This is a genomic window from Mucilaginibacter sp. 3215, assembly GCF_050433785.1.
GTDB lineage: Bacteria > Bacteroidota > Bacteroidia > Sphingobacteriales > Sphingobacteriaceae > Mucilaginibacter.
This window is the reverse complement of sequence record NZ_JBNPWO010000029.1, coordinates 1-54,703: the sequence shown is the minus strand read 5'-3', so window position 1 is coordinate 54,703 and position 54,703 is coordinate 1. Positions and strand designations below refer to the sequence as shown.

The following is a 54,703-nucleotide window of genomic DNA, read 5'->3' as shown; positions in this document are numbered from 1 at the left end:
TTCCGAACAGAGAAGTCAAGCCCGCCAGAGCCGATGGTACTGCGGTAAAACGTGGGAGAGTAGGTCGGTGCCACCCTTTATCACTTTCAATAGTGCTACATCGCAAAAGCCTTAGCTAATTACTAAGGCTTTTTGCGTTATTATCCGTTTCATAGGCCTGTCATATTCTCCATAGCGCGCTTCGGCGCTAACGGAAAATACAAATTAACACACATACTTTTTATTGCGGTAATAGTAACTTACAATGATTTTTTTATGTTTGCGCTTCCAAAAATAGCCCCATGGAATTTGAAAAATTAGCAGCCCAAATTAAAGCAGAAATAGCAAAACTGGATACCACGCCCGAGCTTGATAAAATCAACAGGGCTTTTGACGAGAAGATCCGCAAGGTGGAGGAAGCCCGCCGCGAGAAGCTGGCTACCGTGCCCGACAATGCCGTAGAACGCAAAAAACTCATCGCTGCGCTTGAAGCCCTTGGTGAAAAATATGTTGAACCTGCTAAGAAGAAGAGCAGGGAATAAGGGATTGGTTTTGTAGAAGAATTTAAAAGGTCTGCCAGGTTTGGCGGGCCTTTTTTGTTTGTTAGGGTGTCCGGTCGTGGGGGCAATGGTGGTTTCGGAGCATTGGCGCTTACCTGTATTGTACTGTTCAATTTTTGAAAGTGTAAACACCTGGTGTTTTATTGTAAAATTGAACGACTGATAATCAGTGTGTTGTAAATTGGTAAATTTGTTCAAAATAGCAATTTGAACAACTTGTATTTGATAATCAGTTGTTTATGTAAATTGGTTTTTGAACGTTGAACACCCGGTTTTTAAAAATTGAACACTGACAAAATGCTGTCACCATTGGGGGGCTTTTTAGTGGGTAAATTTGAGTGCCTTTCATGATTGCCGGCGGGTTGGCGGCAAATAACGATGGATGTTTCGGGCTTTTGAGCTGCCGGACAGGGGCGCGACAAATTATGGACCATACTGCAGAAAAACCCCTGGTTATTCAAATGATTCAAAATGAGGTGCGGGAAGCGGCGGCTAAGCTTGGGCGAAAAGGAGAGGTTATGATCTCCGACCCGGATGCTGTGGTTGAGCTGTTTGATATTTACCCGGCCAATGAGTGGATGGCCATGGAAACTGAACACGTAACGCCCCAAATGCTGTTTGGCAACTTTTGGCTGGAGGGCGAGCTTTGCATCCTGTTTGCCGATACCAATATGGGCAAAAGCCTGCTGGCTGTGCAGCTGGCCGACAGCATTACCCGGGGCGAACCCATTGCTCCCTTTACGCTTGGGGCCGAAGCCTCGCCGGTGTTGTATATTGATTTTGAACTTACCGGTAAGCAGTTTGAACAACGCTATACCGACGGCCAAAACCGTTACCAGTTTGCCACCGAGTTTTACCGCGGCGAATACAACCAGTTTAACCGTGCAAGCTCGCATTATCAAAAGCTGGACAGGTATGTGATTGAAGCTTTAACGCGGGGCATTAAGCGTACCGACGCCCGGGTGCTCATCATTGATAATATTACCTGCCTGCGCAACGGAACCGAGAGCGCCGGGGCTGCCCTGTTGCTGATGAAGGAACTGAAAAAGCTTAAAACCCGCCATGGGGTGAGTATCCTGGTATTGGCCCATACGCCTAAGCGTAACCCGCGGCTGCCGCTGAGCCGCAATGATTTGCAGGGGAGTAAAATGCTCATCAATTTTTGCGACAGTGCCTTTGCCATGGGCGAAAGCCACTCCATGCCCGGCCAGCGCTATTTAAAGCAGATTAAGCAGCGCAGCACTGCCGAAACTTATGGCGTCGATAACATATGCCTTGCCCAACTGGAGCGGCATAGCGGCTTTTTAAAGTTTGTTTTTACGGGACATGACTGCGAGAAAAACCACCTGCGCGACGCCTCCCGGCAAGAACGCGAACGGATGCACCGGGAGGCTAACAAATTAAGCGATGAAGGTTTAAGCCAGCGGCAGGTGGCGGAGCGGCTCGGGCTGAGTGTGGGAAGTGTGAATAGGATGCTGAACAATACATTTTAAATCCCTTAAAAGGGCACGAGTACTTAGGCTTTTGATAGAGCTATGTACCCGCGCCGATGGGAGATGGGGTTATGGTGAACCTTTAAGCAACTTTATCTTTTACAAATGCAGATACTGTTAACCGATGAACACCTAATATCCGTCCTATTGCGCTGTATGATATTTTTTTATTGATGAGCGCCTGTATTTCGTTTTCCTTACCAGTTAATTTACGAATCTGTGAACGACTACCTTTAGGGCGACCTAAGGTTTGTCCCTCAGCTTTACGCCTGGCAAGGGCTTCTTTAGTGCGTTGGGAGATAAGATTACGTTCAATCTCTGCTGATAAGCCGAATGCAAAGGCCAGTACTTTTGAATTGATATTGTTGCCTAATTCATAATTCTCTTTAACTGTGTAAACCATTACATCCTTTTCCATACAATCATGAAGTATTTTCATGATTTGCATTAAATTACGTCCCATTCGAGAAAGTTCAGAAACTATTAATACATCACCTTTTTGCATACGTTGAAGCAAGTTGCCAAACTTACGAACGTCAAGGCGTTTAGTTGAGCTGATAGTTTCTTCAATCCATTCGTCTACAACAATGTTTTTTAATAGTGCAAATTTTAAAATTTCGAAGCGTTGATTTTCGGTTGTTTGTTTATCGGTACTAATGCGGATATAGCCGTATTTCATAGTGATGAATTTATATGTATTAAAAGTTTATTCTAATGATGCTAAAATTAAATTACTAATACTCTTAATATCGATAAATTAAGAAATAGTAATAGGAGCGTTTTTATTAATCAATACACCACAGTTCAAAATGGATTTTCAAATGAAGATAGTTGGGTGGTTTTGACGGGTATCGAGGAGGAAATAAAGGCAAAAATAGAGATGTTAGGTACTCCGCTAAAAGGTTGGGATATACAAATAAATTATGGAATAAAAACTGGTTTCAATGAGGCGTTTATTATTGACGAACATAAAAAAGCTGAATTAATAGAGAAATCACCAGAATCTGCCGAAATTATTCGTCCGATTATTCGTGGCAGAGATATAAAAAAATACACCATAGATTTTGCGAATAAATGGTTGATATACGTTCCATGGCATTTTCCTTTGCAAAACGATGATAATGTAAAAGGAAATTCAATTGAAGCGGAAAAACAATTTGCGAATCGATATTCTAATATTTATAACCATCTAAATACCTTTAAAGGCACCTTAGAAAAACGGAATCAAGCCGAGACTGGAATTAGATATGAATGGTACGCTTTGCAAAGATGTGCTGCGACTTATTTTGATGAGTTTCAAAAGGATAAAATTGTTTATATCGACATAATGACTGATAACGAAGTTGATGGATATGAATTCCCTTCTTTTTCTTATTCAGAAAACGGAGAACTATTATTAAATACAGCATACTTTATCACCGCAGACACCAAGGTCCTTAAATACTTACTGGCAATTCTAAATTCAAGAGTTGGTAAGTTTCTCATTAAAAATTACACTTCGCAATTGCAACAAAGGCAATATAGAATGTTCAGTCAGTACGTCGTAAACTTCCCTATACCGCCAATTGTTAAGAATACACCTGATTTTGAGTCCCTGATTAATAAGGTATTAAGTTCAAAAAAGGAAAAGATGGACACTAAATGTATAGAAGATGAAATAAATAATTTGGTTTACGATCTTTACGATTTAACAGAAAATGAAAGAGAATATTTCAATAATATTAGGTAATCAAATAATTTGAATAAAACCTATAGTCTCTCGTTCTTCAATGGTTAACTCATATAAATTAAAAAGCATTTCATCAATTTCCTTTTCGAGAACATGAGTATTCAAATTCTCTCTTTTTAGATGTTGTATTTTTTCAACCTTTAAATTAAACGTGTTGTTAATTTCTTCGTTGATCATTTTCACAGGTATCAAATCAAAGAATATCTTTCTTAATTCTCGAGTGCCCCCCATTAGTTCTGGAAAATTATTGAGAAAACAATACTTAAATATTGATGAATTGAAAAAAGCAGTCAAATATGCCAAATACTGTCCGATCATTATGAAGCATTTATTATTCACTAAATAATCGCCATTTTCGTCTAAGAAGAAGTTAATGAATTTTGTTATTTCAGGGTAAATAATTTTGCTTTTGCTAAAATCATCTATGTAAGCACAGTTACGAAGATTTGACCAATGATCACCCTTATCTGAACGCCTTTCTAACATTTCTTTGAATCCTTCTAAATGCTTATAAAGTTCTGGATACTCCAATTCTAAAGAAACTCTTGGCACATTCTTACTTTTAATGCCATTATGAGCATGTATAATCCACAATTTACTGCCACTTATAGCGTATCTATATATGTCCTTGCCACGAAGAATCGGACGAATAATTTCGATATTTTTAGGCGAAGATCTAATTAGCTCATCTTTTTTATGCTCGTCAATAATAAAAGCTTCGTTATACCCGGTTAGTATACCTCGATAAATATTGATATCCCAGTCTTTCAATGGTGTACCGGCCTTTTCTACCTTTCTTTTTATAGACATTTCAATTGGAGATAGGATAACCCAGCCATCATTTGAAAATCCATTTTGAACTGTGGTGTATTGATTAATAAAAACGCTCATTTTTTCTAAACTACCGAGGCTTTTATCTAACAGGCATGTAGCTATTTCACCATCATATGGAGAGTTTTGGGCGATTAACATATTAGCGTCAACCGTTGCTGATTCAAATACCTGATAACCACCAAAGTCAACTAATAACAACGGGTTGGTTTTCTCTAAAAAGAAGCGGCGCATGGCTTCTCCATAATTAGCCCGCATCCATTTATTTGAAGTTATATAACCGAAAAAGTAATTGGGTTTTAACAGCTTTTGGGCTAATTCATAAAAAAGGCAATATATGTCTCCTGTACGAACAAAGGTCTCATATCCGCTTTTTTGTAATGCATCAGCTTCGGCACCCATCTTTTGCAATTGTATATAAGGTGGATTGCCAATAAGAACTTCAAAACCATCAAAGTCTCCTTTGGCATTCAATACTTCAGGGAATTCAAAGCGCCACTCAAAGGCATTGCGGTATATAGCGTTATTTTCAATCTCCTTTATTTCAGTTTCTATTTTTTCTATACTAAGTACAATACGTCTTATTTCCAGTTCCATATCCTTTTGGCTTCGCTTTTTTTCACCAAAAAGATCAATGTTGTTCTGTGCAAGCGCGTGTTGCCCCCTTAATTCGGATAAGCGTTTGCGCCGCGGATCGCGACGGCTTACAGTTTCATGAAACTGATTTTTGATATCCTTAATGAAATTTTTGAACTCTTCCTTGGCTTCTTTTTTCGATTCTTCTTTATAAGCTTCAACTGCCAACTGGTAGTCACTAACACTAAACTTCTGTTTCTTAAAAACATCGGAAAGGTCTTCGGTAAGTGAAAACTTGCTGAGGAGCGAATTACCACGTTTTATATTGATATCAATATTAGGTAATGTTTCAAGCTGTGTGTATTCTGTATCTGGCTTATAATAAGTGTGTTTGAGCAACTCTATCCATAAACGCAGACGACAGATTTTTACAGAGTTAGGGTTTATATCCACACCGAAAAGGCAGTTTTCTATGATTTTCCGCTTTTCCTCAAATAGAGTGCTTTGGATACGCTGCTCTTTTTCTGACACAATGTTAGCGGTAGGGGTAGAGGATTTGATGGTATAATCAAAAAATGCTTTAGTATCGTGATATGTGATCACCAATTCATCGTTAGCTATACCAACCTCAATTTCTGAGAGGCGGGTGCCGTTAACATCGGCCAATATGCCCAATTCAGATTTTATACTTATAATTTCGTTAAGGCTTGATACTAAAAAGTGACCGGAGCCAACTGCAGGGTCGGCTATGCGAACTGTTTCAATTTGGTTGTTGAATTTCAAAATGTCTTTTGCATTGCGCCTATCTGTGAGGTAATTTTTCACGTCGCCAATAGTTTCGCATTGCCATCCATTTTCTTCGTTAAACTTTTGTACAACCGCTTTCCTTATTGTTTCACGGCATAAGAAAGTAGTTATTGCCCCTGGAGTATAAATTGATCCGTCTTTATATCCGTTGATTTTTTCAAACACCAGACCTAAAACGGCAGCATTAATAATTGTTTTATTTTCTTCCTGTACTTCTTCTTTGCCTATCGAAGCGAAATTATAGGCATCCAAAAAATCAAATAGATAATGTAGTGTATTTTGAGTATCGGCATATTTATAATTAACAGCTTTTTTAAGTACCGAACCGGGATAGATATCAATGTTGAGGTTGTCATCAAGGGCATTTACCTTGATAGTAAGTTCTTCGAGGTCAGAAAATTCAAACAGGGAACTATTGAGATATGGAATATGTGCGTATTTGGCTTTAATGGCAGCGCTGCGATCAGTATGTTCTTTGGCAAGCACCTGGAAAAAGAGTTTATATAACTCATTATAATTAGGAATTATCTGCTGGTTAAGGAAACGATATTTGCGATCTCCCTGATGGTATTTAACCAATTGTGCTTCCAATAACTTTAAAAAAAGTATGCGGTTAATCCATGTAATGCTTAGTTCAAGACCGACATTAAATAATTGTTCATCGCGAGTGTTTCCCTGTAACAGCGATGAAGGAATTTTATAAAGAGCATCTTCCGTTTCAAGAAACTCAATTGTATTCTCAATAAAGGATGCCGGATTGCGTTTACCCTCAGGTAACCGACGAATAATTTTTCGACCGCTTTCTTTGTATTCCTCTAATCCTATAATATGCAACAGTTCGGCGAAAAAACCTTTATTAAGTGTGTTACTATCGTTTAAAAATGGGAGTTTAAGTAGATGTACCGGAGTAAAGAACTTATAAAGTGGTATTAAAGCGTTGTCCTTTGTGTTTTCGCTTTTTAATAATGGAATATATTTTTTGAGATTAAAATAAGTAAAGCTGATTTCTTTATCAAATTCAACTAAAAACGGCTTTATAATTTCGTTATAAAATAAGTCTGTGGTGCTGCTTACCTTTTGCTTATTTTCCCATTCGCGATATGCTTTTTGTAGCTGTGTGTTTTTTGTAAATATTCTCTCAAACTGTTGTGCATCAAAAATAAACCACTCGTAAATGTTGGTTATTACTAAATGGGTTAATGAGTTATTTTTCGCTTTTGTCCTTTCTCTAAAAAAATAAAGAATAAGCTCATGCATAGCCTTCGTATTCAGATTGGTTTGAGTGACCATATCTGCCTTATTACTGGGCCGCTTAACTTCAAACAATACACCAACCGGGGTAGTGGCATCTTTACCTAAGTGAATAACAAAATCGGCTTTCCCCTTTGTAGCGACCAAATAATCAGGATGATAGAAAGTAGTCTTTAAAAAGTCTGTTAAGTGACCTTTAACATTCTCCTCACTTTCTTTTTCATCAATTAAGTTTAAAAGATTTTGCAGGTTCTTTTTAAACAGGTCAATATCCTTACGAAGCGGGCTAATGAGACGATAAGCCCGATCAATGCTGGCCTGAAGCTCGCTGATATCTATAGTCATTTAGGGTCGGTTTAGAAAATAACTATAAATATATTGTATAATATAATACCCCGTTTAAATTAAGCAGGAATAAATTAATATATTTTTTTCAATTACTATAACATTGCCTAATAAAATAGCTGATGCCCCCGCGCCCCGGCCGCGTTAGGGATTGCAGCGGAAAACCCACAGCCTTGTGCAGGCCTTCGCGCAGGGGCCAAGGCGAGGATTTGCAGCGTAAAGCCCGGGCCGCAGGCAACGCCATTATTTTGATTTCGGAATTGGGATTTTCAATTTCGGATTTAAGGCATTAAGAAACGGGTGTTATGCTGAGTGTTTAAATCCGTGGCCTCTGAAGGTGAAATGACATCTGCGTCACGTCATTGCTGTAAGGAATGAAGTAATCCCCGACAGGTTGGTAAGGGGCTTCATAAGTATTTGACTTACATCGTCGCGCTCCTGGCCGCGCGGGGCCAGTTACGTTTTTCGCTATTTGTTCATTTTTTAAGGTGCTCAAGAAGGCTCCGCCGTTTGTCTTGCCACAAAAGTAACCAAAAAGGCTTGCAGCAGAGAGGCTTCTTTGCGCACAACCTGGCCCCATAGCCATCGGCGCGGCCTTCACCCTGCAAAACGAACAGAACCACGGGCTGCAATTATTTTGCCCCGATTCGCACGCAATGCCTCCGCTTCTGCAAAAACTTGCTATGCCCCTGCAGCCGCACCGCCCAGCATCGTTCTGCTCGTTTTCACCCGAAGCTGATCTGCTGCGAAAAACCACATTTTTTATCTTGTCATGGGTAGCCCGTCGAAGGGCCTCTGCGCGCGACCCTTCGACAGGCTCATGGTGACAGGCCTTTGCACTCGGGTTGACAACATTAAAACGGGGGGCATGCTGAGTGTTTAAATCCGTGGTCTCTGAAGGTAGTATGACATCTCTTCTTAGTCATGCCGAACTTGTTTCGGCACCTCACAAGAAAAGTGGCAAATTTGATTAGCATGGTTGCTTAGCGAGTGGGGTGCTGAAACAAGTTACCCATGACAAGTTTATAAAATGACGTCATCCCGAACTTGTTTCGGGAACCCACAGGACAAGCCGCATGAAGTATACTTAGCATGTGAGGTGCTGAAACAAGTTCAGCATGACGGATGGCGGAGATGTCATTTCACCTTCGGAATCCGCTCCGGATTTAATTTACTCAGCATGACCTTAATTTTATTATGTCATGGGTAGGTTCTCAAAGCATGGTGGGTGAGGCCTCTGCGCGCGACCCTTCGACAGGCTCAGGGTGACAGGCCGCTATCACTGCAACTGCTGCTGCTACTGCCACTAAAAAACTAACTGCAAACTGCCCACCAAAAACTGCCCACTGATTATTGCAACGTTACTACCTTGTACAAAATCCAGCCTTCGGTTTCGTAGGCGCGTTTATAGTTTACACCGCTGTTGAGGCGGCGGATTTCGGGGATGTACCGGTCGCTAAGCTGGGTGTAACCGGTGAAGGGGTTTTTGGGGGTGGCTATCAGGATATAGTCGTCGTATTTGTATGGGGTTTCAATGGCCGACAGGAACGAGTTGAGCTGGTAGGGCAGGGTTAGTTTTTTGATATTGTTGGTAAAGGCCACAATAGGGTATGATACGGCATCGTCCATGAGGATGTGCGTATTATCGGGCAGGCTGTTGATATAGGCTGCTATTTCTTTGCTTTCGTTTTGATCGGTATTGGGCTCCAGCCGGCTAAGAGTGGTGATGAAGCGGCGCTCGTCGGTAATGAGCGAGTTGGTTAAAAAGGTGTAGCCGGTATACAGCTGCAGTACCATTACAAAGGCCAGGCCCAGTTTAAGGGGCAGCATATTTTTAATGGTACGCACCTTAAATATGATACACAGCAGCGCCACAAATAAAAATATAAGGTAGTACTGGTAGGTGAGGAACAGCTTATCGTACTTAATGTGCAAAAACTCCACAAAGGCAAACAGGGTGAGTACGGTTAGCACATGATAAGTGCTTTCGCGCAGCAGGTACAGGCCAAACAGTATCAGCGGACAAAAATATATCACCCTTAATGATACCAAGATGCTGAGTTCGGGCAGCTGGTAGTTTACGGCAGTGGCGGCGGTGTCATAATTCAGCTTGTCGACCAGTACATTCCAGGTGGCCAGGGGGCTTTCCATAAAGTAGTTATAGTCGCTGGCGTGGGTTTGGTTAAGCAGCTTATAGCAAACGAGGGATACCACGGGCAGGATAAACAGGATCACGTAAATGGCAAAAGTTTTATTAATAAGCTTACGCCTTAACGACGGACTGTTAAAGCTCATGAACAGCCTGAAAATGGATTCCTTTTCGCCCAGGTTTAGGCTGGCCAGCGTGATGGACAGCACCAGCGGAATAAAGAACAACGTGAGCCAGATGAAGCGGTAATCGCAAAAAATGAGCAATACCAAACACATACTGGCTATGGATACGTGGAACGTGGTGTTTGAGCGGTAAAACTTAAGCAGGTTAAGGAAAAACAGGTATACGAAGATCACTACCAGGTAAATGGCTTTGCCCGAGCAGGCCATGTAAATGATACCGGGATGCAGCAAAAATAGCAGGGCTACCATGATGAGGTAAAAATCGTCCTTCACCCTGATAACAAACGAGCGCGAAATAAGATAGAAGAAGCCTGCCGTACCCAGTGCCGATGCGATGACCGGGGCGAAGGAACTGTTTATTGACGAAAATACGAGCGAGGAGTAAAAGGGCAGCAGCGGGGCGGTTAAGCCCATTACCTTGAGGCGGTTGCCCAGCCCCTCAAACACGATCTTTGTTTTTTCGATATAAAAAAGGCTTTCCTGGTTATAATAGCCTAAGTGGTTAAGGTATATGCCGATAACCAGGTACCAGGCTGCCAGCACCAGGGTAAATATAAACAGGTATGTACTTTTGGCAGTTTTCATTTAATAACGTTTGTGGGGTTATTAACCTTACTTAAACCGTGGTTGGTTTTTTCCCAGTAAAACGGATTGGTGATAAGCTGGTACAGGCCCATATAGGCTGCTACGGAGTGCATGAGCCAGTAAACCGGGTTGGCTATGGCAAACAATATGAGCTCGAAATAGCGGCGTTTAAATACGGCCATCATGTTGATATAGATCATGAGGATATTGCCTACCATGAGGTTAAATATCGACATGAACAGTACCCAGTCCGGAAACAAATTGCGGATGGTTGAAAAATCAAATATGAGGTAACAGATAAAGATGATGAGCAGCACCGGGTAAATTAAAAAGGTGGCTGATGTGGCGCCGATGAAAAAGTTAAAACCCAGGAAACCGCGAAAGCCTATTTTACGGATGAGGGCCGGCGGGTTGCGCATGTGCACCAGGTAGGTTTGCATGTAGCCCTTGATCCAGCGCGAGCGCTGGCGGATCCAGTTCCAGAAGTTGTTATTGGCTTCTTCATACGTGGTGGAGTTTACTATGGCCACCTTGTAGCCTTTGGCATAGGCGCGTACGCCAAGGTCGGCATCTTCGGTTACGTTAAAGGGGTCCCAGGCGCCAAGCTCAATCAGCGCGTCCATTTTAAAGTGATTGCTGGTGCCGCCAAGCGGGATGGGGATATCCAGCGTATCCAAACCGGGCAGCATATAATCAAACCAGTACGAATACTCGAGGGTGAACATCCGGGTAAGGAAGTTCTCATTACGGTTAAAGTAGTTTAAGGCGCTTTGGATGCAGATATAGTTTTCGGGCAGCTTGTTAAACAGGGCCACCACTTTTTTAAGCTGATCGGTATCGGGAATATCCTCGGCATCATAAATGGTGAGGTATTCGCCCCGCGAAAAATGCAGACCGTAGTTGCAAGCCTTGGGCTTGGTTTTAGGCATGTGGAAAGGCACCACAATAACTTCAAACACAGCGGGGAAATCGAGGTTTTTTACGGCGTTTAATGTTTTATCATCATCTTCTTCAATAAGCAGTTTGATATCCAGCTGCTGGCGCGGATAGTCGAGGCTTTGCAGGTTCCAGATGAGTTTTTTGATCAGCTTATCTTCCTTGTAAACAGGCAGCAGGATGGTGTATACCGGCAGCTCCTCGTTTACGATAGCGCGCAAATCATCTTTGGTGACGGCCTGGTGCAGCTCGAACCGGGAGCCTACCAGCGCCAAAAACAGTTTGAAGATAATGGCGATGAGGAAAAACGAACTGATGACTAAGTTAATGGAGATGGATACGTTTTTAAAGTTGAGGAACAGGCCGATGGCGGTAATGCCCCACAAAGCAAAAATGAAAACCAACTGTGATGTGGTGAACGTTGTTGAGGCCGAGCTTTTAGGGTCGCGCTTAAGGAGCTCGAAAACCGATGCCTTAACATATTTTTGCCCGGTAAGCTTGTGGCTTAGCCAGGTGATCTCCAAATCGGATGCTACGATAACTTCGGGTTCCAGGTCATAGGTAAACCTTACAAAATCAAGGAAAAGTTCATTGCCTGGGTCGGCCATAACGGTAACCACTTTATTGTTTTCGATGCGAAGGGGGAGGCCCAGCTGATCGTTGGCAAATTTAAGGTCAACCTGGTCGAGGATTTTTTGGTCGAAGGCTTCCTGGCGGATCTCGGCAAAGTGGTAGCCTGCGTTGCCCAAGGCGCGTTCATAGTTTTTGCGGGAAACATAGCCGAAGTTAAGGGCTATTTTGAGGTATGACATACCCGATCTTTCCGAAAAAGCATGGATCTTTTCCTGGTCGGCCGGCGAAATAAATCCGTGGGCAACCAAAATTTCAGGAACAGAAATACTCAATGTATCCATATTAGGTGTTTTATAACCTCACCCCCCGCCCTCTCCAAAGGAGAGGGAGCTTTTTTTAAGCCTTCTCCTTTGGAGAGGGCAGGCGGTTTGTCATTGTATTTATGATGATGCCTTAGCGTCATTTTCTCACAACCCTCTCCGTTGGAGAGGGCAGGGTGAGGTACTAATCGTTAAACAGATCCTGCGATTTTTGAACTTTTGACCGCACATACAGGAACGAAAGCAGGATCAGGATCAGGATGCCCAGCAAAATGTACAGGTTATAGCTGTCCCAGAAACGGGTAAGGCCGCTCTTGGTATCGATGTACTCCAGGTTTTCGCTGGATTTGTTGATGTTGAACAGGTACTTGTTGGAGTTAACATCCGAGATACAAACATTGCTCGACAGGGTTGAAAGCTGCTCGGTAATGGATTTGGATACCGCCAAAAAAGCTTCAGAAACATGCGTGCCGGTAGCGGTAAGCACCAGGGTAGCATTGTTGCTTACGCCGTAAAAGATTTGCGCCAGGCCGTTTGATACCGTATCCGAAAGCGCGTAAACCGGGGTATTATTATCGGTGTTGTACAGCCGGAAGTTCCTGTCGAATTGGATAGGGGCATCGCGAAACTCCTTAAGTATTTTATCATCTTTTGACAGCAGGGCTATGATATTGTATTGCTTGAAGTCAGTTGGTTTCAAATCTTTCGAGTAAACAAACTCGGGGAAGTTATTGGCGTTGATGTTATTGTTAAGCTCATAAATGATCTCGCCCATAGCGCCGGCGGCATATTTGGCGTATTCCTCGCTTACTACAATTTTGGTAGTGCCGTTGTTAAAAGCCTCGGGATACTGGTAAAAGCTCAGGTCGCTGGTGATGAAGGGGTTTTTTGACTCGAGGTATGATTTGTCAACGTCAACTTCGGCAAAAAAGTTGGTAAAGCTGTTGCGGCAGTTGCCATTGGTAGGGTAAAACCTGAATTCGGCCTCCAGCGTGTTGTATTTATGGTGCTGATAGCGGTTAATGGTGATAGAGCTGTTCAGCTTGCCCGATGCATCCAGCTTTTCGCTGCTGATAAGTAAGCCGTTAAGGTATATGTTGAAGAAACCACGGTCGCCGGGGGCAAGGCCGCTGTAATTGGCAATAAAACGGATCTCTACTTCTTTAGGGGTGAAGCTGAAATCACTGTTTTTAAAGCTGTAAGCGCTTTTCAACGAGCCAATGCCCGACAGGAAGTCGCTCACGCCGCCAATTTGCTTTAAAGATAGTTTTGAACGGTTTTCGTCGATAGTTTTAAAGAAAGTGTTCTCGGCCTTGTTGATCAGCAGGTAATCGCCATAGGTTGAGTTAAGGATGTTCATATTGCCAAGGGCGGTGATGGCTTTTTCATAACCGGTATCATCGCCGCCGGTAACAAACAATACCTCTTTAGGCGATTGCTCCTGCGTTACGGTTTTAACCGGCACAAACCGGCCTTTTACATCAACCATGTGCACAATGGTATCAGTGAGCAGGCTTACCGATTTATGCAGGTAGAATAAACCCTGCGTGTTTTGCGGGGTAACTTTTACCAATGCGCGTGCATCAGCAGGTAATTTATCAATGGCACCTACCCTGATGTAATTACGAACGCTGTCGGGCAGTTTGCTTTCTTCATAAACTGCAATTGAACGGGTTTGGGTCTTTTTTAATCTTGAATAAGCCCAGGCTACAGCTTTAAGGTCATGCAGGCTTGGGTTTGACGGGTAAACGATAGCTTTTTTAGAGTCGAAGCAGTTGCTGATATTTACGTTATCAAAAAAGTTTTTATTGCTTTTAACCAGCGACAGGTATGAGTAGTTTTTGATCCTTAACCACATAGCCGGGTTATCGAGGTCTTTACACTGATCATCGGTGATGGTGAGCAGGGTTTTGATCTGGATCTTGAGGAACTTATCGGGGCTCAGATCGGCACGGCTCAGGTTAAGGGTGATCTTCTGGATAGAATCGGGGCCCAGGTGGCTGCTGTATGCCGGTTTGTTATTAATAACCAGGTTAATGTACGAATGCGATTTTATCAATGCCTGCGACGGTTCAAAAAATAAAACCAGTTTACTGCCATTCATTTCAATCAAAGGGGTGATCTTGAAGTAAAATGAAATAGCGCCGCTCATGCCGTATACCACGTCATCGTCATGGCCGTAGGCTTTAAAGGATGCAATGCTGTTGCCCTGAGCCTGCGAAGCCGTGTTGAATAATAGGATAAAGGCTAATAAGGTAAAAAACTTATTCATTGATATAAATGTTAATTTATTACGTAAAATTCTACTCTGAAATAATTGCCGTTGTCATCGCTGCGGTAGCTGAGCTCGCCGCCCATTTCCTGGGTCATCAGCTTGGCAATTGATAAGCCCAAACCCAGGCGGCTTTCACTAACGCCGTGCGTATCGTTAAGGGTTTTAAGCTTGTTGAACATCATGTCCAGTTCCTGCTGGCCTATGGCTATACCTTCGTCAATGATCTCGAAAACAAAACGCTGGCGCTGCAGGCTGGTTACTACCTTAATGCTGTTATTGGTTTGCGAAAATTTGATGGCGTTTGATAACAGGTTTTGAAACACCTGGCCGGCAAATACCTTGTCAAGCCGCACGTTGAGGGGCAGCTTCAGGATATTATCAACCAGGTGGATGTTTTTCATGAGGGCAGTTTCGTACAGGCCTTTAAAAACATGCATTACTTCAACGTTGATGTCAAAGATCTCCATGTTGAATTTCATATCCGGCGATTCGATCTCCTTAACATCCATGAGCTTGTTAAGCATATACTGCATCTTATCAGCCGATTCGGCGATGTAGCCCACAAATTCTTTCTGATCGGTGCTGAGCCTGAAATCCTCTTCCCTGATCATGTTGTTGCTCATTATAATAGAGCCGATGAGGTTTTTAAGGTCGTGCCCGGCAATATTGATAAAGCTATTCTTTTGGCTGTCGAGCTTGCGGAGCTGCTCATACTGATGATCGATGAGGTTATTTTTTTCGTTGATATCCTTGTTTTGCTGTTTAAGCTGCTCGTTTGATTTTTCGATCATGATCTGCGCGCGTACTTCACGCTGGATCACCTTGTAACGTGCCCCGGGTATTAAGCAGGAGATGCCCGAGATGATAAAAAAGATCTGCCCGCCGTTACTTAAAACCAGGTCGAGATTGTATTCGCTTAGCAGGTTAAAGAAGATGGCCAGTAACAATAGCGCCATTAAGGTTTGGATGATGGAGTTTAAGGGCTCCCAAAAAACCTGCAGGTTAAAAAACAGCAGGGTGGTAGCAAACAGCATAAAATAAATGGTCAGGAACTGAATGTTTACCAGGTTGCATAAAATAGCTGCCGTTACCGAAAGCATAAAGAAACTGATATGCAATAATATGCGGTAACTAAATTGTTTATGCTGAAAATAACTGAACAGGCCGTATATAATAAGGATAGTGATAATGCGGATAATAAAAAACTGCAGCCAGTAGTTTGTAGCGTAAATAAAATCAACAATACTAAAAAGAGGGTACAGGAATATAATTGTCCAGATTATATTATTGGTTTGATACCATGCTTTTTTGGAGGTCTCTTTAATTAATTCTTCGTTGGTAATTTGAACAAACATTATTTGTTATCTTGAATTGTAATTAAAAATTAAGGCCGCTGTTTAAATTAACTCCGTTAAATATTTGATAGACAAAAATATTCGTTATACGATAATTTAAACAGGTTTGTTGTTACTGTTGCCAACAGTAATAATTGCCGTTGCAAAAAGCCGTCCAATTCCCCGGCAAGTTCGGGCGCTTGCTTTTAAATCGGGCCAAAGTTTAAGCAAGGGCACCAGTATTTTATGACTTGAGCAAATCCGGAACGAAAGCTGAGCGGCCTAAACGCCATTAAAAAATCCGATTTTCTGCTGTGCAAAAAGCTGGGCTTTAAAAGTATCAGGCCTCCTATGGCTTTTACTTCCTTTTGGCCTTAAAACAACAGCGCGGCTATTTACCTAATGTGAATAAAGTTGCTAAGCGATGCAATATTTATTGAGTTGAGGCTGGTGACAGATTATCATTATGGCAGGTTAGGCGACAATAATTATCTCACAGAAACACCGCAACAAATGATTTGTGCGTAAAATTAACTAAAAGGTATAAAAACGCAGATTATAGTAACTTGTTTTTTGGGAATTATAATGAGCTGCCCCATATTAACCCCAAACTGTGGAAAGTTGCCGCGTATAATATTGTTACGCTTATCCGTAGAATTGATAAACAACGAACCCTGATTGTAAGTGCATCAAACTATACAGTATCTATGAGCTAAGCAGGTTGGTAAGGCTGGCCGATAAAAATATGTTTACCGTTTTCACTTTTACGAGCCTTTCTTTTTTATTCGCCAGGGTGCAAGCCGGGTAGGCAACCAGGTTTCAACCATCGGGGTATCATTTCCATACAATGCGGAAAATTTTCCTGCACTTAATCCAAAAGCAAAAAAACACCCCCGGCGAAAGTAATTACCGGAGTTAGCTGCGCGATGACAACGAACAATTTATAAAGGATAAACTGCAAATTGTAAAAACGGGCCCCGAAATATGATGTGCTCATCATTTGCGGTGCGTAAGGCGTTTAAAACAAATATGCCGATGCAGATAGTCGCTGCCGTTATAATAAGTCTGTACGCAAGGGTTTAAAAGAGCTTGATATCACTGGCATGCTTTGGGAATTTAACGGTAGTTTTTCGCTGTTTAATGGCAAGCCGGCGATGGAAAATTTACCCTTGTGTAGGAAAGACGCAATTAGCGCTGTACAGTGAAATTTTAAAACATAATGTTACAATTTTAGTTACCTTTGCTGATTAATATACCTGTTTTATGGAATTTTTTGTAGAAAAGCGCAGAGAAGTAATGGTGCACATTGAAAAGTTCATGTTAGAAAAAATACATGAATATTTAAAGCCCATTGATACTATCTGGCAGCCATCTGATTTTTTGCCCGATTCTTCAAGAGAGTCGTTTTTTAGCGAGATTAAAGAACTACAGGAAAGTGCCGCAGGGTTATCTTATGACCTGATTGCCGTTTTAATTGGCGATACCATTACCGAAGAGGCTTTGCCAACTTATGAATCGTGGTTAACCATGGTGCAGGGTGTATCAGATGATGAAGAAGGAGGCTGGATGCGTTGGACACGCCATTGGACAGGCGAAGAAAACCGTCACGGCGATTTGCTTAACAAATACCTATACCTGTCGGGCCGCGTTAATATGCGCATGATGGAAATCTCCACCCAATACCTGATAGCCGATGGTTTTGACATCGGTACCGGTCATGATCCTTACCGTAACTTTATATATACCTCTTTCCAGGAGCTGGCAACCAATGTATCGCACCGTCGTGTAGCCTCGCAGGCAAAAAAATACGGCGATCCGCTGCTTTCAAAAATGTGTGGTGTTATCGCATCTGATGAAGCCCGCCATGCTAAAGCTTACAAATACTTTATCGAAAAAATATTTGAGGTAGATCCAAGCGAGGCTATGGTAGCTTTTGAGGATATGATGCGTAAAAAGATTGTAATGCCTGCCCACTTCCTGCGCGAGGTTGGTTTAAAGGTTGGTCAAACTTTTGGTCACTTCACCGATGCCGCACAGCGTTTGGGTATTTATACCGCTATCGACTATGTGGATATCCTGAAAGAGCTTTTGACCGACTGGCACATCGAAAGTATCACAGGTTTGGACGAAGCCGGCGAAAAGGCCCGCGATTACGTGGTAAACCTTCCGGCCCGCTTACTGCGTGTAGCCGAGCGCATGAAAAACCCAATGCTGGAGTATAAGTTTACCTGGATTAACGGTTGATTTTAGCTTAAAGCGGAAAGTCGAAGGCTTAAAGCTTTGCTTTGCAATCGGGTTTGGTAAGCTTCTTTTTCATAGCTTTCTGCTTTAAGCTTTTAGCTTCTTTCCTATAGCTTTCGGCTTTAAGCCTTCGGCTTATTAATGGCTTTTAGCTTTCTTCCCGTTCTATCTTATACCCCGGTTTTTTATATCCATCGGCAACGTAGTTTTCGGGGATCTGGATGTGGCTTCCATCGCGTACAGCTGTAAAATGCGGCGACATGATCTCCATGCCGGCTTCATTAAATTTATCCTGTATGTTTTGATACAATACCGAATAGATCATGGCCATTTTGCCTGGCTGATCGGTATAAGCATTTATCTGGTAACTCACATTAAAATCATTCAAAGCGGTTTGCAGTACAAACGGTTTTGGGTTGGCAAGAATGCCTTCTGTTGCTTCAGCCGCGCTGATGAGCAGGTTATGAATGGTTTCCCAGGGGGCATCGTAACCAATAGTAACACTGGTATTCAGTATCAAACCCAAAGTTTTTGATGATGAAGTATAGTTAACCGTAGCACCGCTTAAAATGGTAGCGTTGGGCACGGTTACATCTTCGTTTTTAATGGTACGCACACGGGTAACCAGCAGGTTTTTCTCAATCACATCGCCCATAATTTCGCCAACTTTGATGCGGTCGCCAATTTTAAAGGGGCGCATATAGGTAAGCACAATGCCCGATACCATATTGGCAATAGCCGAGGAGGAACCTAACGAAAATAATACGCCTATAAACACGGTAACCCCCTGGAACACTTTAGACTGCGATCCCGGCAAGTAAGGAAATATCACCACAAACATAAACGCGTACATCAGTACCCGGATGATATTGTAAGTTGGGATGGCCCATTCAGGGTAAAAGCCTTTTAAAGCGATAGCCCCGTTTGCTATTTCGGTAGCTATAAATTTTACCAGTTTTACAATGTAGCGGGTAACCAGGTAAATAACTGTTATGGTAAGCAGGTTGGGTATAAAACGGACAATGGCCAGCAGGATACTTTTCAACGGGTTAACCACAAAGCCGATCAACTGTGTGGCGATAGGCTGCGAGGAAGGGAAAATATAAAACAATACCGGTAAGGCCAGGTAAACCAGCAACAGGATAATGAACAGGCGCGCAATATTTATCAGTCCACTGATAAACGGAAGTAGCCGCGAGGCATAGGCTATTGGAGCTCCTTTTTCTGCCAGCTTTTTAACACGGTTTTCCCATCCCAGTATAATTTTAAGTTTTATCCACCTAAAACCTTTATTAACAATCCAGATCAGCACAATAAGCAGTATAATAACCGCGACTGCCTCAAGTACGTTTGTAATTAGTTGTTTAGGGCTGTTGCTTTCAAAAACGTTGCCGAGCTTATTTTTTAATATAGACAGATAGCTTGCTGCCAGCTGCGGCCGGTTCAGTTCGGAGTAAGAGGCATCGGTATTATTAACCCCCATGATCATCTGGCCGTTGTAAGTTATTACCGATATGGACGTATCGTTTTTAAGCGTTAACGAATCCGGGTTAAAATCTATTCGGCTCATCAGGGCCTTAATGCGTTGGGTAACAATCCCGGCGCGCTCTTTAGGATCAAACAATCCCTGCGGGGCATAAAATTTAACCAGGGTATCCCGGTTAATGATCACCGGTTCGCCTTTTTGTTCAGGGAGTTTTTGTGCCTGTGTAGTAAATGCAGCAAACAGAAAAAGGATGAGCAGGCTATAAATTTTAGGCATAGGGATGTTTTTCTGTTAAAGCTAAAAAATATTTGGCGGAAATAAGAAGCTGTTTAAAGTGGGTGAATATCGTTTACAGATAGATAAAACTTCATTGCCGTTGGTTTTAACCAACGGAATAATGAGTAGCGGTAGAGGGCTTCAGCCTAAATCCGCTTGCCTAACTGGGGCTAAAGCCAGGACTTTTTAGCTTTTTTACCGTTTGGTTAAAACCAACGGCAATGAATATTTTGCATTTTTAAGCTGTGTATTGCTTAGGACTATCTCCTGCTTAACAAAGGAAACAGAAACCATATTTTTTGCGAACGAAGTAACCGCACATGAATAGCGCATTGTATAACAAGCGATTACTTCGTCGTCTCTCTTTTTAACGTATGATTCTTCGGTAAATCAAAACTTTTTACCCTTCCTGCACCAGATCGGTTCCCAAATTACCGGCAATTTTGCTGAACAGATCGTTCAGGATCGATTCGACGGTGAGCGAATTTACGTCATCAACATAATGTTCATTCCGGGTGATCCAAAGTTCGTTACCGTTAATCGCGATGCTGAACAGGGCGCCTTCATAAACAGCAGGCAACGAAATTTCAACCGCCCCGCCTTTGCGCTCAACGGTGAAATTTAATTCGCTTTTTCGTTGCTCATGAAACAGCGGGTTAAGTTTTTCGTGCAGTAACTGGTATAACTGGTTGATGTCGGTATTGGTATGGAGGGTGATGATTTTCATAATTTGGTATATTAGCGATGTATTAATTAGTACAAAGTTGAAGGAGGGATTGTTTGGAAAGTATTTTCCCGGATGGTTTTATAAATTCTTAAAATCAACGGTGTCATTGCCAACAGGGTGGTGCGGGGGCCGCGTTAGGGATTGCAGTGTAAAGCCCGCAGCGCGTATAGGGATTGTGGGCGGGAAAAGCGAGGACTTGCAACGGAAAGCCCGGGCCGCAGGCAACGCCCATGTTATAAAAAAAGAATAAAAATACACACTTAATATCAATGACTACAATCCGGTCATTATAAGCGATAGCGCGGGAACCGCGTAGCTATGCTCAGCCAACCTTGTAAATTGTACATGTAGGTTACACGATTGCCGCGCTTCGCCAATGACATATTTTAAAACGTTACACAAAACATTACCATATATGAACTACAAATTATTAGGCCGCTCGGGCCTTAAAGTTTCTGAATTATGCCTGGGCACTATGGGCTTCGGTACCGAAGGCGGCTGGGGCGCCGAAAAAGATGCCAGCTTTGCCATTATGGATGCCTTTGCCAATGCTGGCGGCAATTTTATTGATACCGCCAATGTGTATAAACTGGGTACAAGCGAGAAGATTATTGGCGAATACCTGGGCAATCATGACCGCGATTATTTTGTGCTGGCTACCAAGTACACGCTCAAAGATAATACCACCAATCCTAATGCATCGGGCAATAACCGCAAAAACATGATGCGGAGCGTGGAAGAAAGCCTTAAACGCCTCAAAACTGATTTTATTGACGTGCTGTACCTGCACATCTGGGATAATATTACACCTATTGATGAGGTGCTGCGCGGGCTGGACGACCTGATAAAACAGGGCAAAGTAACCTATGCCGCTATCAGTGATACGCCCGCGTGGGTAGTATCAAAAGGGAATACCCTTGCCGAGCTGATGGGCTGGAGCCAGTTCATTGCCTTACAGGTGGAGTACAGCCTGCTGGCCCGGACTGCCGAGCGGGAGCTGATCCCGATGGCAAAACATTATGGCATGACGGTTACCCCATGGGCCCCGTTGGCAGGTGGTGCATTAACCGGCAAATACCTGCGCGGCGAACCGGGACGTGTAAAACCGGAAAGTAACCGCCGTAACGACAGGGCTAAAACTATTACTGAAGTGGTTGTTGGCATCGCCGCTGAATTAGGGGTATCCGAAAGTCATGTTGCCCTGCAATGGATGATGGACAGGGATTTTAGCTGTATCCCCATTGTGGGCGCTACCAAAATTGACCAGCTAAACGATAACCTCAAAGCCATCGACACCAAATTAACCCCTGAGCATTTTAAAAAGCTGAATGAAGTAAGCGCTATTGAATTAGGTTTCCCCGGCGATTTTTTTAATGAGGATGCCGTGAAAATGAACAGTTTCGGTGGGTTTTATGACAGGGTTGAAAAAAGGTAGCGCTCATTTCATTTATATATTTTTTGATGTAAATTTAGGCGGGAACAATAAGAAAGAGCCCGCCTAAACTTTATGAAAAAATTCCTCATTCTGCTATTTATCTTATCGGTAGCTTTTACAAGATCACATGCCCAGGAGTTGGTTCCCGATGCTCAGTTCTCAACACTCATCGGCTTTTTAAATGAGGAGAACTGGCCTGAGGCCGCCAAACTATCCGAAGCTATTTTAAAGAAAATTCCCGGAAACAAGCAAGACGATGATGCACCGGCTGTTATCAGGTACATGCATATTATATCCGAGGCCGGTTTAAAGTACATGGGTAAATTAACCAAAACTGAGGCATTGAAAAATGTTTCGGGTTATATCGGTCATACTATTTTTTCCCCATCCCGATATACTTCGCTGAAATATGGGCTTAACCGCATTGTAAGTTCTGATAATAAAACGGATACACTCGCCTCATCCTGCACCAACAGGAAGGGAACAGATTTATATACTTCTGAAAGTATAGTGCCAGCCCATCCCGTTACTATAGACGAGTTTAAAAGTTATGATGGTAAATTATTCAGGATAGGCGGGGTGTTAAAATCAATATCGGTGACCGGGAATATGATGCCGCATTTTAATATAGTAATAGATAAGGCCATATTAGAACCCGGTGATAAGCAGTAAAAATGGGTAAGTGATCCCGGTTCGTTTTTGGGCACATCAACATGTATCCCGGACAGGGTACTTTAATCAAACCGCTTCAAATAATTTTTACTGATCAGCTCGCCATACATGATCCCGCTGTGCTGGTCCATAGCAAACCAGGGTGAATCATATTTTAGCACCTGGATATTTTGGGCCGGCATAAAACTTTGCGCTAACAAAAACTGCTTTTGATGAGCGGCATTTTCTACAACATCGAGCACAATAAAACAATGCCCGGGCGAGCCGCCGCGGATAAACACGTCACCTGGCTTAACGTCACTGGGGTTAGTTACGGTTTTTAATTCTTTTTGCAGAGATAAGGTACCTGCATAGCTAAACACCAGGTTCATGTAATTTAAGAATGTTTTGTATGAATAATCAGGTTTGGCTTTTAATACCCAACGATCATTTTTGTAGCGATAGCCCTTGGCATAATGAGCATAGTCGCATTTAAAACCACTGGTAAAGTTGAAAGAAATTTCGCTGTATTTTTTTTGCTGATAGAGGTATTCGGCACGGAGGCGCATCACCGCGTCGGCACATTGTTGCAGGTCCTGGTTGCCCACGCTCATATCAATAACCGCAGCGGTGTAAACATCGGTACGGGCAATATCGCCTCTATAAGTTTTGGTTGGTGTGCCTGCCGGCTTTAAAGGTAAAGCCTGCAGCCATGCCCCAAAACTGCCGGGCGACGCTGTTATACGCTGATAGCCTGCCGGTACCGCGAATCTTTTAATCACGTTATCTGGAGGAGCAATGTTAATATTCAAAAGCAAGAGCAGGCAGGTGATCAGGATTTTCATAACGTTTTGGCTTTTTTTAGCTGTTCATAAGGGTTATAAGGTACAGGGATGCCCTCTGCCAGTTTAAATGCCGAAAAATGGAGGTGGGTAGGCGAACGTTTTTTGTAGGCGTTATAGCCGCTGCGGCCTACTTCGGCTATTTTTTGGCCTTGCGTAACGTAGTCACCCGGTTTTACGAAAATCTGGTTATTGTGCGCATAGTACGTAAAAATATGAGTTGCCGGATGATAGATCCAGATAAATTTGCCTCCCCGCATATTGCTGTTGGGTTCCCATTGATTGGTACAGGCTATTACCCAGCCGTCATCTACACTAACTACCTCAACAGGCTTACTGGTACGGTCATCGATACAATCCTGGTTTTTATCATTAATAAAAATGTCATGTGCAGGATGGGCGCCATGCTTGTTGCCGTCAAGGTAACGGTATCCTTTATCAAAATAACCATTACCATGTGTACCGCCTATGACGTTGCTTTTATAGCCCTTTAAGGGGAATACCCATTGCGTTTTTGGAATGATCCGCTCGGCACGGATCATTTCCAGTATGTTAATTCGTTTTAACAGGGTTTCAAATTGCTTTTGAGCTTCCGGTTTTTTGACACCACCGTTTAAAACCAGGTTATTAAAATCATTGAATTTGGTAAACGCAGAAGTGTCGGCCTGAGCTAAAGCCCCGGTGCTTATCAACAGAAAAGAAAAAAACAGGACAAGTTTTTGCATAAGGTTTGTGGTCAGTAAGTAGTTTCAAGATTTCAACGCGTCATTGCGAGGAACGAAGCAATCCCCGATTAGCAGATCCGCTCTGTATAGTTCGCGATTATTAATATCTATAATTTGTTTTTTATAGGTATTAATGAGCTCCCTTCGCTCGGTTGTCTTCGTTCCTTATAATGACGTGATTGTAAGTTATTGATTATTAAGTGTATTTTTTTCGATCGGTTGTATAACATGGGCGTTGCCTGCGGCCCGGGCTTTCCGTTGCAAGTCCTCGCCTTTCCTGCCCGCAACTTCTCTACACGCTGCGGGCTTTACACTGCAATCCCTAACGCGGCCCACGCGCAACACCGCTAAAATATATTTTACATGTCATTAGGTTTTTTTCAGGGCTTCCCTGATGGTTACTCGCAATGACGATTCTTAATTTTATGCTTTTGATATTAACTAATAAGTCGCCAAAATATTATCCTATCCGGATATCATATTTGTTAAGCAATCCTGGTAAGCCATGAAGCGAGAACTTTGCTTTTTTGATGATGTTATCATCCGGATCGATGATGAAGTTATAGGATGTGCTCAGGTCGGCGTTTTTAAGGATGGTACGACTGAAGAAAGCGTTTTTAAGATTACAGTTAATGAATTTACAATCGCTCAGGTCGGCCTCGGTCAAGTCGGTTTCCATCATGGAACAATCGGCGTAGGTAGCCTTCTTGTTCTTCTTTTTATAAAATACGGCATTGTCTAAAATACAATCCTCAAAATGTACCTCGAACAAAAAGTCGTTAGCCTTGCCAAAGTTTACGCCGCTTATTTTGCAGTGCTTAAAACGAATGTTCTGCAAACCGGTATTGCCTAATTCGGCAAGGAGCAGGTTGCAGGTATCAAACAGGCAATCAACAAAAGTGATCCCCGCAAACCGGGCGTGGGAAAAATCGCAGCTGATGAATTTGCAGTTTTCGTAAGTGGTGCCGGTGAGTTGACCGGCGGTTATTTTGGTAAAAGTTTGATCTTCGTAGAGTAGGGATTGCATAGGGGCAAATGTAAAAGGTTAAAGGGAATGGGATGGTTTCCGGTCTCTTTAAATTAAATGAAAATGATCAACCACCATGCTTACCGGATTTGCATGGCGTACAAGATTTCTGTTTCGCACCTGCGCGCAACCTTGCTCGCTCACTGACAAATCATTGTTTTGTTAATTACAACCCTTTATAACAAAAGAAGGGCATGTTATATTTCCATTCGGCAGTGATACCGGGATCCTGTGCCATGATGATATCGCGCAGGGCAAGAAGACAACTGTGATTTGGTTCATCTTTGGTTAAGTAGAATGTGTCGATTTGGGAGAGCTGCATAAACTCTCAATTCGGTAATTCTCGATAGATTTTGCCGTTAAGTTGGCACCCCCCTTTTGCGTGTTTAGGATGCAATTTATCAATGGTTGGATCGTTAGGGTCAATATTAAATTTAGGCTTCCCCCATTGTTTAAAGAAAAAAGGAACAGAATTTCCTTCACAATTGACTCTAATTGATTCTATCCATTCGTACTTTAGTGGCCGTGCGCCATGGCCCGATTCTCCACCGACTATGACCCAATTTATACCTTCAAGGGTCAAATCAGCTACAGGTCCAAGTAATGGTTCAATAGACAAAAATCTTGTTTTCGCTGGCACTTTCTGTAGGTCGTCAACACGGTAAAGATATTTATCATTTTCAACAGACACCCCCATCCAAATATTAGGCGTCCAATTTAGCTGATTAGCAACCTTCAATAATCTATCTGATCTTTTGGTTAAAACCTGATATATATGTTGAGGAGTCTGATTCATCACTAAAAATACCGCTTTAATATAATCTAATGGGATTTCATCGTGAAATAAATCGCTCATAGAGTTTACAAAAACCACTTTGGGTCTTTTCCAAGTGAATGGAATATTTAAAGATTCAGGATGTGTTTTAATAACTTTAAAGCCGTCTTTATATTTTTCTTGCCCCATTGCTTTTAAGCGCCTGGTCATCACTTCTGCATAACAGAATTTACATCCGGGACTAATCTTTTTACAACCAGTAACCGGATTCCAAGTTAATTCTGTCCATTCAATACTTGATTCAGCCATATGCAAAAATACTAAAAAATTTAGTTAAAATAATGCCTGCTGATCCCCAGTATATTGTTTTCTTATAATATTCCAAAATTTATTACCCAACGGATTTTTAGAGAAAAATGCCAAATGATATAATAAAACATTTTTATTATTATGTTTATATCGGACATCGTGAAAATCTGCGACTTGAGTATAACCAAGCTTTATCATATTACTCTTGTATCTTTTACTTAAAAATTGCGTAAAAGATTGATTCTTCATATCTGCATCACCAGAAAAGTCACTGCGCCAACTCGAATCGTTTAAAAATAAGGAAATTGTATCGTTAGATGGGCTTTGATATTTTTTTTCATTACGAGTCGCAGCCATTCCCGTTGCTATCAACATTAACATGTCTAATTGATAAGCTCCTAATCGTGCCACCGTATTGAAATGTATACCCAGGTTAAAGGGGTCGATAAAACAAAAATTTAATACTGTATTATTAACAGAATATCGAGGTATATTTTTGATTATCTCGTCGATCTTCTCATTACAACTTCCTTGTATGAATACTGATTTAGCTCTTTCCTTCGGAAAATCTCGTTCTATTCGTTTCTCTAAGGATGCTATTAAATCTTTATCTTCTTCACAAAAAATATACTTATCAAAGTGAATTGGGGTAGATAAAGCTATCAATGCCCCTGATTTAATAATTTTCCCCGTCGACTTAATCTTACAATAGCCACTCGAAGCGAAAAGATCTATGTAAACCAGATTGCCCCACTTATCCCGCATCGATTTTGTAAACAATTCAGCATAATATCCCAAGAGATTGTATTTTTCTTTTCCCCATTCTCCAACTTCAGGTATCGTTAGGCCATCATCCTCAACCTCTTGTATTGGGTTGTATTTATAATTGTTCATTAGGTTAATATTGTGATATCGGTTATTAGTCAATATTAATAATAAATATTCAATTTATAAAACTCCTTTTTTGCACCCAATTCACTCATTTAATATGTTTCCTCCACCATTATTTTGACATTCGCCTACCCAACCTTCCCCTGCAAAATCCCTATCTTTGCGGCAACATAAATTATCATCTATGCTTAAAGGATTTTTTAATGTTCCGGCACCGGTAAATGAGCCCGTTTTAAATTACGGTCCGCGGAGTTTGGAGCGTGTGGCGCTTAAGGCAGCTTTAGAAGCCGGTCGTGCCCAACAATTAGATATACCTATGTACATTGGCGGCAAGGAAGTACGTACCAACACCAAGTTGGAAATTCGTCCGCCGCATGATCATAAACATTTGCTGGCTACCTTCAGCGAAGGTGATGCAAGCCACGTTACCGCAGCGATTGATGCTGCCCTCGCAGCTAAAGCCGACTGGGAAAACCTGGCCTGGGAACAACGTGCTGCCATATTTCTGAAAGCTGCCGAACTGATTGCCGGCCCATACCGTGCCGAAATCAACGCAGCCACCATGCTTGGTCAGTCAAAGAACGCTTACCAGGCCGAGATCGATTCGGCTTGTGAGTTGATCGACTTCCTGCGTTTCAACGTGGAGTACATGACCGAGATTTACAAACAACAGCCGCCGGTATCAGGCAAAGGTGTTTGGAACCGTGTGGAACAACGTCCCTTAGAAGGGTTCGTGTTTGCATTAACACCGTTTAACTTTACTGCTATTGCCGGTAACCTGCCTGCATCTGCAGCCATGATGGGCAATGTAGTGGTTTGGAAACCTGCTTATACGCAAATCTACGCTGCTAACGTGATCATGAAGATTTTTAAAGAAGCCGGCGTACCTGATGGCGTTATTAACCTGATTTATGTTGATGGCCCTGTTGCAGGCGAAGTGATCTTTAACCACCCTGATTTCGCAGGGATCCACTTCACCGGTTCAACCAAAGTATTCCAGAACATCTGGCAAACTATTGGCACCAACATCCACAAATACAAAACATATCCGCGCATTGTAGGCGAAACCGGTGGTAAAGATTTTGTACTTGCCCACCCGAGTGCCAATGCCGATGTAGTAAGTACTGCCCTTGTTCGCGGCGCTTTTGAATACCAGGGACAAAAATGTTCGGCTGCTTCAAGGGCTTATATCCCGGCTTCATTGTGGCCTGCGGTAAAAGCAAACATGCAGCGCGACATTACTTCGTTTAAAATTGGCCCGGTAGAAGATTTTGAAAACTTCATCAATGCCGTGATCACCGAAGTATCGTTTGATAAACTGGCCAAATACATTGACGCTGCTAAAGCCGACGAAGGTGTTGAAATTGTTGCCGGTGGCAACTACGATAAAAGCAAAGGCTGGTTCATTGAGCCAACTGTGCTAAAAGTTGAAGACCCGTATTACGTAACCATGTGCGAGGAGCTTTTTGGCCCGGTACTAACCGTATATGTTTACGAAGATGATAAATTTGATGAGATCCTTGAGGTTGTAGATAAAACTTCCATCTACGCGCTTACAGGCTCGATTATCTCGCAGGACAGGTATGCTATTGAAAAAGCTACCACCCGTTTACGCAACGCGGCAGGTAACTTTTACATTAATGATAAACCTACAGGTGCGGTAGTTGGTCAGCAGCCATTTGGCGGCGCCAGGGGATCGGGCACTAACGATAAAGCCGGATCGATGATCAACCTGCTTCGCTGGGTATCGCCACGCACCATCAAAGAAACCTTTGATCCGCCAAAGGATTACAGGTACCCGTTTTTGGCGAAGGAAGTGTAGTTGAGAAGAGAGTCAAGAAACCAAGATTCAAGAGACAAGAAGAAGCTGGTTTAAGAACCTTTAGGTCATAGCTTAGAAATAAAAAGAGTCGAAGATCGGAAATGTTAAAACCCGATTTTTCGACTCTTTCTTGTTTTCTTATAAGCTATTGAATCTTCCGGTCTTGATTCCTGACTCTTGACTTCTTGAATCTATATTCTCGATTCCTGACTCTTGACCTCTTGCTTCTATTCTCACTTGAACTTAAACACAGCATCCATATTTTCATTGCTGGATGTGCTTACTTTCATATCGTTGATAAGGCCGGTGCTGAGGCTGTAAACCCAGCCGTGTACCGCAAGTTCCTGGCCGTTTTTCCAGGCATTTTGCACGATAGATGTTTTGCAAAGGTTGTTCACGTTTTCTATCACATTCAGTTCAACCAGGCGGTTACTGCGCTCAGTTTCATCGGTAATAGCATCAAGCTCATCGGCATGTAACCGGTAAACGTCTTTAATGTGGCGCAGCCAGTTATCAATCAGGCCGAATTGGTTGTTACTCATAGCGGCATTAACACCACCACAACCGTAGTGACCGGTTACAATTACGTGTTTTACTTTCAATACGTTCACGGCATAGTCAAGCACGCTCAGCATGTTCATGTCCGAGTGAATAACCATGTTGGCAATGTTACGGTGCACAAAGATCTCGCCCGGGGCGGTATTGGTGATCTGGTTGGCAGGCACGCGACTGTCGGCGCAGCCTATCCAAAGTATAGGGGGCTTTTGCCCGTTAGCCAGTTTATCAAAATATTGCGGATCTTCGGCTAAAGCACCTTCAATAAATTTTTTGTTTCCTTCCAGTAAGCCTTCGTAGGTGATATGACTGGTATCATGAATTTGAGCACACATATATTTAAAAAATTGATGTTTTAAGATGCGGTTTGACGTTTTCTGCCCGATGCAAACATACGGCTAAGTTTATGCAAAGCAAGCGGCGAAATATCATAATACATAATGGTGAGCAAAATAACGGGGATAAAATAAAAAATGGCAAACTCATACAGGTTAAAAAAGTATCCGCCTGCCAGTGCACCAAACAGGTAAAAGCCAAGCACCGTAAACCTGATCAGTATTTTATTACCGGCGGCTTCCGTATTTTTGGTACGCGGATGGAACCATTCGGCCACCTCACTGCCCAGGTCTGTAAATAAACCGGTTAAATGACTCGATTTGATCAGTCCGCCCGAGATATTGGAAACCAGGCTGTTCTGCAATCCCATCGAAAACAAAATAGCGCTGATCACAATTTCGCGCTCCATCTGTGTTTCCCGGTAAAAATTATGCCCGTAAATGGCAACTCCCAGTAAAATAACAGCTTCAATTACCATTGGGGTGGAGTTTGCCCGCCACCTGCTTTTATCATCAAATGAACGTACAATAAAACTGGATACAAAAGCCCCGGCAAAGAACATCAGCAGCCAAATTAAAAAGATGATCATCTGGCGGTAGTTTTGTTCAATAATGTGTTTGGCGAGGTTAGCCACATGCCCGGTAATATTTGAGGTAAAAGCCAAAAAAGCCAGCATGCCCGCCACATTGGTAACGCCTGCTACAAATGCCGTGGATGAGGCCAGCATCAGGTTTTCTTTAAGGGTACGTTGTTCTTTTATTGTTTTGAGCATAGATATTTCACGGCAGGGGTTCAGTTACAATTTACAAAACCTTAACCAAGTTTATATAAGCTTGTTTGATGCAACGGATAATATTTTAACAAGATTGGGAATAAATATAAAAATTGTCATTTCGACGAACAATGTGCAGGGGAAAAGCGAGAGGAGTGAGGAGAAATCTTCTACGTGAGGCATGTTGAACTATGCAAGTTGGTTTTGCAGGGCGTAGAAGATTTCTCTTTCGCCCCTGCGCTCAATTCCCGCGCTGCTCTCTCGAAATGACAATTTTTACTAAAGGGTTTGGGTGGGGCTGGCAAAAAAAATCCCGGCCACTTCCTAAGAGCCGGGATCAACTTAACAATCAAACCTCCCTACGCCCCTTACAGCGTCGGAAGCACTGATCAAATTATATTTTAGTGTGCAGCTACAGCTTCAACGTCAAGCTCGTATACGTAGCCTAAATTATGCGGACTGCTGCTGCTTACTTTAAGATCCTTCACCAATCCGCTGCCCAGGTCAATTACCCAACCGTGTACTTCAAGGTCATGGCGTTCTTTCCACGCGTTTTGGATAATGGTGGTTTTACACAGGTTATATACCTGCTCGGTAACGTTAAGCTCAACCAGGCGGTTAACTTTCGTAGTTTCGTCAGTTATACGGTCTAATTCATGGCTGTGTAAGCGATAAACATCTTTAATATGGCGCAGCCAGTTATCAATTAAGCCAAATTGTTTGCTGCTCATAGCAGCGGCAACACCGCCGCAACCATAGTGCCCGGCAACAATAACATGTTTTACTTTTAGTACGTTAACGGCATAGTCAAGTACGCTCAGCATGTTCATGTCCGAGTGTACGCATACGTTGGCAATATTGCGGTGCACAAACACTTCGCCGGGTTTGGTACCGGTAACTTCATTAGCCGGAACACGACTGTCTGAGCAGCCTATCCACAGTACTTCAGGGCTCTGACCTTTGGCCAGGTTCTTAAAATACTCACCATCCTCGGCAAGTTTACGCTCAACCCAGGCGGCGTTGTTTTTAATTAAAGTACTGTAACTGCTTGACTGGGCCAGTTTAATATTGTTTGTATCTATTACGGCTTTGCCGTTTGTTTTTTCTTGTGTTGACATTGTTTTTCGATTTTTTAGTTAGGGTTATAAACCAGTTCTTTTAAGGGAGGTACATCGTACTTGTCCTTTACTTCGTTCAGTTGCACAATAATGCCCTTGGTATAGGCATTGTGCTTGTAATTGTGGATGATCTCCAGCACATCCGGATCGATGTACCTTGAGTTCGCTCCGTCGATCACCACTTCGGCGCCTTGTGGCAAGCTGGTAAGCGTTACTTGTATGGCAGCCTTGTTCAGGAAGGATACTTCCTCGGCCAGCTTAATCTTAATAACTTTTTTGCTGCCATTTTTTTCAATGTGATAGAAGTAGGGATTACGCAGGTTTGTACGCAGAATATAAAAGATCCCCACCAGCATACCTATGCCTACACCAATAAGCAAATCGGTCATAACAACGGCCACAATGGTAACTACGAAAGGGATAAACTGGCTCAAGCCCTGGTGCCACATGTGCTTGAAAAGGCTTATCCGGGCCAGTTTATACCCAGTCATAAGCAGGATCGCTGCCAAACACGACAGCGGGATATGGTTAATTAAAGACGGTATCGCCAGTAAAGCAACCAGTAACAATATACCATGCAGTATGGCGCTCACTTTAGTGCGGGCACCGGCATTTACGTTTGCCGACGAACGCACAATTACTGCCGTCATGGGTAAGCCACCAAGCATACCGCTAACGATATTGGCCGTTCCCTGTGCAAGCAGTTCGCGGTTAGTGGGCGAGATACGTTTGATAGGATCTATTTTATCTACAGCCTCCAGGCTCAGCAGTGTTTCTAAACTGGCAACCACCGCAATGGTGAAAGCCGTTATCCAAACCTGCTTGTTGCCTATCTGGCTAAAATCTGCCGATTTAAACAGTGCAAAAAATTCGGCACTGCTGTTCACCAGCGGTATGCGTACAAACTGCTTATCAAGCAAGGCGAAGCTTGTGCCGTTAAAGGCCAGGCTTAAACCTATCCCGGCCAGCACCACCAGCAATGGCGCCGGAACAACAGCCAGCTTTTTAAACTTAGGCCAGTAAATCATGAATGCCAGGGATACCACGCTGATGATCACCGCGCCATAATTGATCCGGGCAAAAGCCCTCGTTATACCTGAAAAGGTATTGTGTTCATCAATCTGGCTGAAGCCCTCATCTCCCTCAAAATCGGCATCATAGCCAACCGCGTGCGGAAACTGCTTCATGATCAAAATAATACCTATCGCTGCCAGCATCCCCTCAATAACCGATGACGGGAAGTAATTGGCAATGGTGCCGGCTTTAACAATTCCAAGTATGATCTGGAAGACACCCGCCAGTACCAGGGCCATTAAAAAGGTTTCGTAAGCGCCAAGTGTAGTAATGGCATTAAGTACAATTACCGTTAAACCGGCCGCAGGACCGGCCACACTCAGTTGCGAGCCGCTAAGCGTACCTACTACTATGCCGCCAATAATGCCTGTTAATACGCCTGCGAAGAGCGGCGCGCCTGATGCCAGCGCTATACCTAAACATAGCGGCAAAGCCACCAGGAATACAACGACACTTGAAGGAATATCCCTTTTTAAATTTTTGGGCAGAAAATATTTTTTTAGGTTGAGATTGCCCATAGCAGCCTCACCTTGCTTGATTTGCATAAGAATGAAAGATTGAGTAAAACTTTAAAATGAATTAAATAGCATTGCTATCCGGATAGGGAAGTATCCGGTTAATCATTTTAAACGTTGGGTGGCGGCGTGGGGACCACAGGGTGATATACCTGCTTATATAAGGCGTTTTCCTGGTTATGGAGAACTTTGGTTTCGGTAATAAATGTGATGAAGTTTATGGTATGAAGATCATACTCATCAAAGATTTTTTTCTCCTTCACAAGGTCTTTCTCGGGGCTGTCTTTTTCAGTTTTGCTTTCCTGCTCCAGCTGAAGGATCACCGCGCTTACCGTTTTATTATCAAGATATAAAAAAACAGGTGCAAGCGAAATGCCCATCTTTATTACAAAGACGGTCATGAACAGCGCCACTACCCATATTTTATTATTCCTGATCTTCATCAACACAAATATATAAAAATCCGTTATTAAACCACCAGAATAAGTAAGCAAAAGCTATTCTTACAATATAATTACTATTTTTAGACAATTACTAACAACCTGAATTGTGGATAAAAAGCTTGATCTGTTAAGGCTAAAACGTCATGAAGCCATGCAGGGCGGAGGCCCGGTACGTATTGAAAGTCAGCATAAAAAAGGAAAATTAACGGCACGTGAGCGTTTGCATTTTTTATTGGATGAAGGCTCGTTCCAGGAGATAGGCATGCTGGTTACCCATCGCTCCATTGATTTTGGCATGGAGAAAGAAAAATATCCCGGCGACGGTGTTGTTACAGGTTATGGCACCATAAACGGGCGGCTTACCTACGTGTTTTCCCAGGATTTTACGGTTTTCGGCGGCTCGCTTTCCGAAACCCATGCCGAAAAGATCTGCAAGATCATGGATCTCGCCCTTAAGAATGGCGCCCCCCTTATCGGCCTTAATGATTCGGGCGGTGCGCGCATCCAGGAAGGTGTGGTATCCCTTGGCGGTTATGCCGACATTTTTTACCGCAATACCATGGCATCCGGCGTTATTCCGCAAATCTCGGCCATTATGGGGCCATGTGCAGGCGGTGCGGTTTACTCACCAGCCATTACCGATTTTATTTTAATGGTTGAGCATACCTCATACATGTTTGTTACCGGGCCTAACGTAGTAAAAACGGTTACGCATGAAGTGGTAACCTCCGAAGAACTGGGCGGCGCTAACACCCACGCCAGCAAATCGGGCGTTACTCATTTTGCCTGTGCCAATGAAATAGCCGCCATTCAGCATATCAAAAGCCTGCTGAGCTATATGCCTCAGAATTGTGAGGATAAAGCTCCTGCCGCTCCCTACGAAAATGGCGACGAGCTTAGGTCCGAGTTAAACACCATCCTGCCGTCCATCGCCTCGCAACCCTATGATATCCGTGAGGTTATTGATCACATTATCGATAAAGCTTCGTTTTTGGAAGTGCATAAAGATTTTGCCGAAAACATTGTGGTGGGCTTCGCGCGCCTGGCTGGCCGCAGTATTGGCATAGTCGCCAATCAGCCCGCTTTTTTGGCCGGGGTTCTGGATATCCATTCATCAACCAAGGCCGCCCGTTTTGTGCGCTTTTGCGATTCCTTCAACATTCCGCTGCTGGTGTTTGAAGATGTTCCCGGCTTTTTGCCCGGCACCGACCAGGAATGGAATGCCATTATTACCAATGGAGCTAAACTGCTGTACGCTTTTTGCGAAGCCACCGTTCCGCGTGTTACTGTAATTACGCGCAAGGCTTATGGAGGCGCTTATGATGTGATGAACTCCAAACATATTGGTGCCGATATGAATTTCGCCTGGCCATCGGCCGAGATTGCGGTAATGGGTGCCAAAGGGGCCGCCGAAATCATTTTTAAACGGGAGATCACGAAGGCTGAAGACCATGAAGCCAAGTGGCTGGAGATGGAACAACTGTATTCCGATACCTTTGCCAATCCCTACCGCGCTGCCGAACGCGGATTTATCGACGAAGTAATTGAACCCGCCGAAACGCGAATTAAGCTGATCGCGGCATTTAAAATGCTGGAGAATAAAGTGGTAAATAACCCAAGGAAGAAGCACGGGAATATTCCTTTGTAGGTTAAAGGCGAACGGTAAAAGGGCAAAGGTGTGCATGCCCGTTTTTTCTGGCGCAAGTATTGTAGGGCTGCCAGTGCAGGGATTACTTGTGCCTTTTAGCCTATCCGCTGCCATTAAAAGCTTTGCGTTTGGCGAATTTGAAAAAAACCTTTTACCTTTCGTCTTTTACCTTTCACCTCTAAAAAATGGCTGAAATCTCTATCGAACAAATCCGTCCGGAGCTTACCTGGCGGTTAAGGCAACGTATCTTATATCCCGAAAGCAAGCTTTATGAAATGGAGATGGAAGAGGATAATCACGGCTATCACTTTGCTGCTTTTAAAGATAATCATATCATAGCGGTAGTATCCCTCTTTAATAAAGGGAACGATTGGCAGTTTCGCAAATTTGCTGTTGATGAAACCATGCAAAACATGGGAATAGGCCGTGCGGTATTGCAGTATATTACCGATTTTGTCCTTGTAAGCGGGGGGACCCGCCTGTGGTGTAACGCAAGGTTATCGGCCATTCCATTTTACCTCAAAGCAGGTTTTATTCACACAGGTAATTTCTTTTCAAAAAATGGTTTCGATTATGAGATCCTCGAAAAAGAACTTACTCCTTCTCTAAATCAGGAATAATTGCAGTCGCCTTAACGTTTTGTTGTTTTTCGTTCGATAATTTTGCTGCCTTTAAAGCTTCTTCAATGTCGCCCTGTGCTTCATATAACACTGCCAAATTGTAAGCCGCGTGGCTGGCCAGTTTAAGATCGGGCCCATCAATAATAGGATTCAGTATTTTAAAGGCCTCATTATATCGCTTTGCTGTCATGTGGTTAATAGCAACCTTCAAGCTGTCGTTATCAGCATATAATTGCCGCTGATTGGTTAATGTAGATGGCAGATAATCCTTTATCGCGTCAATAGCCGCATTACCTGCCGACTGGCTTATGGCCGCACCATTGCCTTTTACCGTAGGATGTACAAGCAAGGCAGCAATTATACCGTAATAACGGCTCTCTGAATGAAAATCCTTCGCTTTCCCTCTAAGAACTTTAAAATACTTGCCGTTGCTTTCGTATAAAGTAAAGCTTGTATTAACCACCGTGGTATATACTTCCATGGTATCAACAAGCTCTACGGGGATATCGGCACTAAGCGAGTCAAGCGTTAAAACATAGTTGGCATTGTATTTTTCGGCAAGTGTTTTTATTGGCGTGGTATCTGCAATCAAATTAACGGAGTCGGCGAGTACTGTTGTTTGGATGCGGGGCAGCATATCAAGCTGTTTGGCTACCGTTGCAATAGCGCTGTAAGCGCTGCCTTTAAGTACAGCGCGTTTGCGTTTATTTTTATTAGCTACCGAGTCAACAGTAAACCTGTTTACTACTACAATTTTGGTTTCGTTATGCCCCAATTCCAATTTAGGGGCGTAATTAACCGGTACTGTAATTTCATAATTTACACTGCAGGCTGGCAAACCCATGGCAACGAGCACACAAATGGCAAATAAGTTTTTCAAGGTATTTGTAATAAGGTTGGTTTAAGTTTTGAGGACTTTACTCTTTCATCAAATCAACAATAATAGCTTTGGCAAAATCATTCGGTTGCTTTTGGTTTGAGACCTTAGCCACCTCAAGTGCGGCGTCAATATCTCCCTGCGCTTCATAAACCACCGCAAGGTTGTAAGCAGCTCTGCTGGCCAGTTTTAGGTCGGGCCCGTCGATAAGCGGGTTTAGTATCTTGAAAGCCTGATCAAATTTTCCGGCTTTGATCAGTTCTACCGAGCTGCTCAACTGATCGCCATTGGTATACAGGGGCCTGTCGTGGTAATCGGTATACGGCAGGTAATCCTTAAGCGCATCCAATGCCGAATTACGGATAGCATCAAATAAAGGCCCGCCGTGGGCAAGTAAGCTGGATGCATTGCCATAAGCATTATTGTCATTTATTTCAGCTTCGCCGTTTAGCTTTTTAAAGTAGATGCCATTGGCTTCATAAAGGGTAAAACTGGTTTTAACCACCGATACCCGGTAAACAGACGGTACGCCGTTGTAATAATCCTGCTGTAATTTGGTTTCGCCTTTAAAATCCTCGAACGCGAGCACGTAAGAAGCGTTGTATTTTTTTGCCAGAAACTTCACCGAATCGGTATTGGCTGTAAAGTTAACCGAATCAACCAGTTGTACAACTTTTACACCGGGCAGCGCATGCAGCTGTACAGCTGCATTGTTTATAGCGGTATAAGCGGCGGCTTTAAATGTAGTTAATACGCGTTTATTGCGGTTACGGGTCGAATCGGGCATGTAGTGGTTAATGACCACGATGGTTGTTTTTGCTCTGTTAAAATTCAGCTTCGGCGCGTAATCAACCGGAACATTTACATATTGAGGTACGCTGCATGCTGCTAAAAAACAAGCTGCAAATAAGATACAAGTTAGCCTGAATAGTTTCACCTTATTAAAAATTAAATATCGCGGAAAGGTATAACATAAGCATGAATGCTTTATGAAATAACCGGTCATTTTTGTATCAAAACAAAACAACGCTTTTATTGTGACTAAATATTTTCAAAAACGTTTAATATTGATTTTATATAATTGATTTACTGCTTATATGCGGCTTAATTTTAGTGCAATGTCATGAGCTTTATTATATTTGCTGTATTACTACATTTAGATTGAAAACATTAATTCAATATGGCCAAAAAGAAATCTGACGCCCCACAGCATACGTCTGTTGTAAACGAAACTTCACTCGCTTTTTTTGAAAAATATATCAACAACCCCTCACCTACAGGTTTTGAATGGAAAGGCCAGGAGCTTTGGCTCGAATACCTGAAGCCCTATATTGACACCCATTATGTTGATAATTACGGCACCGCGGTTGGTATCATCAATCCAAAAGCCGATTACAAAGTGGTTATTGAAGCTCATGCCGATGAAATTTCATGGTTTGTGAACTATATCACTAACGATGGCTTGATATATGTTATCCGCAATGGCGGTTCCGATCATCAGATAGCGCCTTCAAAACGTGTAAATATTCATACCGATAATGGCGTGGTTAAAGCTGTTTTCGGTTGGCCTGCTATCCACACGCGCCTGGGCGGTGATAAAGAAGAAGCGCCTACTCTTAAAAATATCTTTTTAGATTGCGGCTGCACCTCAAAAGAAGAAGTTGAAAAACTGGGCATTCATGTAGGTTGTGTTATCACTTACGAGGATGAATTTATGGTGCTTAACGACCGCTATTATGTTGGCCGCGCGCTTGATAACCGTGCAGGCGGCTTCATGATTGCCGAGGTAGCGCGTTTACTTAAAGAAAACAATGTAAAACTTCCTTTCGGTTTATATATAGTTAACGCAGTGCAGGAGGAGATAGGTTTACGTGGCGCCGAAATGATAGCGCATAAAATTAAACCCAATGTGGCTATTGTTACTGATGTTACGCATGATACCCAAACGCCAATGATCAACAAAATTACCCAGGGCGACTTAGCCTGCGGTAAAGGCCCTGTTGTGTCATATGCCCCGGCAGTACAAAACAACCTGAATAAGCGGCTTATTGAAAGTGCTCAAAAAGCGGGCATACCGTTCCAGCGTCAGGCATCATCACGGTCAACAGGGACCGATACCGATGCCTTTGCTTACTCAAATGATGGCGTACCATCGGCATTAATCTCATTACCTTTACGTTATATGCATACCACCGTCGAGATGATCCACAAAGAGGACGTTGATAACGTGATCCGTTTGATATACGAGTCTTTGCTAAACATCCAGGCCGGTCAGGACTTCAGGTATATTAAATAACAAAAAGTTTATATAGCATATAAAACAATCCGGGCAAAAATCCATTCACCTATAATAATTACTCTTAAAATAGCTTTTAACAAATACCCCCGATACTATCTATGAAACCAACCTTACTGATATTGGCCGCAGGGATGGCCAGCCGTTACGGCAGTATGAAACAAGTTGATGGCTTTGGCCCCAATGGCGAAACAATTATTGATTATTCAATATATGATGCTATAAAAGCAGGCTTTGGCAAAGTGAGTTTTATTATACGCGAAGAGTTTGCCGAAAACTTCAAGGCGATTTTTGAGCCTAAACTTGCCGGCCGCATTGAAACAGATTATGTATTTCAAAGCTTTGATCTTAAACCATTTGGCATCGATAAAGAGATTGAACGCGCCAAACCATGGGGTACCGCTCATGCCGTACTTGCTGCACGTAATCAAGTAAACGAGCCTTTTTGTGTGATCAATGCCGATGATTACTATGGTTATGATGCATTTGAAAAAATGGCTAAATTTTTAACCACCGAAGTTAAAGACGATCTGTATTCACTGGTAGGTTACCAGATTGACCGTACCCTGTCCGACTATGGCTCAGTATCACGCGGCGTTTGTAAGGTTGATGATAATGGTAACATGGTGGAGATTAATGAGCGTACCGAGGTTTATTTTAAAGAAGATGGCAGCGTAGCTTACAAGGATGCTACGGGTGAGCATGCGCTTCCTAACGATACCCGTGTATCAATGAATTTCTGGGGCTTTACACCGGCTATCTTTAAGCAAAGCGAGCAGATGTTTGTAGACTTTGTGGCTGCAAACGAAAACAACCCCAAATCAGAATTCTTTATTCCGCTGGCCGCTGATCAGCTGATCAAAAATGGTACAGCCTCTTTTAAAGTAATCCCAACCGGCTCAAAATGGTTTGGTGTTACGTATAAAGAAGACAAACCTATCGTTCAAAAAAGCATATCTGACCTGGTAGCTAACGGTGTTTATCCCGAAAAACTTTGGGAATAAAATATTTGCTCTTTAAACAAAAAGCTCCCGTTCCAACCGAACGGGAGCTTTTTGTTTGATATGACCGGACTAAATTAGTCCTGGTAAATAAAGAATGTTTTTTGATCGCCGTCTTCGTAAACATGCAGGGTTTTCTTAACCACCTGGTTATTGGTTTTAATTTCCATAATGTAATCACCATCTTCAAGATTGGTTAAAACATAACCCCTTTCAACATCGGTTTTGGTTGATACAACATCTTTTAGCAAAAGTTCATTTTGTTTGCTGTAAACGCGTACGAATGAACGGCCGTTTTCTGATTTTGCAAGCGTTAACTTAATACCGCGGTCGTGGTCAAGGGCTTTAAAGGTAACAACCTCTTTAGCTTTAGGGGTTACATCGGCGGCTTTAGCTGCTGTAGTAGCAAATACACCTGCGCTTAATAAGAAGAATAATGCTGATAATTTTATTGAAGTTTTCATGATTTTGAGCTTTTAAGTATGTTAAATATTTTGTGTTTGTTATTTTCAATGATCAAATGAACAACATTAATTTTAACTGCTAAAAAGTGTTATACCAGCACCGAAAAGATATAGACCAATACCCAAAAGCATTCGGCAAACACCAAAAACGCACTAATTATCAGTATTTTACAAGTTGGTCGAAAATTAAAGGGTGTTGATCGGGCAGGAAAGCGGGTTGGTCGTTTTCGGGGATGAAATAGAAAAACCCATGCAACGTTTTTGAAGCTCAATTAACAACCATGTCGTTGCGAGGAGCCGCACGGGAAGAAGCCCCTGGAGCGACGTGGCAATCTCGTAGCTATACAGATCGGACTTGCATTGGCTACGAGATTGCCGAGCTGCGCAATGACATTGTTTCTATTTGTTTTCCAAAGCAACTTTCCCCTTCCCAATACCTATGGTTACAAACGAGCGAGAGTTAAATGAAAGAGGAAAATCCGTTGACGTTTATCTCAAACTCACATTTTACAAAACCAAGCATAACAAACGGCGTTGCCTTTAAGTACCAGATCTATCCGGGTACATCAAAGGCATGAATTTAGAAATTGCAGGTAACGTACAGGGCTTTAAACAACAGGAGGGCGTGTTAACAATTAAAACCGCCGAAGCCGAAGCGAGGGTTTATATCTATAGCCCTACAATTATCAGGGTAAGCATCAGTAAAAATTTCAACCCGGATGATCCATCCTTTGCGGTAATCAGGCAGCCGCTGGCCGATTTCGATTTTGACGAATCATCGGCCAATATTGATATTACTACATCCGCCTTAAGGCTCAGCATCCGGAAATCGCCACTACGGTTCAACTTCTTTACTGCAGATGGTATTTCATTAAGCGAGGATGACGCCCGCTTTGGTACCAACTGGCAGGGCGAACGAGTGATTTGTTATCGCCGGTTGTTTGAGGGTGAAAGGTTTATTGGCCTGGGAGAAAAAACTGGTAACCTCGACAGGCGTGGCGCGGCCTACGTAAACTGGAATACCGATGCGCCAAACCACACGCCCGAATCCGATCCGTTGTATAAGACCTTTCCTTTTTTTATAGGATTGCATAGCGGGTTAACTTATGGTTTGTTGCTCGACAATACCCATAAAAGCTACTTCGACTTTGGTGCATCCACAGATGATGAAACAAGCTGGTTCGGTGCCGATGGCGGCGATTTGAATTACTACTTTTTTGGGGCACAAGGTGTTGCCAAAATAATTGAAGATTATACCTGGCTTACCGGCAGGATGGAAATGCCGCCGCTCTGGAGCCTGGGCTATCAGCAATGCCGATGGAGTTATATGAGTGCCGATGAAGTGTTGAACATCGCCCAAACCTTCCGCAAAAAACAGATCCCTGCCGATGTAGTGTACTGCGATATCGACTATATGGACGATTTCAAGATCTTCACCTGGAACAAAAAAACTTTCCCTAAGCCCAAGCAAATGCTTGATAAACTAAAGGCGATGGACTTTAGGCTGGTTACCATTGTTGATCCGGGGATTAAGGTTGAAGAAGGTTATAAGGAATACGATGAGGGTATTGAGCAGGATTATTTTGCCAAATATCCCGACGGTGAAAATTATACCGGCTATGTGTGGCCGGGCCGCTGTCATTTTCCCAATTTTTTCAGGGAAGAGGTACGCGAATGGTGGGGAGCAGCATTTACCGCTCTTACCCAACCCGGCGTTGAAGGTTTCTGGAACGATATGAACGAACCCGCCGCCTGGGGGCAAAATATCCCCTGGATAGTAAAGTTTGGAGATAAGTTTATGCCGGAAATGCGTAATGCCTATGGCATGCAAATGGCCCGCGCCACTTATGATGGCACAAGAAAGATCATGGGAAACAAACGGCCGTTCGTACTTACCCGCGCCGCCTATTCGGGCACGCAGCGCTATTCGGCCGTGTGGACGGGCGATAACACCGGCACCGATGCCCATATGCTTTTAGGACAACGGCTGGTAAATAGTTTGGGTATTACAGGTATGAGTTTTATCGGGGTGGATATCGGCGGCTTCAGCGGCAATCCTACGCCTGAGCTCATGGTACGCTGGAACTCACTGGGTGTATATACCCCAATGTTTCGCAATCATGCCATACAAGGCAGTAAAATGCGCGAACCATGGGAATGGGGCAAGGATAATGAACAGATTATTAAGAAGGACATTGAACAACGGTATAAACTCCTTCCCTACCTGTACAGCAGCTTTTATCAATCAACCCAAACCGGCCTGCCGGTAAGCCGCACATTAGCTATTGAGCACAGTTTTGACGAGAATGTTTTTGATGAGCGTTTTCAAAATGAATTTATGTTTGGCGACGCGATACTGGTTGCTCCTGTTGAAAGCACTAAACTAACCGAAGATGTTTACCTGCCCCAGGGCTCATGGTATAGGTTAAGCAGCGATAGGTTTTATGAGGGAGAACAGATTGTTAATGTTCAAGCGCCATTGACCGATCTGCCGGTATTTGTAAAGGCAGGCGGCATTATCCCTATGCAAAGTGTTGTACAAAGCACCAATGAAAAAGGTGACGGTATTTTACAAATTCACATCTGGAATGGCAGGGAAGCAAATAGTTTTATTTATTACGAAGATGATGGCGTATCATATGATTATGAGCAGGGTGTTTATTATAAACGTGTTATCAGTTTCAATCCCATAGAAAATAGCCTTAGTTTGTCATCAGTTGAAGGCTCATTTAAATCGAGGTTTATGCAGTTGAGATTTGTTTTGCATGGTTTTGATAAGGTTAAGCTGCAGGAAGAAATAATAGAGAATAAAAGTGGAGAGATTGATGTGAAATTATAAGTCTCATGGTTGACGCAGCCGAATGGCAGGCGCCCCAAACAGGCTCGCCTGCCATTCGGTCTCAGATAGGTCTGGTAGTAATAGAAAATTTAAGGAATGGCGGGCTCCAGCGGAGTCTCCAAATCGTGGGCGAAACATTGGCTAACCTTTTGCCCTTATTCATCGTTCAAAATGGGTATGAACAACATTATAGTTTTTCTGCTCCTAAATATTTTCAAAATTTCTTTAATTAATTGATAATAAGTTAAATTTGTGCGGAATTAAAATCCTAAACATGAAACACAAGTACAAAATTATAGTATTGCTGCTTGCCGGTATTACTGCCATTTACACCTCGTGCCATAAGCTTAACATGGCGCCGAACAATCAAAGCACAGTAAGTAAAAAAGAAGCGAGTGTGCAAGTTGCGCAGAGCCTTGTTGGTATTTTTAACCCCGAAAACGGCGGGTTTGATTTTAAGAGCGGTTTAAGTATGCCAACCGATCTATCTCTGAACAAAAAAGGTAAGATCAAAGTACAATCTGTTGATCCTCAGCCACAATGCGGCGCCAAAATGGATACCACGATAGCATTTAATTTAGATCAAAGTGATACTTCTAAAATTGATATCTGGGCTAAAGTTAAATATGAGCTTACCTGTACCAATGGAGTGCCTTCAGGTGTTACCGCTAATGATAGTTTAAATATGACTATGGTAGGCAGCGGTTTTACAATGGTTTTAAGAATGGGTGAAAACCTGGTACTCAGAAGCCTTAATCCGGGTGTTGAACACGCACAATACTCTTTTGATGGCCCTGTGAATTATTATGCCAGGGTTAACTACACCAAACCTACAACAGACCAGCCAAATGTTGAAGGCACGTTTAACTATAATTTTAAATCAATTGTTGTTGATCCAACAAAAGATCCCGATTTTATTTTAAGCGGAAGTGCTACCTTTTCGAGTAAAGGAAGTATTGGAAAAAATGTCTGGAACTATAAAGGAACCATAACGTTTTTAGGAGGGCACAAAGCTAAAATTACTATCGACGGTACTGTTTACACTGCCGATCTGATGACCGGGGAAGTTAACTAAATTCGTTTTAAAATATGTGAGGAGCCCTGCCCCCTAACCGGATGCAGGGCTTTTTGTATGCTATGGTTTTTTAATACGGCATACATTTTATCGCCTGTGGATTTGATAAAAAAACGGGGAATATTTTCTACATATCTTTCCTCGAAACGGGGAAAGCAGGCAGCGGGTGTGTTTTGTGTTCCATTGCTATCAGCAAGTATAAATCTTTACTGTTTTATTAAAAAGGAAAATAAGCCTAAAAAATAGGCATCACGGGCGTTTTTGGCGAATTTTTTTACCTGTGGTATGCTTATTGCCAATTGAGGCAAAGAGATCTAAACTTTATCTTATACGTTTATGAAACTAAATCTACGCAGTGTATTACCTTTATTAGCAGGTGTGGCAGTTCTTTATTCAGCCTGTACAAAAACAGGAATTAATGTAAAATCCGATCCGTCAACTGTAAAAGCAAGCGATAATGTAGCCAGTTCGGCAATTGCAGATAACCTGGCAAAATCGTTGGCCGGTTCATTTGGAGGGGCCAGCCTTAACGACGGTGTTACCCCCTCAATCAATGCCTCATCAAAGCTTAAAGTACAGAGTACTTATAGTTGCGGTTTTTATATTGATACCAGCCTGAACCGTGTATTTAATCAAGGTGATACTTTAAAAGCAACCAAAACAGGCGGTACCAAATATTATTTTATTTGTGACGGCAACAAAACTGTTGGTTATGATTCGGTTGATTCATTAAACACGGTAGGCAGTGGTCCGGGTTATTCATTCGTTTACAATATTGTGCAGAAATATAAGGTTAGAGGTCTTAACACCAATAACTCAAACTTCTCGCTTGATGGCCCGATGAAAGCCTATGTTGATAACGAATACACTAAATACAAAACGTTTAGCAGGGTGCATAATACCTACGTGTTCACTAACCTGTATGTACATGGCAACGACAAGTTTGATATCAGCAGCGGCACAGCTACTTTCCGTTCGGAAGGAAAAACAAACGGCGGCGGCTGGGATTACAGCGGCACCATTGTTTTCCTGGGCAACCACAAGGCAAAGCTGACTTTCCTTAATAAAATTTTCTTAATTGATTTACTAACCGGTAAATCAACACCTGCATAATCACGATCTTTCAATCAATCAATTATGCCCTGTGCCGGTTTCCGGTACGGGGCTTTTTTGTGCCTGAAACAATAACTTATTATATTGCCGTCCCAACCTGTTGCTCCCCCTTTAGGGCGCCGGGGGGATCAATCATGAAACGCCTCCTATCAAACCTAACTTTCCAGGTACTTATTGCCATTGCCCTTGGGGTAGTAGCCGGCTTATACGTTAAAGGCTTTGCCCCGACTGCCGAGCTCATCAGCAAAACGTTCATCAGTCTGATCACCATGCTGATTGCGCCCATCATATTTTTAACTATTGTGCTGGGCATAGCCGGCATGAACGATATGAAAAAAGTGGGCAGGGTAGGCGGTAAAGCTTTGTTGTATTTTGAGATCGTAACCACGTTCGCACTTGTAATCGGTGTTACCGTAGCCAATATTATTAAACCGGGTGCCGGCTTTGAAAACCATGCTGCAAAAATGGATACCGGCAAATTAGCCGTATACGAAAAAGCTGCCGCCGAAATGCACTGGGGCGATTTTATTGCCCATATAGTCCCCTCAAACATGTTTGATGCTTTTGCCAAAGGGGATATTTTGCAGATCCTTTTTTTTGCGATACTGTTTGGTTTTGGGTTAAGCCGGATGGGTAAAAGTGGCGAAGCGGTTATTCAGCTATTTGATAAGCTTTCGAAAGTGTTTTTTAATATCATGAAGATAGTGATGAAGGTGGCGCCGATAGGGGCTTTTGCAGGGATGGCCTTTACGGTGAGCAAATATGGCATCCAAACACTAAAACCATTGGCCCTGTTGATGGGCTCGGTTTACCTGACCATGTTCCTGTTCATATTTGTGGTATTGAATATTATTTGCCGGCTGTTTAAATTCAGTCTTTGGGAATACCTGAAATATATCAGGCAAGAGATCCTGATCGTGCTTGGTACATCCTCGTCCGAATCGGCATTACCGGCCATGATGGAGAAAATGGAAAAGTTTGGCTGTTCCAAATCGGTGGTAGGTTTGGTGATCCCCACGGGGTATTCTTTTAATTTGGATGGCACTACCATTTATCTTTCCATGTGCGTGATATTTTTGGCGCAGGTGTTTAATATTCCGCTTTCGCTGGGGCAGGAGCTAACCATAATTGGCATCCTGATGATCACCTCCAAGGGAGCGGCAGGTGTAACCGGAAGCGGTTTTATTGTGCTCACCAGCACGCTCACAGCCATCAAAATAATCCCGGTAGAAGGTTTGGCGATATTGATAGGTGTTGACAGGTTTATGTCGGAAGCGCGGGCCATTACCAATGTAATTGGCAATGGTGTGGCGACAATTGTGATTGCGAAGAGTGAGGGGGAGTTTGTTGAACAGGAATGATTTCGGATTTCGGATGTTCGATTTCGGATTTTTTTATTGGGATTACACCGATTGATTTTTGATTACGCCGATTTTGTCTGAACCCGAATTAAACGAATTGTTAGACTTTATTGAATTGGCTTTTCATTCTGTAAATTCTCAAATCCTGAAAATTCTGATTCAGACAAATGCGTTAAGGATAGTAGCGGATACCGGCCAATGAGCGTAATGCCTGCAGGCGTATGAGCGAATAGCCTGGGCCGCAGGCAACGCCCTATTTTTAGTTTACAGTAGATAGTTTTCAATTGGCAGTTTTATTCAACGGGAACTTTATAATCATAAAAAATTTAAAACACATAAACACCCTATAACCACATCCAATCCCCTTAAAAGTCACTTTTATGTTAACATATAAATTTAGATTACAATAGGGTTTGACATTCGGGCAAAAACTTTAGCTTTGCCGTACTAAAACGAAAAAACCAATGAGTGTACTCGTAAATAAAGATTCAAAAGTTATTGTACAAGGTTTCACCGGTAAAGAGGGTTCATACCATGCCGAGCAAATGATTGCTTATGGCACTCAGTTAGTTGGTGGTGTTACACCAGGCAAAGGTGGTCAAACCCATTTAGACAGGCCGGTTTTTAACACGGTTAAAGATGCCGTTGTGGCAACCGGTGCCGATGTATCCATCATTTTTGTACCCCCTGCTTTTGGTGCAGATGCTATTATGGAAGCTGCTGAAGCCGGCATTAAGGTTATTGTTTGTATCACTGAAGGGATCCCTACAAAGGATATGATCGCGGTAAAAGAATATCTTACCGATAAGGACGCGCGCCTGATTGGTCCTAACTGCCCTGGTATCATCACTGCCGATGAAAGCAAAATTGGTATCATGCCTGGCTTTATCTTCAAAAAAGGTAACGTTGGCGTGGTTTCAAAATCAGGTACTTTAACTTATGAAGCGGTTGACCAGGTGGTTAAAGCCGGTTTGGGTATCACTACAGCTATCGGTATCGGTGGCGACCCAATTATTGGTACACCAACCAAAGAAGCTGTTGAATTATTAATGAACGATCCTGAAACTCATGGTATAATCATGATTGGTGAAATTGGCGGAAATATGGAAGCCGATGCTGCCCGCTGGATCAAAGCGAACGGTACTAAACCTGTAGTAGGTTTCATTGCTGGTCAAACTGCGCCTCCGGGCCGCCGTATGGGTCACGCAGGTGCTATAGTAGGTGGTGCTGATGATACAGCTGCTGCTAAAATGAAGATCATGGCCGAGTGCGGGATTCGCGTAGTTGAGTCGCCTGCTGAAATTGGCGCTGCCATGGCTGAAGAACTGGCTAAGTTAGCTTAATGCTTAAGGCGGAAAGCCGAAAGCATTAAGCTTTATAATATTTGAAAATCCCGGTCATGTTTGGCCGGGATTTTTTAGTTTAAGATGATTACTTCTTAAATCTCAAAAAACATGTCATTGAGGAGGAACGACGAAGCAATCGCATGCTATACAGTGCGGTTATGCCTCCGTGCGATAGCCACGCTGCGTTCGCAATGACATATTTTATTAACAGTATTCAAATAGATGAAATAGCTCAAAGCGATACGGATTCTGCAATTCAGATTCAGACAATTTTTCCGTATCTATGTATATGGTCAAAAATCTACTTAAATCCGCCTTTGCCCTCTTGTTGGCTACAGTAAGTTACACCTCCACTGCCCAACCCTACAAGCCCGCAATGTTTACTGATCCCGACAGGTTAAAAAAGATCCAGGCTACTTTTCCGGTAATTGACCAGCTTTATAAAAAATATGCTGAAGATAATCACTGGCCGGGATTGGTGTATGGCATTGTGGTTGATGGTAAGCTGGTACATACCGGTGGCTTAGGATATACCGATATTGATGCCAGGATCAAGGCCGATTCATCGTCGGATTTTCGGATCGCCTCCATGACCAAAAGCCTTACCGCTATGGCTATCCTAAAACTAAGGGATGAGAGCAAGCTAAAACTTGATGATCCGGCTTACCTGTACATCCCCGAGATGAAGGGGTTGAAATATTTGACCAAAGATGCGGTCCCTGTAACCATAAGGCACCTGCTTATGCATACAGCAGGTTACCCGGAAGATAACCCATGGGGCGACAGGCAACTTGGAGTTAGTGATGATGAACTCCTGGCGCTATACAAAAAAGGCATTTCGTTTTCCAATAATCCTGGTCAGGGCTATGAGTACAGCAACCTTGGTTTTGCTACGCTGGGATATATCATCAAAAAAGTATCGGGCAAAACTTACGAGCAATACATCACAGATAATATCCTTAAACCGTTAGGTATGATACATACCTATTGGGAATATACTAAAGTACCCAAAGATAAACTGGCGCATGGTTACCGCTGGCTTGATGGTAAATGGGTTGAACAGCCTCTGCTGCATGACGGGGCTTACGGTGCGATGGGCGGCCTGATAACCACTATTGAGGATTTTAGCAAATACATGGCTGTGCATATGGATGCCTGGCCCCCGCGCGATGATGCCGAAGCCCTGCCAGTAAAACGTAGTTCTATCCGGGAAATGCAGTACCCCTGGGATGTGAATTATTTAACTGTAAATGCCAAAACAACCACGGGCAGACCATGCCCCAATGTCAGTGCCTATGCCTACGGCCTACGTTGGGCAAAGGATTGTGACAACCGCGTATACATTGGTCATACAGGGGGCTTACCGGGTTTCGGCAGTCAGTGGAATATCTTGCCGGAGTACGGTGTGGGCGTTGTTTCATTTGCCAACCTGACCTATGCCCGTGCTGGTTATCCCAATAACCAGGCTCTGGATACTTTACTGGCTCTTTCGGGTATAAAACCACGGCAATTGCCGGCATCAGCCATATTAGAGCAACGTAAAAATGATCTGCTTAAAGTTATTGCTGATTGGAGCAAGGCTAAAGAAAGCGGCATTTTTGCTGATAACTTTTTTATGGATTATTTCCCCGATAAACTTCAAGCAGCCGCAACTGAAGCTTTTGCAAAAACAGGCAGAATAATAAGCACAGGCAATGTGGTGCCCGAAAATCAATTACGTGGCTATTTTATTATCAAATGTGAAACTGGAAATATCAAAGTGAGTTTTACACTTACACCCGAAAACCCACCATTGGTGCAGGAGTTTCATTTTGATGTGGTGCAATAAGCAATTGTTAAAATCACGTTTTCTGCTTCTTTAACCTTGCGCTCGTTTGCAATGAGCACTTAATATGATTTGGCAATTGCATCGCTCGTGCGTTATAAACGCAAGCCCAGGTTACACACTCGTTGCAAACGAGCGAGATCAGGATAAAATTTTGATACCGGTCAGTTACTTATCAAAAAGGGCAATTTTCGATTTGAAAATTGCCCTTTTTTCATTCCATTTTGAGGCCGACCTACGTCTTCGCGAAATTGATTTATGATACAGCCTCTTTTTTGTTTAAGGTCGTTATGGTATATTTATGGATAAATGAAGCAACCCAAGGTATACACTTTTAAAAATAATAAGCTTACAGGTGAGGTGATTATTATGGCCGTTAATGTTGCTTTAATTATTTTCATTGTTATCAAAGTTTACCAGCATCCATTAATTGCGCTGTTTTTAGCACTTTTGCCGGCAACGTTTCTTTACTTCCAGGTTTATGTTGTTAGGGTGATAAATCAGTTTAATGAATATGATCGAGGGAAACAGTTAATTATAAGTGACGGCAGAGAAGTGGCCACTTTAATATATCAGGATCAAACCCTTGTATTAAACAGGGCTGATCTTGTTAGGGTTGAGCTGTATGAGCAAAAGGATATGGGTAAGTTTGGGAAGTATGATTATATGGTGATTTATACCATTGATGATAAAAAGATACTCATTACCAAATTTACAGTGCCTTCGCTATTATATGATAAGATAATAGAAACGTTTTTAAGCAAAGTACCCCGGGTTTATTTTAAGAAGCAGTTTAATTATATAGACCAGCAAAAATTCCCGCAGGCAGGTCTTTTTTGAACTTGCATCTGTTTATGACGTGAGTTTATTATGAATACCAGTTAAAAAAACATGTCATTGCGAGGAGGAACGACGAAGCAATCGCATGCTATACAGAGCGGCTATGCCTCCGTGCGGTTGCCACGCTTCGCTCGCAATGACATTTTTATTATACATCTTTTAAAAGCAATCACGTTTTCTGCTTTTTCTTCTTAGCAGCTGGGAACAGCACATTGTTTAATATCAGCCTGTAGCCGGGGGAGTTGGGATGAAGTTTCAAATCTGTCGGCGGATCATTTACAGCATGCTGGTAATCTTCAGGGTCGTGGCCGCCGTAAAAGGTCCATTGGCCCTTGCCGTATTCGCCGTGAATGTAACGGGCTTCATTGGCGGTTTTCATTTCGCCCATGATGGTAACGCCGGGTTTGAGCATGCTTTTGTTGTAGGCCGTGGTTAAGCCCATAAAACCTTTTATTACTTTGTCATGATCCTGCGTAAGCATGCTCGGCACAACATCCCATTTGGCCGAAAAATCAAACAACGTAAAGAAATCCCGGGTACGATCAACCTGGCGGGTGGTGGTAACGTCGATATTGCTGAAGGAATGCGAAATGGGGTTCATATCCAGCGTAAAATTCTGAAAGGCGAACGTTTGACTAAAATCGAGTTTGGATTGCGCGTCCTGGTCGGCAGCATCACCGTCGAACATACGTTCGCAGATATCTGTATTAGCAGCCGATAGTGCAATGTCAAAAGTATCGGTACCTGAGCACATGGCAAACAGGAAGCCGCCGCCTGCGCAAAAATCTCGGATGTTTTGGGCTACGGCCAGCTTCATTTTTGATACCTTGCTAAAGCCCAGTTTATGGGCCATGGTCTCCTGGATTTTGATATCATCGGTATACCATTGCGCGTAACGGAAGGCGCCATAAAACTTGCTGTATTGCCCTGTAAAATCCTCGTGGTGCAGGTGCAGCCAATCATACTTAGGCAGTTCGCCGTGGATCACCTCTTCGTCGTAAACTACGTCGTACGGAATTTCGGCATATTTTAAAACCAAGGTAACTGCATCATCCCAGGGCAGCTTGTTTTTGGGGGAGTAAACCGCCATGCGGGGGGCTTTCTCCAGTTTAACCAGGTCCATATTTACCGATGGATCGCTTACTTCGGTAATAATTTCGGTGGCTTTGGCATCGGCAATAACTTCGTAGCTTACCCCGCGGATCTTGCACTCTTCCTCAACTTTTTGCCCGTACTTCATCATGAAACTGCCACCACGATAGTTGAGCAGCCAGTCGACTTCTTCGCCGTTTTTGAGCACCCAGAAAGCTATCCCGTACGATTTCAGATGGTCCTTTTGCTCATCATCCATAGGGATTAAGATAGATGCAGCCCGCGACGTTAAAGGTAAAAGGTAAAAGGCGAAAGGTAAAAGGAACTTTAGCTTTATAAGTAATAGACGAAATGTAAGAGGTGAAAAGTTATTGCCTGATGAATTATTCACGATCCTTGTTAATTTGTTTACTGCCGGGTTATCAAATGTAACGAATAAAGGGCTAATGTATTTTAACCATTTTTAACACATAAGGGCTTCTGGCTTTATGCATGTTGTTTTAGCTTTATGGCGTTGTTAAATCTGGGCCTTAAATGAGTTTATCTGTTATTGTCAGAAATATTTTCCTTGTCGGTGTTTTATTAATATCCTGTTTGGCCGCGCACGCGCAGAACGGAAGTTCGGGTATGCGCCTCAATCGTGATGCGTTGATTAAAAAGCTTACAGAAGCCGACAGCAGTCTTGTTTTTAAGCAGGACACAGATATCAGCCTGCTGCCAAATTTTGTCGCCACAGATGCCAATGGAAGCCGGGCCCAGCTAATTGGCAAGCCCGATGAGCTGGCAATAGTTAAATGGACTTACGTTTTTACCGCCGACGAAAAAGTGAACCTTGCCGAACTGCAAAAACTGGCCTGGTTTGCCAATACTTTGGGTGATCAGGAAGGACTCGACTGGTTTTTTGCCCAACTGGCCGAATTGGGTAAAGATTATAAAAAGCCGCTTTCGGAAATTAAAATGTTTGATTCAAAAAGAAAAGGCGAGATTAGTTATTCGCCAAAACAAAGATTACTTACCATGACTTTTACACCCTGGTAATTAATAAATATTCAAACCTTTCACCTTTAACCTTTCGCCTTTAACCTTTTTCTTTAATCCTCAATTTTATTACCTTTGCCAACTGTTTTCTAAAAAACAAAAACATGAGCAAAGCAATAATCAAAACCGAAAAAGGCGACATGACCGTAGAGTTTTACGATCAGGATGCCCCTAATACCGTTGCTAACTTTAAAAAATTAGCAAAATCAAACTTTTATGATAACGTGATCTTTCACCGTGTTATCCCTAATTTTATGATTCAGGGCGGCGATCCAACCGGTACCGGTGCTGGTGGCCCAGGCTACAAAATTGATTGCGAGCTTACCGGCAACAACCAATACCATGACCGTGGTGTGCTTTCAATGGCACATGCAGGCCGCAACACTGGTGGTTCACAGTTTTTCATCTGCCACAATCGCACAAACACTGCCCACCTTGACCGTAACCACACCGTTTTTGGTAAAGTGATTGAAAATGTTGACGTTGTTGACGCTATTCGCCAGGGAGATAAAATTTTAGGAATCGAAGTTATAGAGGATTAAGTGAATAGTTGATAGGGCGGGTGATTTACCTGTTATTACGTAAATCATTCGCCTCATCAATCCTACTAACAAAAAATATATGAATTTACAGGGAATTGTATCGGTATCAGGAAAACCGGGTTTATGGAAAGCTTTGGCACAAAATAAAACCGGCTATGTGCTGGAAAGTTTAGATGCACAGAAAACAAAACTGATAGCCAACCTTTCTACAGCCAAATTAGCTGCTTTAAGTGAGATCACCATTTTTGGTGTTGAGGATGATATCAGGTTAACTGATGTGCTTGAGCGCATGAAGTCAGCATCAAACATACCTGACGTTAAAGCCGACGGTAAAGCGTTGCGTACCTTCTTTTATGAAGTAGCGCCAGATCATGATGAAGAAAAAGTTTACTCATCAGACATTAAAAAGGTAATATCCTGGTTCCAGATATTAAAGCCCCTTCCAATTTTTGAAGAGGCCGATCCAACCCAGGCACCCGCCCCGGTTGCAGAAGAACCGGTTGCCGAAGCAGTAACTGCTGAACCGGAAGCCGAGCCAACAACTTCAAAAGCAAAAGCTAAAAAAGCAACAAAAAAAGCCGAATAAATCGGCTTTTTTTAGTTATAGCGATTCCCATCGCCCTGCGTGCTTTAAATGATGTCGTTTCGAAGCCTGGAAGGATGGAAATTGTGAAGGCAAGGCTGAGAAATCTCCTATGATGAAAATCTGCTACAGAAAGGCAAAAAGTCCTAAAAAGCGTGGTAATAGATTATATAAAGTTATAATATATAAATGACT

General features: G+C 42.7%; 44 protein-coding genes, 1 rRNA gene and 1 pseudogene. 23 read left to right on the top strand and 23 right to left on the bottom strand.

The genetic code is table 11. From position 1 onward, the window contains the following. From rrf to ABIC84_RS26765, 3 genes are all read left to right on the top strand, one after another. Positions 1-76 (top strand): 5S ribosomal RNA (gene rrf / locus ABIC84_RS26775); the annotation flags it as partial. A gap of 205 nt (positions 77-281) precedes the next feature. After that, positions 282-521, top strand: coding sequence for a hypothetical protein (locus ABIC84_RS26770; protein WP_090535008.1), 240 nt, complete (start codon positions 282-284; stop codon positions 519-521). 443 nt (positions 522-964) lie between these two features. Next, positions 965-2,032 carry an AAA family ATPase gene (locus tag ABIC84_RS26765; protein WP_429265545.1) on the top strand — a complete coding sequence of 356 codons (1,068 nt, stop codon included), beginning with the start codon at positions 965-967 and terminating at the stop codon, positions 2,030-2,032. Positions 2,033-2,114: 82 nt separating this feature from the next. Here ABIC84_RS26765 and ABIC84_RS26760 read toward each other — a convergent pair whose 3' ends face one another. Then, positions 2,115-2,711, bottom strand: a complete 597-nt coding sequence (locus ABIC84_RS26760) for a master DNA invertase Mpi family serine-type recombinase (protein WP_429265544.1) — start codon at positions 2,709-2,711, stop codon at positions 2,115-2,117. Between the two features lie 162 nt (positions 2,712-2,873). Here ABIC84_RS26760 and ABIC84_RS26755 point away from each other — a divergent pair, with 162 nt between their 5' ends. Continuing rightward, positions 2,874-3,761, top strand: coding sequence for a TaqI-like C-terminal specificity domain-containing protein (locus ABIC84_RS26755; protein WP_429265543.1), 888 nt, complete (start codon positions 2,874-2,876; stop codon positions 3,759-3,761). On the opposite strand, the gene ABIC84_RS26750 is transcribed toward ABIC84_RS26755, so the two are convergent. From ABIC84_RS26750 to ABIC84_RS26730, 5 genes are all read right to left on the bottom strand, one after another. Further along, positions 3,762-7,571 carry a DUF7149 domain-containing protein gene (locus ABIC84_RS26750; RefSeq protein ID WP_429265542.1) on the bottom strand — a complete coding sequence of 1,270 codons (3,810 nt, stop codon included), beginning with the start codon at positions 7,569-7,571 and terminating at the stop codon, positions 3,762-3,764. It abuts the gene before it with no gap. Positions 7,572-8,921: 1,350 nt separating this feature from the next. Beyond that, positions 8,922-10,490, bottom strand: coding sequence for a hypothetical protein (locus tag ABIC84_RS26745; protein ID WP_429265541.1), 1,569 nt, complete (start codon positions 10,488-10,490; stop codon positions 8,922-8,924). Next, entirely contained in the window at positions 10,487-12,340 is a 1,854-nt protein-coding gene (locus tag ABIC84_RS26740) for a glycosyltransferase family 2 protein (protein ID WP_429265540.1), read from the bottom strand. Before ABIC84_RS26740 ends, ABIC84_RS26745 begins: the two co-directional genes overlap by 4 nt. A 163-nt stretch (positions 12,341-12,503) precedes the next feature. Then, positions 12,504-14,591 carry a cellulose biosynthesis cyclic di-GMP-binding regulatory protein BcsB gene (locus tag ABIC84_RS26735; RefSeq protein WP_429265539.1) on the bottom strand — a complete coding sequence of 696 codons (2,088 nt, stop codon included), beginning with the start codon at positions 14,589-14,591 and terminating at the stop codon, positions 12,504-12,506. Between the two features lie 11 nt (positions 14,592-14,602). Beyond that, positions 14,603-15,949, bottom strand: a complete 1,347-nt coding sequence (locus tag ABIC84_RS26730) for a sensor histidine kinase (RefSeq protein WP_429265538.1) — start codon at positions 15,947-15,949, stop codon at positions 14,603-14,605. A gap of 494 nt (positions 15,950-16,443) precedes the next feature. Between ABIC84_RS26730 and ABIC84_RS26725 the strand changes: the two are divergent. Together ABIC84_RS26725 and ABIC84_RS26720 are read left to right on the top strand one after the other, a co-directional pair. After that, a pseudogene (locus ABIC84_RS26725) lies at positions 16,444-16,644 on the top strand (cellulase family glycosylhydrolase); the annotation flags it as partial. Positions 16,645-17,191: 547 nt separating this feature from the next. Beyond that, positions 17,192-18,172 (top strand): acyl-ACP desaturase, encoded by a 981-nt coding sequence (locus ABIC84_RS26720; RefSeq protein WP_090534280.1) that lies wholly within the window; start codon positions 17,192-17,194, stop codon positions 18,170-18,172. 145 nt (positions 18,173-18,317) lie between these two features. Here ABIC84_RS26720 and ABIC84_RS26715 read toward each other — a convergent pair whose 3' ends face one another. Beyond that, positions 18,318-19,931, bottom strand: coding sequence for a mechanosensitive ion channel family protein (locus ABIC84_RS26715; protein WP_429265537.1), 1,614 nt, complete (start codon positions 19,929-19,931; stop codon positions 18,318-18,320). 400 nt (positions 19,932-20,331) lie between these two features. Then, entirely contained in the window at positions 20,332-20,658 is a 327-nt protein-coding gene (locus ABIC84_RS26710) for a hypothetical protein (protein WP_413323133.1), read from the bottom strand. Between the two features lie 415 nt (positions 20,659-21,073). On the opposite strand from ABIC84_RS26710, the gene ABIC84_RS26705 reads away from it, so the two are divergent. Both ABIC84_RS26705 and ABIC84_RS26700 read left to right on the top strand, forming a co-directional pair. Continuing rightward, positions 21,074-22,093, top strand: coding sequence for an aldo/keto reductase (locus tag ABIC84_RS26705; RefSeq protein ID WP_429265536.1), 1,020 nt, complete (start codon positions 21,074-21,076; stop codon positions 22,091-22,093). Between the two features lie 72 nt (positions 22,094-22,165). Beyond that, complete coding sequence (locus tag ABIC84_RS26700; RefSeq protein WP_429265535.1) at positions 22,166-22,765, top strand: hypothetical protein; 600 nt, start codon at positions 22,166-22,168, stop codon at positions 22,763-22,765. A 62-nt stretch (positions 22,766-22,827) separates the two neighbouring features. On the opposite strand, the gene ABIC84_RS26695 is transcribed toward ABIC84_RS26700, so the two are convergent. From ABIC84_RS26695 to tcmP, 6 genes are all read right to left on the bottom strand, one after another. Beyond that, positions 22,828-23,589 (bottom strand): DUF4846 domain-containing protein, encoded by a 762-nt coding sequence (locus ABIC84_RS26695; protein WP_429265534.1) that lies wholly within the window; start codon positions 23,587-23,589, stop codon positions 22,828-22,830. Further along, positions 23,586-24,311, bottom strand: coding sequence for a M23 family metallopeptidase (locus tag ABIC84_RS26690; protein ID WP_429265533.1), 726 nt, complete (start codon positions 24,309-24,311; stop codon positions 23,586-23,588). The genes ABIC84_RS26695 and ABIC84_RS26690 overlap by 4 nt, the downstream gene beginning before the upstream one ends. 460 nt (positions 24,312-24,771) lie before the next feature. After that, positions 24,772-25,338, bottom strand: coding sequence for a pentapeptide repeat-containing protein (locus ABIC84_RS26685; protein WP_429265532.1), 567 nt, complete (start codon positions 25,336-25,338; stop codon positions 24,772-24,774). A gap of 166 nt (positions 25,339-25,504) precedes the next feature. Continuing rightward, positions 25,505-25,660: a DUF1801 domain-containing protein gene (locus ABIC84_RS26680; RefSeq protein ID WP_429265531.1), complete on the bottom strand. Its 156-nt coding sequence runs from the start codon at positions 25,658-25,660 to the stop codon at positions 25,505-25,507. Between the two features lie 6 nt (positions 25,661-25,666). Then, entirely contained in the window at positions 25,667-26,422 is a 756-nt protein-coding gene (locus ABIC84_RS26675; protein WP_429265530.1) for a DUF5131 family protein, read from the bottom strand. A gap of 24 nt (positions 26,423-26,446) precedes the next feature. Continuing rightward, entirely contained in the window at positions 26,447-27,316 is an 870-nt protein-coding gene (gene tcmP, locus ABIC84_RS26670) for a three-Cys-motif partner protein TcmP (protein WP_429265529.1), read from the bottom strand. Between the two features lie 181 nt (positions 27,317-27,497). Between tcmP and pruA the strand changes: the two genes are divergently transcribed. Next, complete coding sequence (pruA, locus tag ABIC84_RS26665; RefSeq protein WP_429265528.1) at positions 27,498-29,135, top strand: L-glutamate gamma-semialdehyde dehydrogenase; 1,638 nt, start codon at positions 27,498-27,500, stop codon at positions 29,133-29,135. Positions 29,136-29,368: 233 nt separating this feature from the next. Here pruA and can (ABIC84_RS26660) read toward each other — a convergent pair whose 3' ends face one another. The 5 genes from can (ABIC84_RS26660) to ABIC84_RS26640 form a co-directional block, all read right to left on the bottom strand. Further along, complete coding sequence (can, locus tag ABIC84_RS26660; RefSeq protein ID WP_354486450.1) at positions 29,369-30,025, bottom strand: carbonate dehydratase; 657 nt, start codon at positions 30,023-30,025, stop codon at positions 29,369-29,371. A gap of 20 nt (positions 30,026-30,045) precedes the next feature. Beyond that, the gene (locus tag ABIC84_RS26655) at positions 30,046-30,798 is read right to left on the bottom strand and encodes a YoaK family protein (RefSeq protein WP_426581826.1); all 753 of its coding nucleotides are present in this window, start codon (positions 30,796-30,798) and stop codon (positions 30,046-30,048) included. 401 nt (positions 30,799-31,199) lie between these two features. Continuing rightward, positions 31,200-31,916 (bottom strand): carbonate dehydratase, encoded by a 717-nt coding sequence (gene can / locus ABIC84_RS26650; RefSeq protein WP_090534255.1) that lies wholly within the window; start codon positions 31,914-31,916, stop codon positions 31,200-31,202. A gap of 14 nt (positions 31,917-31,930) precedes the next feature. Further along, a complete protein-coding gene (locus ABIC84_RS26645; RefSeq protein WP_426581824.1) occupies positions 31,931-33,535 on the bottom strand; it encodes a SulP family inorganic anion transporter in 1,605 nt (534 codons plus the stop codon). A gap of 80 nt (positions 33,536-33,615) precedes the next feature. Next, entirely contained in the window at positions 33,616-33,948 is a 333-nt protein-coding gene (locus tag ABIC84_RS26640) for a hypothetical protein (RefSeq protein WP_321557268.1), read from the bottom strand. Between the two features lie 106 nt (positions 33,949-34,054). On the opposite strand from ABIC84_RS26640, the gene ABIC84_RS26635 reads away from it, so the two are divergent. Both ABIC84_RS26635 and ABIC84_RS26630 read left to right on the top strand, forming a co-directional pair. Beyond that, a complete protein-coding gene (locus ABIC84_RS26635; protein WP_429265527.1) occupies positions 34,055-35,596 on the top strand; it encodes an acyl-CoA carboxylase subunit beta in 1,542 nt (513 codons plus the stop codon). Positions 35,597-35,781: 185 nt separating this feature from the next. Continuing rightward, positions 35,782-36,216 (top strand): GNAT family N-acetyltransferase, encoded by a 435-nt coding sequence (locus ABIC84_RS26630; protein WP_426581819.1) that lies wholly within the window; start codon positions 35,782-35,784, stop codon positions 36,214-36,216. Here the strand turns inward: ABIC84_RS26630 and ABIC84_RS26625 are convergent. Together ABIC84_RS26625 and ABIC84_RS26620 are read right to left on the bottom strand one after the other, a co-directional pair. Beyond that, positions 36,191-37,096: a DUF6340 family protein gene (locus tag ABIC84_RS26625; protein WP_429265526.1), complete on the bottom strand. Its 906-nt coding sequence runs from the start codon at positions 37,094-37,096 to the stop codon at positions 36,191-36,193. The genes ABIC84_RS26630 and ABIC84_RS26625 overlap by 26 nt on opposite strands. Positions 37,097-37,133: 37 nt before the next feature. Beyond that, on the bottom strand, positions 37,134-38,030 hold the full coding sequence (locus ABIC84_RS26620; RefSeq protein ID WP_429265525.1) for a DUF6340 family protein: 897 nt from the start codon (positions 38,028-38,030) through the stop codon (positions 37,134-37,136). Positions 38,031-38,273: 243 nt separating this feature from the next. Here ABIC84_RS26620 and ABIC84_RS26615 point away from each other — a divergent pair, with 243 nt between their 5' ends. Next, positions 38,274-39,389: a M42 family metallopeptidase gene (locus ABIC84_RS26615; RefSeq protein ID WP_429265524.1), complete on the top strand. Its 1,116-nt coding sequence runs from the start codon at positions 38,274-38,276 to the stop codon at positions 39,387-39,389. A 101-nt stretch (positions 39,390-39,490) separates the two neighbouring features. After that, complete coding sequence (locus tag ABIC84_RS26610; protein ID WP_426581811.1) at positions 39,491-40,393, top strand: nucleotidyltransferase family protein; 903 nt, start codon at positions 39,491-39,493, stop codon at positions 40,391-40,393. A gap of 74 nt (positions 40,394-40,467) precedes the next feature. Here the strand turns inward: ABIC84_RS26610 and ABIC84_RS26605 are convergent, their stop codons facing one another. Further along, positions 40,468-40,854: a hypothetical protein gene (locus ABIC84_RS26605; RefSeq protein WP_426581809.1), complete on the bottom strand. Its 387-nt coding sequence runs from the start codon at positions 40,852-40,854 to the stop codon at positions 40,468-40,470. 574 nt (positions 40,855-41,428) lie between these two features. On the opposite strand from ABIC84_RS26605, the gene ABIC84_RS26600 reads away from it, so the two are divergent. The 7 genes from ABIC84_RS26600 to ABIC84_RS26570 all read left to right on the top strand — a co-directional run bounded on the left by ABIC84_RS26600 (position 41,429) and on the right by ABIC84_RS26570 (position 51,253). After that, complete coding sequence (locus ABIC84_RS26600) at positions 41,429-43,693, top strand: glycoside hydrolase family 31 protein (RefSeq protein WP_429265523.1); 2,265 nt, start codon at positions 41,429-41,431, stop codon at positions 43,691-43,693. Positions 43,694-43,967: 274 nt separating this feature from the next. Further along, positions 43,968-44,768, top strand: coding sequence for a hypothetical protein (locus tag ABIC84_RS26595; protein ID WP_429265522.1), 801 nt, complete (start codon positions 43,968-43,970; stop codon positions 44,766-44,768). A gap of 336 nt (positions 44,769-45,104) precedes the next feature. Continuing rightward, positions 45,105-45,881 carry a hypothetical protein gene (locus tag ABIC84_RS26590; protein WP_429265521.1) on the top strand — a complete coding sequence of 259 codons (777 nt, stop codon included), beginning with the start codon at positions 45,105-45,107 and terminating at the stop codon, positions 45,879-45,881. 134 nt (positions 45,882-46,015) lie between these two features. Beyond that, positions 46,016-47,242: a C4-dicarboxylate transporter DctA gene (gene dctA, locus ABIC84_RS26585; protein ID WP_429265520.1), complete on the top strand. Its 1,227-nt coding sequence runs from the start codon at positions 46,016-46,018 to the stop codon at positions 47,240-47,242. A 464-nt stretch (positions 47,243-47,706) separates the two neighbouring features. After that, positions 47,707-48,585 carry a succinate--CoA ligase subunit alpha gene (gene sucD, locus ABIC84_RS26580; protein ID WP_090534235.1) on the top strand — a complete coding sequence of 293 codons (879 nt, stop codon included), beginning with the start codon at positions 47,707-47,709 and terminating at the stop codon, positions 48,583-48,585. Positions 48,586-48,877: 292 nt separating this feature from the next. Further along, the gene (locus ABIC84_RS26575; protein WP_429265519.1) at positions 48,878-50,416 is read left to right on the top strand and encodes a serine hydrolase domain-containing protein; all 1,539 of its coding nucleotides are present in this window, start codon (positions 48,878-48,880) and stop codon (positions 50,414-50,416) included. A 306-nt stretch (positions 50,417-50,722) separates the two neighbouring features. After that, positions 50,723-51,253: a hypothetical protein gene (locus ABIC84_RS26570; protein WP_426581792.1), complete on the top strand. Its 531-nt coding sequence runs from the start codon at positions 50,723-50,725 to the stop codon at positions 51,251-51,253. 169 nt (positions 51,254-51,422) lie between these two features. Here ABIC84_RS26570 and ABIC84_RS26565 read toward each other — a convergent pair whose 3' ends face one another. Continuing rightward, a complete protein-coding gene (locus tag ABIC84_RS26565) occupies positions 51,423-52,604 on the bottom strand; it encodes an asparagine synthetase B (protein ID WP_218117107.1) in 1,182 nt (393 codons plus the stop codon). A gap of 275 nt (positions 52,605-52,879) precedes the next feature. On the opposite strand from ABIC84_RS26565, the gene ABIC84_RS26560 reads away from it, so the two are divergent. From ABIC84_RS26560 to ABIC84_RS26550, 3 genes are all read left to right on the top strand, one after another. After that, positions 52,880-53,383 carry a hypothetical protein gene (locus tag ABIC84_RS26560; RefSeq protein ID WP_139160067.1) on the top strand — a complete coding sequence of 168 codons (504 nt, stop codon included), beginning with the start codon at positions 52,880-52,882 and terminating at the stop codon, positions 53,381-53,383. Between the two features lie 104 nt (positions 53,384-53,487). Then, positions 53,488-53,925, top strand: a complete 438-nt coding sequence (locus ABIC84_RS26555; protein WP_090534226.1) for a peptidylprolyl isomerase — start codon at positions 53,488-53,490, stop codon at positions 53,923-53,925. Positions 53,926-54,004: 79 nt separating this feature from the next. After that, positions 54,005-54,511, top strand: coding sequence for a DUF5606 family protein (locus ABIC84_RS26550; protein WP_090534224.1), 507 nt, complete (start codon positions 54,005-54,007; stop codon positions 54,509-54,511). Positions 54,512-54,703 lie beyond the last annotated feature (192 nt).

Coding starts and splice junctions, on each gene's coding strand:
- ABIC84_RS26705 (WP_429265536.1), top strand. CDS start 21,074: ATGAACTACAAATTATTAGGCCGCTCGGGCCTTAAAGTTTCTGAATTA.
- ABIC84_RS26615 (WP_429265524.1), top strand. CDS start 38,274: ATGGCCAAAAAGAAATCTGACGCCCCACAGCATACGTCTGTTGTAAAC.
- ABIC84_RS26610 (WP_426581811.1), top strand. CDS start 39,491: ATGAAACCAACCTTACTGATATTGGCCGCAGGGATGGCCAGCCGTTAC.
- ABIC84_RS26555 (WP_090534226.1), top strand. CDS start 53,488: ATGAGCAAAGCAATAATCAAAACCGAAAAAGGCGACATGACCGTAGAG.
- ABIC84_RS26730 (WP_429265538.1), bottom strand. CDS start 15,949: ATGTTTGTTCAAATTACCAACGAAGAATTAATTAAAGAGACCTCCAAA.
- ABIC84_RS26710 (WP_413323133.1), bottom strand. CDS start 20,658: ATGAAAATCATCACCCTCCATACCAATACCGACATCAACCAGTTATAC.
- ABIC84_RS26595 (WP_429265522.1), top strand. CDS start 43,968: ATGAAACACAAGTACAAAATTATAGTATTGCTGCTTGCCGGTATTACT.
- ABIC84_RS26600 (WP_429265523.1), top strand. CDS start 41,429: ATGAATTTAGAAATTGCAGGTAACGTACAGGGCTTTAAACAACAGGAG.
- sucD (WP_090534235.1), top strand. CDS start 47,707: ATGAGTGTACTCGTAAATAAAGATTCAAAAGTTATTGTACAAGGTTTC.
- can (WP_354486450.1), bottom strand. CDS start 30,025: ATGTGTGCTCAAATTCATGATACCAGTCATATCACCTACGAAGGCTTA.
- ABIC84_RS26565 (WP_218117107.1), bottom strand. CDS start 52,604: ATGGATGATGAGCAAAAGGACCATCTGAAATCGTACGGGATAGCTTTC.
- ABIC84_RS26760 (WP_429265544.1), bottom strand. CDS start 2,711: ATGAAATACGGCTATATCCGCATTAGTACCGATAAACAAACAACCGAA.
- ABIC84_RS26550 (WP_090534224.1), top strand. CDS start 54,005: ATGAATTTACAGGGAATTGTATCGGTATCAGGAAAACCGGGTTTATGG.
- ABIC84_RS26695 (WP_429265534.1), bottom strand. CDS start 23,589: ATGAAAATCCTGATCACCTGCCTGCTCTTGCTTTTGAATATTAACATT.
- ABIC84_RS26685 (WP_429265532.1), bottom strand. CDS start 25,338: ATGCAATCCCTACTCTACGAAGATCAAACTTTTACCAAAATAACCGCC.
- ABIC84_RS26560 (WP_139160067.1), top strand. CDS start 52,880: ATGAGTTTATCTGTTATTGTCAGAAATATTTTCCTTGTCGGTGTTTTA.
- ABIC84_RS26575 (WP_429265519.1), top strand. CDS start 48,878: ATGGTCAAAAATCTACTTAAATCCGCCTTTGCCCTCTTGTTGGCTACA.
- ABIC84_RS26740 (WP_429265540.1), bottom strand. CDS start 12,340: ATGGATACATTGAGTATTTCTGTTCCTGAAATTTTGGTTGCCCACGGA.
- ABIC84_RS26750 (WP_429265542.1), bottom strand. CDS start 7,571: ATGACTATAGATATCAGCGAGCTTCAGGCCAGCATTGATCGGGCTTAT.
- pruA (WP_429265528.1), top strand. CDS start 27,498: ATGCTTAAAGGATTTTTTAATGTTCCGGCACCGGTAAATGAGCCCGTT.
- ABIC84_RS26735 (WP_429265539.1), bottom strand. CDS start 14,591: ATGAATAAGTTTTTTACCTTATTAGCCTTTATCCTATTATTCAACACG.
- ABIC84_RS26640 (WP_321557268.1), bottom strand. CDS start 33,948: ATGAAGATCAGGAATAATAAAATATGGGTAGTGGCGCTGTTCATGACC.
- tcmP (WP_429265529.1), bottom strand. CDS start 27,316: ATGAACAATTATAAATACAACCCAATACAAGAGGTTGAGGATGATGGC.
- can (WP_090534255.1), bottom strand. CDS start 31,916: ATGTCAACACAAGAAAAAACAAACGGCAAAGCCGTAATAGATACAAAC.
- ABIC84_RS26605 (WP_426581809.1), bottom strand. CDS start 40,854: ATGAAAACTTCAATAAAATTATCAGCATTATTCTTCTTATTAAGCGCA.
- ABIC84_RS26700 (WP_429265535.1), top strand. CDS start 22,166: ATGAAAAAATTCCTCATTCTGCTATTTATCTTATCGGTAGCTTTTACA.
- ABIC84_RS26745 (WP_429265541.1), bottom strand. CDS start 10,490: ATGAAAACTGCCAAAAGTACATACCTGTTTATATTTACCCTGGTGCTG.
- ABIC84_RS26715 (WP_429265537.1), bottom strand. CDS start 19,931: ATGCCTAAAATTTATAGCCTGCTCATCCTTTTTCTGTTTGCTGCATTT.
- ABIC84_RS26570 (WP_426581792.1), top strand. CDS start 50,723: ATGAAGCAACCCAAGGTATACACTTTTAAAAATAATAAGCTTACAGGT.
- ABIC84_RS26645 (WP_426581824.1), bottom strand. CDS start 33,535: ATGCAAATCAAGCAAGGTGAGGCTGCTATGGGCAATCTCAACCTAAAA.
- ABIC84_RS26770 (WP_090535008.1), top strand. CDS start 282: ATGGAATTTGAAAAATTAGCAGCCCAAATTAAAGCAGAAATAGCAAAA.
- ABIC84_RS26765 (WP_429265545.1), top strand. CDS start 965: ATGGACCATACTGCAGAAAAACCCCTGGTTATTCAAATGATTCAAAAT.
- ABIC84_RS26630 (WP_426581819.1), top strand. CDS start 35,782: ATGGCTGAAATCTCTATCGAACAAATCCGTCCGGAGCTTACCTGGCGG.
- ABIC84_RS26680 (WP_429265531.1), bottom strand. CDS start 25,660: ATGCAGCTCTCCCAAATCGACACATTCTACTTAACCAAAGATGAACCA.
- ABIC84_RS26590 (WP_429265521.1), top strand. CDS start 45,105: ATGAAACTAAATCTACGCAGTGTATTACCTTTATTAGCAGGTGTGGCA.
- ABIC84_RS26720 (WP_090534280.1), top strand. CDS start 17,192: ATGGAATTTTTTGTAGAAAAGCGCAGAGAAGTAATGGTGCACATTGAA.
- ABIC84_RS26655 (WP_426581826.1), bottom strand. CDS start 30,798: ATGCTCAAAACAATAAAAGAACAACGTACCCTTAAAGAAAACCTGATG.
- dctA (WP_429265520.1), top strand. CDS start 46,016: ATGAAACGCCTCCTATCAAACCTAACTTTCCAGGTACTTATTGCCATT.
- ABIC84_RS26675 (WP_429265530.1), bottom strand. CDS start 26,422: ATGGCTGAATCAAGTATTGAATGGACAGAATTAACTTGGAATCCGGTT.
- ABIC84_RS26690 (WP_429265533.1), bottom strand. CDS start 24,311: ATGCAAAAACTTGTCCTGTTTTTTTCTTTTCTGTTGATAAGCACCGGG.